General features: G+C 61.9%; 48 protein-coding genes (1 of these 48 running past the window's edge). 14 read left to right on the top strand and 34 right to left on the bottom strand.

The window, feature by feature from the left end; all coding sequences use genetic code 11:
- Positions 1 to 235: 235 nt before the first annotated feature.
- From tsaB to ppc, 3 genes are all read right to left on the bottom strand, one after another.
- Positions 236 to 910 (bottom strand): tRNA (adenosine(37)-N6)-threonylcarbamoyltransferase complex dimerization subunit type 1 TsaB, encoded by a 675-nt coding sequence (tsaB, locus tag AC3WQN_RS15460; protein WP_103399761.1) that lies wholly within the window; start codon positions 908 to 910, stop codon positions 236 to 238.
- Between the two features lie 93 nt (positions 911 to 1,003).
- Positions 1,004 to 1,651: an adenylate kinase gene (adk, locus tag AC3WQN_RS15465; RefSeq protein WP_103399762.1), complete on the bottom strand. Its 648-nt coding sequence runs from the start codon at positions 1,649 to 1,651 to the stop codon at positions 1,004 to 1,006.
- Between the two features lie 290 nt (positions 1,652 to 1,941).
- A complete protein-coding gene (gene ppc / locus AC3WQN_RS15470; RefSeq protein ID WP_103399763.1) occupies positions 1,942 to 4,572 on the bottom strand; it encodes a phosphoenolpyruvate carboxylase in 2,631 nt (876 codons plus the stop codon).
- Between the two features lie 217 nt (positions 4,573 to 4,789).
- On the opposite strand from ppc, the gene AC3WQN_RS15475 reads away from it, so the two are divergent.
- Positions 4,790 to 5,134 carry a pilin assembly protein gene (locus AC3WQN_RS15475; protein ID WP_103399764.1) on the top strand — a complete coding sequence of 115 codons (345 nt, stop codon included), beginning with the start codon at positions 4,790 to 4,792 and terminating at the stop codon, positions 5,132 to 5,134.
- A gap of 57 nt (positions 5,135 to 5,191) precedes the next feature.
- Here AC3WQN_RS15475 and AC3WQN_RS15480 read toward each other — a convergent pair whose 3' ends face one another.
- The 22 genes from AC3WQN_RS15480 to AC3WQN_RS15585 all read right to left on the bottom strand — a co-directional run bounded on the left by AC3WQN_RS15480 (position 5,192) and on the right by AC3WQN_RS15585 (position 33,103).
- Complete coding sequence (locus AC3WQN_RS15480) at positions 5,192 to 5,521, bottom strand: PA3694 family proteiin (RefSeq protein ID WP_095077513.1); 330 nt, start codon at positions 5,519 to 5,521, stop codon at positions 5,192 to 5,194.
- Positions 5,518 to 6,432, bottom strand: a complete 915-nt coding sequence (locus AC3WQN_RS15485; protein ID WP_103399765.1) for an alpha/beta hydrolase — start codon at positions 6,430 to 6,432, stop codon at positions 5,518 to 5,520. Before AC3WQN_RS15485 ends, AC3WQN_RS15480 begins: the two co-directional genes overlap by 4 nt.
- Positions 6,433 to 6,587: 155 nt before the next feature.
- Complete coding sequence (locus AC3WQN_RS15490) at positions 6,588 to 7,865, bottom strand: flavohemoglobin expression-modulating QEGLA motif protein (protein ID WP_103399766.1); 1,278 nt, start codon at positions 7,863 to 7,865, stop codon at positions 6,588 to 6,590.
- 35 nt (positions 7,866 to 7,900) lie between these two features.
- The gene (locus AC3WQN_RS15495) at positions 7,901 to 8,452 is read right to left on the bottom strand and encodes a hypothetical protein (RefSeq protein ID WP_103399767.1); all 552 of its coding nucleotides are present in this window, start codon (positions 8,450 to 8,452) and stop codon (positions 7,901 to 7,903) included.
- A 48-nt stretch (positions 8,453 to 8,500) separates the two neighbouring features.
- Positions 8,501 to 9,205 carry a TetR/AcrR family transcriptional regulator gene (locus tag AC3WQN_RS15500; RefSeq protein WP_103399822.1) on the bottom strand — a complete coding sequence of 235 codons (705 nt, stop codon included), beginning with the start codon at positions 9,203 to 9,205 and terminating at the stop codon, positions 8,501 to 8,503.
- A 115-nt stretch (positions 9,206 to 9,320) separates the two neighbouring features.
- Entirely contained in the window at positions 9,321 to 10,823 is a 1,503-nt protein-coding gene (lysS, locus tag AC3WQN_RS15505; RefSeq protein WP_103399768.1) for a lysine--tRNA ligase, read from the bottom strand.
- Positions 10,824 to 10,894: 71 nt separating this feature from the next.
- A protein-coding gene (gene prfB / locus AC3WQN_RS15510) for a peptide chain release factor 2 (protein ID WP_103399769.1) occupies positions 10,895 to 11,990 on the bottom strand; the annotation gives its coding sequence in 2 pieces (ribosomal slippage) (positions 10,895 to 11,917 and positions 11,919 to 11,990; 1,095 coding nt in all).
- Between the two features lie 106 nt (positions 11,991 to 12,096).
- Positions 12,097 to 13,098, bottom strand: a complete 1,002-nt coding sequence (locus AC3WQN_RS15515) for a response regulator (protein WP_095146505.1) — start codon at positions 13,096 to 13,098, stop codon at positions 12,097 to 12,099.
- A 48-nt stretch (positions 13,099 to 13,146) separates the two neighbouring features.
- Positions 13,147 to 14,157, bottom strand: a complete 1,011-nt coding sequence (locus AC3WQN_RS15520; RefSeq protein ID WP_103399770.1) for a chemotaxis response regulator protein-glutamate methylesterase — start codon at positions 14,155 to 14,157, stop codon at positions 13,147 to 13,149.
- A complete protein-coding gene (locus AC3WQN_RS15525; protein ID WP_103399771.1) occupies positions 14,154 to 16,469 on the bottom strand; it encodes a hybrid sensor histidine kinase/response regulator in 2,316 nt (771 codons plus the stop codon). The genes AC3WQN_RS15520 and AC3WQN_RS15525 overlap by 4 nt, the downstream gene beginning before the upstream one ends.
- Positions 16,466 to 17,149 (bottom strand): chemotaxis protein CheW, encoded by a 684-nt coding sequence (locus AC3WQN_RS15530; RefSeq protein WP_103399772.1) that lies wholly within the window; start codon positions 17,147 to 17,149, stop codon positions 16,466 to 16,468. Before AC3WQN_RS15530 ends, AC3WQN_RS15525 begins: the two co-directional genes overlap by 4 nt.
- On the bottom strand, positions 17,146 to 18,426 hold the full coding sequence (locus AC3WQN_RS15535; RefSeq protein ID WP_103399773.1) for a CheR family methyltransferase: 1,281 nt from the start codon (positions 18,424 to 18,426) through the stop codon (positions 17,146 to 17,148). Before AC3WQN_RS15535 ends, AC3WQN_RS15530 begins: the two co-directional genes overlap by 4 nt.
- Positions 18,423 to 18,959, bottom strand: coding sequence for a chemotaxis protein CheW (locus AC3WQN_RS15540; protein WP_103399774.1), 537 nt, complete (start codon positions 18,957 to 18,959; stop codon positions 18,423 to 18,425). The genes AC3WQN_RS15535 and AC3WQN_RS15540 overlap by 4 nt, the downstream gene beginning before the upstream one ends.
- Entirely contained in the window at positions 18,959 to 20,581 is a 1,623-nt protein-coding gene (locus tag AC3WQN_RS15545) for a methyl-accepting chemotaxis protein (protein ID WP_103399775.1), read from the bottom strand. The genes AC3WQN_RS15540 and AC3WQN_RS15545 overlap by 1 nt, the downstream gene beginning before the upstream one ends.
- A 250-nt stretch (positions 20,582 to 20,831) precedes the next feature.
- Positions 20,832 to 21,518: a tellurite resistance TerB family protein gene (locus tag AC3WQN_RS15550; RefSeq protein WP_103399776.1), complete on the bottom strand. Its 687-nt coding sequence runs from the start codon at positions 21,516 to 21,518 to the stop codon at positions 20,832 to 20,834.
- A 257-nt stretch (positions 21,519 to 21,775) separates the two neighbouring features.
- Positions 21,776 to 23,431, bottom strand: coding sequence for a fatty acid--CoA ligase (locus AC3WQN_RS15555; protein WP_103399777.1), 1,656 nt, complete (start codon positions 23,429 to 23,431; stop codon positions 21,776 to 21,778).
- A gap of 50 nt (positions 23,432 to 23,481) precedes the next feature.
- Positions 23,482 to 25,260: an acyl-CoA dehydrogenase C-terminal domain-containing protein gene (locus tag AC3WQN_RS15560; RefSeq protein ID WP_103399778.1), complete on the bottom strand. Its 1,779-nt coding sequence runs from the start codon at positions 25,258 to 25,260 to the stop codon at positions 23,482 to 23,484.
- 56 nt (positions 25,261 to 25,316) lie between these two features.
- Entirely contained in the window at positions 25,317 to 27,779 is a 2,463-nt protein-coding gene (locus tag AC3WQN_RS15565) for an efflux RND transporter permease subunit (protein ID WP_103399779.1), read from the bottom strand.
- Positions 27,780 to 27,810: 31 nt separating this feature from the next.
- Positions 27,811 to 28,872: a WD40/YVTN/BNR-like repeat-containing protein gene (locus AC3WQN_RS15570; RefSeq protein ID WP_103399780.1), complete on the bottom strand. Its 1,062-nt coding sequence runs from the start codon at positions 28,870 to 28,872 to the stop codon at positions 27,811 to 27,813.
- A 122-nt stretch (positions 28,873 to 28,994) separates the two neighbouring features.
- A complete protein-coding gene (locus AC3WQN_RS15575; RefSeq protein WP_103399781.1) occupies positions 28,995 to 30,353 on the bottom strand; it encodes a DUF1329 domain-containing protein in 1,359 nt (452 codons plus the stop codon).
- Positions 30,354 to 30,393: 40 nt separating this feature from the next.
- Entirely contained in the window at positions 30,394 to 32,406 is a 2,013-nt protein-coding gene (locus tag AC3WQN_RS15580) for a DUF1302 domain-containing protein (RefSeq protein WP_103399782.1), read from the bottom strand.
- Positions 32,407 to 32,536: 130 nt separating this feature from the next.
- Positions 32,537 to 33,103 carry an RBBP9/YdeN family alpha/beta hydrolase gene (locus AC3WQN_RS15585; RefSeq protein ID WP_103399783.1) on the bottom strand — a complete coding sequence of 189 codons (567 nt, stop codon included), beginning with the start codon at positions 33,101 to 33,103 and terminating at the stop codon, positions 32,537 to 32,539.
- A 351-nt stretch (positions 33,104 to 33,454) separates the two neighbouring features.
- Here AC3WQN_RS15585 and AC3WQN_RS15590 point away from each other — a divergent pair, with 351 nt between their 5' ends.
- Positions 33,455 to 34,477 carry an AraC family transcriptional regulator gene (locus AC3WQN_RS15590; protein ID WP_103399784.1) on the top strand — a complete coding sequence of 341 codons (1,023 nt, stop codon included), beginning with the start codon at positions 33,455 to 33,457 and terminating at the stop codon, positions 34,475 to 34,477.
- Between the two features lie 170 nt (positions 34,478 to 34,647).
- On the opposite strand, the gene AC3WQN_RS15595 is transcribed toward AC3WQN_RS15590, so the two are convergent.
- The 7 genes from AC3WQN_RS15595 to AC3WQN_RS15625 form a co-directional block, all read right to left on the bottom strand.
- Positions 34,648 to 35,658, bottom strand: a complete 1,011-nt coding sequence (locus tag AC3WQN_RS15595; RefSeq protein ID WP_095146489.1) for a YeiH family protein — start codon at positions 35,656 to 35,658, stop codon at positions 34,648 to 34,650.
- A complete protein-coding gene (locus tag AC3WQN_RS15600) occupies positions 35,655 to 35,981 on the bottom strand; it encodes a Rieske (2Fe-2S) protein (RefSeq protein ID WP_095077539.1) in 327 nt (108 codons plus the stop codon). Before AC3WQN_RS15600 ends, AC3WQN_RS15595 begins: the two co-directional genes overlap by 4 nt.
- The gene (locus tag AC3WQN_RS15605) at positions 35,978 to 36,634 is read right to left on the bottom strand and encodes a DsbA family oxidoreductase (RefSeq protein ID WP_103399785.1); all 657 of its coding nucleotides are present in this window, start codon (positions 36,632 to 36,634) and stop codon (positions 35,978 to 35,980) included. The genes AC3WQN_RS15600 and AC3WQN_RS15605 overlap by 4 nt, the downstream gene beginning before the upstream one ends.
- Positions 36,631 to 37,962, bottom strand: a complete 1,332-nt coding sequence (locus tag AC3WQN_RS15610) for an MFS transporter (protein ID WP_103399786.1) — start codon at positions 37,960 to 37,962, stop codon at positions 36,631 to 36,633. The genes AC3WQN_RS15605 and AC3WQN_RS15610 overlap by 4 nt, the downstream gene beginning before the upstream one ends.
- 101 nt (positions 37,963 to 38,063) lie before the next feature.
- Complete coding sequence (locus tag AC3WQN_RS15615) at positions 38,064 to 39,116, bottom strand: beta-keto acid cleavage family enzyme (RefSeq protein ID WP_095077542.1); 1,053 nt, start codon at positions 39,114 to 39,116, stop codon at positions 38,064 to 38,066.
- Positions 39,117 to 39,190: 74 nt separating this feature from the next.
- Positions 39,191 to 40,039, bottom strand: coding sequence for a TauD/TfdA dioxygenase family protein (locus AC3WQN_RS15620; protein WP_103399787.1), 849 nt, complete (start codon positions 40,037 to 40,039; stop codon positions 39,191 to 39,193).
- 23 nt (positions 40,040 to 40,062) lie between these two features.
- Positions 40,063 to 41,043 carry a quinone oxidoreductase family protein gene (locus AC3WQN_RS15625; protein ID WP_103399788.1) on the bottom strand — a complete coding sequence of 327 codons (981 nt, stop codon included), beginning with the start codon at positions 41,041 to 41,043 and terminating at the stop codon, positions 40,063 to 40,065.
- Between the two features lie 257 nt (positions 41,044 to 41,300).
- On the opposite strand from AC3WQN_RS15625, the gene AC3WQN_RS15630 reads away from it, so the two are divergent.
- The 11 genes from AC3WQN_RS15630 to AC3WQN_RS15680 all read left to right on the top strand — a co-directional run bounded on the left by AC3WQN_RS15630 (position 41,301) and on the right by AC3WQN_RS15680 (position 54,008).
- Positions 41,301 to 42,215, top strand: a complete 915-nt coding sequence (locus AC3WQN_RS15630) for a LysR family transcriptional regulator (RefSeq protein WP_103399789.1) — start codon at positions 41,301 to 41,303, stop codon at positions 42,213 to 42,215.
- 101 nt (positions 42,216 to 42,316) lie between these two features.
- Positions 42,317 to 43,807 carry a gamma-aminobutyraldehyde dehydrogenase gene (locus AC3WQN_RS15635; protein ID WP_103399790.1) on the top strand — a complete coding sequence of 497 codons (1,491 nt, stop codon included), beginning with the start codon at positions 42,317 to 42,319 and terminating at the stop codon, positions 43,805 to 43,807.
- 87 nt (positions 43,808 to 43,894) lie between these two features.
- Entirely contained in the window at positions 43,895 to 45,046 is a 1,152-nt protein-coding gene (gene ydcS, locus AC3WQN_RS15640; protein ID WP_103399791.1) for a putative ABC transporter substrate-binding protein YdcS, read from the top strand.
- 232 nt (positions 45,047 to 45,278) lie between these two features.
- Complete coding sequence (locus tag AC3WQN_RS15645) at positions 45,279 to 46,316, top strand: ABC transporter ATP-binding protein (protein ID WP_103399823.1); 1,038 nt, start codon at positions 45,279 to 45,281, stop codon at positions 46,314 to 46,316.
- 1 nt (position 46,317) lies between these two features.
- The gene (locus AC3WQN_RS15650; protein ID WP_103399792.1) at positions 46,318 to 47,265 is read left to right on the top strand and encodes an ABC transporter permease; all 948 of its coding nucleotides are present in this window, start codon (positions 46,318 to 46,320) and stop codon (positions 47,263 to 47,265) included.
- Positions 47,255 to 48,079 (top strand): ABC transporter permease, encoded by an 825-nt coding sequence (locus AC3WQN_RS15655; protein WP_103399793.1) that lies wholly within the window; start codon positions 47,255 to 47,257, stop codon positions 48,077 to 48,079. The genes AC3WQN_RS15650 and AC3WQN_RS15655 overlap by 11 nt, the downstream gene beginning before the upstream one ends.
- Positions 48,080 to 48,273: 194 nt before the next feature.
- Positions 48,274 to 49,698, top strand: a complete 1,425-nt coding sequence (locus AC3WQN_RS15660; RefSeq protein ID WP_103399794.1) for a gamma-aminobutyraldehyde dehydrogenase — start codon at positions 48,274 to 48,276, stop codon at positions 49,696 to 49,698.
- Positions 49,699 to 49,924: 226 nt separating this feature from the next.
- On the top strand, positions 49,925 to 51,409 hold the full coding sequence (locus tag AC3WQN_RS15665) for an APC family permease (protein WP_103399795.1): 1,485 nt from the start codon (positions 49,925 to 49,927) through the stop codon (positions 51,407 to 51,409).
- Between the two features lie 61 nt (positions 51,410 to 51,470).
- Positions 51,471 to 53,333 carry an NAD(P)-binding protein gene (locus AC3WQN_RS15670; protein ID WP_103399796.1) on the top strand — a complete coding sequence of 621 codons (1,863 nt, stop codon included), beginning with the start codon at positions 51,471 to 51,473 and terminating at the stop codon, positions 53,331 to 53,333.
- Positions 53,334 to 53,509: 176 nt separating this feature from the next.
- Positions 53,510 to 53,773 (top strand): CopG family ribbon-helix-helix protein, encoded by a 264-nt coding sequence (locus AC3WQN_RS15675; RefSeq protein WP_103399797.1) that lies wholly within the window; start codon positions 53,510 to 53,512, stop codon positions 53,771 to 53,773.
- On the top strand, positions 53,736 to 54,008 hold the full coding sequence (locus AC3WQN_RS15680) for a type II toxin-antitoxin system RelE/ParE family toxin (protein WP_178081891.1): 273 nt from the start codon (positions 53,736 to 53,738) through the stop codon (positions 54,006 to 54,008). The genes AC3WQN_RS15675 and AC3WQN_RS15680 overlap by 38 nt, the downstream gene beginning before the upstream one ends.
- Before the next feature lie 83 nt (positions 54,009 to 54,091).
- On the opposite strand, the gene AC3WQN_RS15685 is transcribed toward AC3WQN_RS15680, so the two are convergent.
- A complete protein-coding gene (locus tag AC3WQN_RS15685) occupies positions 54,092 to 54,277 on the bottom strand; it encodes a hypothetical protein (RefSeq protein WP_103399798.1) in 186 nt (61 codons plus the stop codon).
- 448 nt (positions 54,278 to 54,725) lie between these two features.
- On the opposite strand from AC3WQN_RS15685, the gene AC3WQN_RS15690 reads away from it, so the two are divergent.
- Positions 54,726 to 56,360, top strand: coding sequence for a glucan biosynthesis protein D (locus AC3WQN_RS15690; protein WP_103399799.1), 1,635 nt, complete (start codon positions 54,726 to 54,728; stop codon positions 56,358 to 56,360).
- A gap of 292 nt (positions 56,361 to 56,652) precedes the next feature.
- Here AC3WQN_RS15690 and AC3WQN_RS15695 read toward each other — a convergent pair whose 3' ends face one another.
- Positions 56,653 to 57,671, bottom strand: the 3' portion of a protein-coding gene (locus AC3WQN_RS15695; protein ID WP_103399800.1) for an NADH:flavin oxidoreductase/NADH oxidase. 88 nt of this gene lie beyond the right edge of the window; the window shows 1,019 of its 1,107 coding nt (coding positions 89-1,107); its start codon lies off the right edge, out of view — the gene reads right to left on this strand; the stop codon is at positions 56,653 to 56,655.

The following is a 57,671-nucleotide window of genomic DNA, read 5'->3' on the forward strand; positions in this document are numbered from 1 at the left end:
GTAATATCAGGTAAACGGCTTCGTTAACTGTCCACCATGTCTCCGAACATGTGTCCACCATGTCCCCGGTCCAAACAGCTCTTTGTGGCGAGGGCGCTTGGCCCCCATAAAGCGACTGTGGTCTTTCAGAATGAACTCGGCGATAGTTTTTGGGGCTGCTACGCAACCCAGCGGGAGCAAGCTCCCTCGCCACGGTAGTGAGCAGCCCTAGCCTTGATTAAACAACACTATGGCGTTAACGGGCCTTGGGCGTCGCCACCTTGTCACGCAGGTACACTGGCTGCGCATCGTCGGCCGGGATGGCTTCTCCACGTGCCCAAGCGAACTGCGCGAGGGTCAGCAGGTCCTGTGCGTGCGGCAGCATGCCAGCGGCCTGCCCGCTCAGGCTGACGGCAATCCGCTCGCCATAGCCCCAACCGGTGCCCGCGCCGAACCAGTCACCGGAAGCCTCTGCCGGCAACGCCGCCGCTTCCGGTGGCAGTACGGCTTCAGCCCCCACCAGGCGCATTTCACCGGCGGTTTCGCGGTAGCAGCCCCAGTAGACCTCATCCATTCGCGCATCAATGGCTGCTGCCACCTGGGTGGCGCCGTGCTCACGCAACGCACGCTGCGCCAGCACGGCCAGGTTGGAGACGGGCAATACAGGGCGATCCAGGGCGAACGCCAGGCCCTGCACCACGCCAATGGCAATCCGCACCCCGGTAAACGCCCCCGGCCCGCGCCCGAACGCTATCGCATCGACGGCCTGCAAGGTGGTACCGGCGTCCGCCAGCAGTTGCTGGATCATCGGCAGCAGCTTCTGCGCATGCAGGCGCGGGATCACCTCGTAATGGCTCGTCACTTTGCCGTCATGCAGCAAGGCAACGGAGCAAGCTTCAGTCGCGGTGTCCAGGGCCAGCAAGGTACTCATCGATGTATCCGTCAGGGAGGTGGTCAAAAGTGCGCCAGTATAAACAACAACGGCCCGCAAGCGGGCCGTTGAAGGTACAGCAAATCAGCTTTCTCAGCTCAGCGCTGCAAGCACTTTACCGGTGATGGCTTCAACCGAGCCAACGCCTGCAATGTGGCTGTAGACCGGCTTGCCGTTGGCAGCCGACAGCTTCTGGTAGAAATCCACCAGTGGCTTGGTCTGGGAATGGTAGACCGACAGGCGATGACGCACGGTTTCTTCAGTGTCGTCCTTGCGCTGCACCAGCTCTTCGCCAGTGATGTCGTCTTTGCCGGCGATTTTCGGCGGGTTGTAAACGGTGTGGTACACGCGGCCGCTGGCCTCATGAACGCGGCGACCGGCGATACGCTGCACGATTTCTTCGTCTTCGACGGCGATTTCAACCACGTGGTCCAGCTCCACACCCGCAGTCACCAAGGCTTCAGCCTGGGGAATGGTGCGTGGGAAACCGTCGAACAGAAAACCGTTGGCGCAATCGGGCTGGGCAATACGATCCTTGACCAGGGCGATGATCAGGTCGTCGGAGACCAGGCCGCCGGCATCCATGATGCTCTTGGCCTTGATACCCAGCTCGGTGCCGGCCTTGACCGCTGCACGCAGCATGTCGCCGGTGGAGATCTGTGGAATGGCGAATTTTTCGGTGATGAACTGAGCCTGAGTACCTTTACCGGCCCCGGGAGCTCCCAGCAGAATGACGCGCATCGATGTGCTCCTCAATTTCTTATTGATAAACGATCGGATTCGCCGCGTGGGGCCAATCTCAAAAAATAGGGTCGTGGGCCGCCCAAACGGCCAAAGGCTGATCAAGATACACAGCAGGCACGGACCACACAAGCCGTCGAAAGTCGGAGGAACCCGGGCCTGCCATGCCCTTGCGACGAGGTATTCCAAGTCGCAACCCCATAACAAAGTGTCGCCTGAGAAACGCCAGCCGCCGTTTCGCAGCCCTCGTTTTGAGCTGCGAAACGACCGCCAGGGTTATCCGCAAGGTCTTAGCCGGTATTGCGCAAACCGGCGGCAATCCCCGCCACAGACACCAGCAGCGCCTGTTCCACCGGGCTGCCCTGTGCCACGTCCTGCTGCCGGGAACGGGCCAGCAACTCGGCCTGCAATAGATGAAGCGGGTCCAGGTACGTGTTGCGCAAACGGATGAACTCCAGGGTGTCTGGGCTATGGGCCAGTAGCTGCGACTGACCGGTCAGCCCCAACACGACCGAGCAAGCCTGCGACAATAGGTCGCGTAAATGCGCACCCAAAGGCAGCAAATCAGGCTCCACCAAACGCTCATCGTAGGACCGGGCGATGTCCGCGTCAGCCTTGGCCAACACCATCTCCAGCATGTCGATCCGGGTGCGGAAGAACGGCCATTGCTCACGCATCTGCGCCAGTAACTCACCCTCGCCACGGGCCAGAGCCTTGCTCAGCGCCGTTTCCCAACCCAGCCAGGCCGGCAGCATCAAGCGGGTCTGGGTCCAGCCAAAAATCCACGGGATCGCCCGCAGGCTTTCGATCCCTCCAGCACGGCGCTTGGCCGGACGACTGCCCAGCGGCAAGCGCCCCAGTTCCTGCTCAGGGGTGGACTGGCGGAAGTACTCGACGAACTGCGGGTTGTCCCGGACCACGGCGCGGTAGGCACTGACACCGTCGGCCGCCAGCTCGTCCATCACGCCACGCCATGCCGGGGCAGGCGGCGGAGGCGGTAGCAAGGTCGCTTCGAGCACGGCCGCCAGGTAGAGGTTGAGGTTTTGCTCGGCGATGTCCGGCAGGCCGAATTTGAAACGAATCATTTCCCCCTGTTCGGTGGTGCGGAAACGCCCTGCGACCGAACCCGGTGGCTGCGACAGAATCGCCGCATGGGCCGGGCCACCTCCGCGCCCCACGGTGCCACCGCGACCATGGAACAACAGCAGTTCAACTTGTTGTTCACGGCAGATCTCCACCAGCCGTTCCTGTGCCCGGTACTGCGCCCATGCCGCCGCCGTGGTGCCGGCGTCCTTGGCCGAGTCGGAGTAACCGATCATCACCTCCTGCGGGCCCTGCAAGCGGGCGCGGTAGCCCGGCAGCAGCAACAACTGCTCGATCACCGGTCCGGCGTTGTCCAGGTCGGCAAGGGTCTCGAACAGCGGCACCACGCGCATCGGCCGCTGTACCCCGGCCTCTTTGAGCAACAGTTGCACCGCGAGCACGTCCGAGGCCGCGCCCGCCATGGAAATCACATACGAACCCAGTGACGCTGCCGGGGCTGCCGCGATCTCACGGCAGGTCGCCAGGACTTCCGCGGTGTCGGCCGAGGGTTTGAAGTGCGTGGGCAACAGGGGGCGACGATTGTTCAGCTCGGCCATCAGGAAGCTGATGCGCGCCTCCTCGTCCCAGGCTTCATAGCGGCCAAGCCCCAGATAGTCGGTGATTTCGGTCATCGCCGAGCTATGGCGCGATGAGTCCTGGCGCACGTCCAGACGCACCAGGAACAGGCCGAACGTCACCGCCCGACGCAAGCAGTCCAGCAGCGGGCCATCGGCAATCACGCCCATGCCGCATTCGTGCAGCGACTGGTAGCACAGCTCCAACGGATCGAGCAGGTCACGGTTGTTGCACAGCACATCAGCCCCTGCCGGGGTAGTCGCCACCAGCGAGGCCTGCGCCCACTGACGGGTTGCCCGCAGGCGCTCGCGCAGCTGCTTGAGCACCGCACGGTAAGGTTCGGCACTGCTCCCCGCCTTGTCCCGTAAGGCAGCGCTGGCCTGCTGCATCGACAGGTCGGACGCCAATTGATCGACATCGCGCAGGTACAGGTCCGCCGCCATCCAGCGCGCCAGCAACAGGACTTCACGGGTAACGGCAGCGGTCACGTTCGGGTTGCCGTCCCGGTCTCCGCCCATCCACGAAGCGAACCGGATCGGCGCGGCTTCCAGCGGCAAGCGCAGACCGGTGGCGGCCAGCAAGGCCTGGTCGGCCTTACGCAGGTAATGGGGGATCGCCTGCCACAGCGAATGCTCGATCACGGCAAAGCCCCACTTGGCTTCATCCACCGGCGTGGGTCGGGTACGACGAATCTCTTCGGTGTGCCAGGCCTCGGCGATCAGGCGCTGCAAGCGCTGCCGGATCTGCTCGCGCTCGGCGCTGGTCAAGTCGCGATGATCCTGTGCCGCCAATTGCGCGGCGATCGCGTCGTACTTCTGGATCAGGGTGCGGCGCGCCACTTCGGTCGGGTGCGCGGTCAGCACCAACTCGATGTCCAGGCGTCCCAGTTGCCTGGCCAGCGCCTCCGCGCCATGCCCCTCGGCTCGCAGCCGCGCCAGCAGTTCGGGCAATACCCGCGCCTCGAACGGTGCCGGCTGCGACTCCTCACGGCGGTGAATAAGCTGATACTGCTCGGCGATGTTCGCCAGATTGAGAAACTGATTGAACGCCCGCGCCACGGGCAGCAGGTCGTCTTCACTCAACTGATTGAGGCTGGCGCTCAGTTGCGCGTCCATCGCGCCGCGTCGATCGGCCTTGGCACCTTTGCGGATCTGCTCGATCTTGTCGAGAAACCCATCGCCGTATTGCTCACGGATGGTGTTGCCCAACAACTCTCCCAACAGGTGAACATCCTCGCGCAAGCGTGCATCGATATCGGTCATCAGCAGTTCTCCAACGAATGGCGGAAGGCTTTTGAGGCTCCGGCGTAGAACCCCAAGAGTGCCGTCCACAGCCGGTTCTTACAAGCAGGCGACAAATCGACGGTAAACCCTGTGGCTAGCGGCTAGTCTCATAAGTAAGCCACACCAGGGCTTGCCACCGGCCACGGCCGGACACTCATCACGCCCTGCCACGAGCAGGAAGCACATTGAGGTCATTATGAAAATCCGTGAACTGGCCCAGCATTGGGAAGAAACCGCCACAGGGCGCTTGACCGAGACTGGCTACACCCTTCACCTGGACGTCGAAACCGCTGCCCGCCTGGCGGCGCTCAGCGAAATGTACCCGAAACGACGCCCCGAGGAACTGCTGGGGGAACTGATCGGCGCGGCCCTGGAAGAGCTCGAAGCGAGCTTCCCGTATGTGAAGGGCCAGCACGTTGTCGCGACCGATGAAGAAGGGGATCCGCTGTACGAGGACGTCGGACCTACGCCACGTTTCCTCGCCCTGTCGCGGCAACATCTGCATCAATTGTCGGCGCCAAGCGACAAGCAGAAACACTGATGGACCGCTGTGGCGAGGGCGCTGGCGCCCCCGCCACAAGGCTTCGCATCGCCGCCGTTATGGCTCGAGCTTTTGCGGGGTTTCCTGGCCCATACAGCGCACGGCCTTTTTCTTGGCATTGATCAGCACACCGGTCAGACCCTTCTGCTCGGTGTCGAACAACACCAGCACGCCATCGATGCATTGCGCGACTTGCGCGGCCGGCTCCAGGGAGACTTTGTAGTCTTCGCCCGGCACGGTCTTGAGCATGGTGAACTCGTTGAGCAGCAGCGCGTCTTCCGGTTTGGCAAAGTGCAGGTAGCCGTACCACCACAGGGCGGCGACGGTGCCCAGGATGCTGCAGATACCGGTGATGATCAGCGGGATGGCGTTACGTTCTTCACTCATTGCGGGCTCTCTGGAGGTTCGATTGCTGAATTCGGGGGTGCCGGGTAATTGGGGATCTCACCCAGGCGGCGCAGACCGTTGAAATGCTGCGGATCATCAAGAAAGCGCAGCATGACGCTTCGCCAGACCGGGTCGGCGAACGTCTGCACGTGGCCGCCCCGGGTCAACTGCAGCACCCTGGGCGGGGGCGCAGCTTGATACAGTCGGATGCCGTTGGAAAGAGGCACGATCGGATCGTCGATGCTGTGGTAGATCAACTTCGGTACACCATTGATCCGCGGCATGGCGCTGAGCGCACTGTCACCGTCCGGCACCAGCCAGGACAACGGCACCTGAAACGGCCAGGTCAGCCACGAGGTGCTGAGCGCGAACCGCCCGACTTCGCGGTAACTGGCGGGCACGCCATCAAGCACCAGCGCCTTGAGTTGGCGCTGACGCTGCGGGTGTTCGGCCAGGTAGTGCACGGTCAGCGCGCCGCCGAGGCTCTGGCCGAGGACGATCAGCGGCTTGCCTTTGACCTCCGGCGCCTTGTCCAGCCAGGTGAACGCCGCGTCGATGTCCTGATAGATCGCCGGCAGGCTCGGTTCACCCTCAGACAAACCGTAACCGCGATAGTCCACCAGCAACACCTGGTAACCCTCTTTTGGCAGCCAATAGCTACCGCCGAGGTGCATCGGCAGATTGCCGCCGTTGCCGTGCAGGTGCAGCACCGTGCCTTTGACCTCGACGCCCTGCTTGGCCGGCAACCACCAGGCGTGCAGGCGGAGGCCGTCGGCAGTGGTCAGGGTGACATCGCGGAATTCGAGCCCGGCCTTTTCCGGTGTGAACAACTGGCCCGGCTCCGGGTAGAACAGCAGCGAGCTGCAACCGCTCAAGGTCAGTAGCAGACACACGATGCCGAGGATTCTCATCCGTTTGAAACCTCGCGAAAGTAGATGTGGTGATCGTTCCCACGCTCTGCGTGGGCATGCATACCGTGACGCTCTGCGTCACAGGGGACGCGGAGCGTCCATGGCGGCATTCCCACGCAGAGCGTGGGAACGATCAGCCACGGCGTCCTTACCAGTCACAAAATATTGGAGTAATCCGCTTCGATCCGGTCCAGGCTCAGGTGATTCAGGAAGTTGGAGAAGCACATCCAGGCCGACAGCGCGTTCATGTCACGGAACTGCTCCGGTAAGTACTTGGGCGGTTCCACCAGGCCTTCATCCACCAGCTGACGCAAGGTGCGCATGTCTTCCAGGGTGGTCTTGCCGCAAAACAGCAACGGGATCTGCTCGAGCTTGCCTTTACGCACGGCCAACTGAATGTAGTTGTAAACCATGATAAAGCCCTTGAGGTAGGACAAGTCTTTGGTAAACGGCAAGCCATTGGGCACCGAACCGCGGAACACCCGGCTCGCATTGCCATAACTTTCAGCCATCTCGAAACCTTGCTCGCGGAAAAAATCGAAGATCTGCAGGAAGTCCGCGCCCTCCTCGACCATGTGAATGGCCCGGGTACGGTTGGTCAGTTTGCGCAAGCGACTCGGGTAGGAAGCGAACGTGATGATTTCCATCAGGATCGCCAGGCCTTCCTGGGTCACGGTCGAGGACGGCGGCCCCTTGGACAGGAAGGTGCAGATCGGCTGGTTCAGCCCGTTGAGCGTCGTGCCGACGTGCACCAGGCCTTCATGGACCTCCAGGGCGCGCACGTCACGGTCGTTGAACATAGCATCGGCGCGGATCTTGATGTAGTCGGCCCCCGCCGCTGCATCGGCGACGATACCGTCGGACTCAAACACCCGGATGGTTTCCTCGGTTTCACCGAACACCTTGTTCAAGCGGGTTTGCAGCAGGTGCACCGCCTCTTTGGCGGTGAGGATCTTCGGTTCGTCCTTCAGGTCGCCCCGGCCATCGATGTTGTTCAAGTAATCGGACATCATCAGGCCAAGGTCAGCCAGGGTCGGGTCACCGGCGTGGAACGCATCGGAGGCGGCGCCATAGAGCTCCTGCGAGATCAGCCCGAAGTCTTCGGTGCCTCGGGCCTCGAGCATCCGCACCACCATGCGGTACTCCTTGCACATGCGCCGCATGATCTGCCCGACCGGGTTGAACTGCCCCAACTGGCGGGTGATATCACGCTCGATGTTCTGGAACTCCAGCTTGACCTTGCTCGAGTCGAAGGACAGCGGCCGATTGAGGTAATAGTCACGGTCCACCGCCGGCATTTCCTTGCCTTTGGCCTTGAGAAAGCCTTTGCGGATGTTGTCGTCCCACTTCACCGCATCGAGGACGCGGATCGGCGTCTGCGCCAGCACTATGCGATCAGACAGGGTACGTATCGTCTGCTGGTAATCGTCCACCGGTTGCTCCCTTTGAAAACCGTAGCGTGCTGCGTTTATTGGGTTTTGACCCGCCGCTGGTAACGTGCGGCTTCGACAAATACATCGGAATTGGCCGGATCATCCAGGTAGGCGAACACTTGATCCATGGGGCTGTTGACCAGCACCCCCTCGCCGTCGTCGGTCTTGAAGGCTTCGCCTCCCAGATGCTTTTGCCCGACCGCCTGGTTGATCAGGTCGAGATCGAGGTTATAGATCACCAGCTCGTCCTGGTCAGTGAGTTCGAAGCCGGCGATGGTGAAGTGACCGCCGTACTGGGCCGGCACCTTGGCCGAGACGTACCAGCGGTTGCCATGGCGCGAGACCGTGAACGGATAAGCCTCACGCTCCTTGGGGTTGGCCTTGAAGTAGCTGACGGCCTGGTAGCGCCCCGGGCCGAGGCGCGTCAGCTCCAGGTTCTGTGCTTCGCCCCAGGCGTTCTTGCTGGTCCATTTGCCGAGCAACGCTGCAGGCGCGGCCTCACTGGCGGGCAACGGCTCCTTGAACGACACCAGGCAGCCGCTGAGCAGCAGGAACGACAGAGCGATCACGACTCGCCAGCACTTCATTCAATACTCCCTATGAATACACACCCGCCAATGTGGCAACGGTCCTGATTACACCGAAGCCAGCACCAAATGCATGTACCGCGTGAGGATACCGAGCATTTCGGCTTCCGCCTGCGGCTCTGCCTCGTTGAGCAGGCCTTGATATTCCATCCGTCCGATAATCGCCGTCAACACTTTGGCATCCTGCTGTGGCTCACGCGAACCCAACACCTGGAAAAGCTGGCAGGTGCCTTGCAGGAGAATTTGTTGATGGGAGCGCACCAACAACGCCAGGCGTGGATTGAGCAGCGCTTCCTGGCGGAACGCCTGCTCGGCCATCAAGTGTTCGCGACGGGTGACCAGTTGCCGCTGAACATAGTCCGCCATCAGCCGCGCAATATTGTCGGCCAGTCGCGAGCGGGACTCAGGGCTGCCATCGCCACTGACCACCATTTCCCGCAGCAAGCCTTCGTTGTTCACCCACAGCTTGGCCATGTAGGCCGCACTGCGTTCCACGTATTGGGCGAAGGTATCGGTGAGCAGGTCATCGATATCCTTGAAATAGTAAGTGGTGGCCGACAGGGGCACGCACGCCTCGGCGGCCACGGCACGGTGACGCACGGCACGCACGCCATCACGCACGACAATACGCATCGCCGCGTCGAGAATGTCCTGTCGACGCTGTTCACTGCCCTGTCGGCTGGCCTTGCGGCCCTGGTACTGAACACTTTCAGCGACCGCAGTGGCGATGCCCGCTGCACCTTCTTGAGCAATTGCACGGTTCACGACAGGTATTCCTCTCTAATCTGCAAAAGTAACCAATTGATACATTTGTACCAGACAGGCAATAAAAAGCCGCCTGTTTTAGGCGGCTTTTTTACTGAAACGTTTACGCTTGCGGGCGCATGTGCGGGAACAGGATCACGTCGCGGATCGATGGCGAGTTGGTCAGCAACATCACCAGGCGATCGATGCCGATCCCTTCACCGGCCGTTGGCGGCATGCCGTACTCCAGCGCACGCACGAAATCGGCGTCGTAGTGCATGGCTTCGTCGTCGCCGGCGTCCTTGTCGGCCACCTGCGCCATGAAGCGCTCGGCCTGGTCTTCCGCATCGTTCAACTCGGAGTAGGCGTTGGCGATTTCACGGCCACCGATGAACAGCTCGAAACGGTCGGTGACGTTCGGGTTATCGTCGTTACGACGGGCCAGCGGCGACACTTCGAACGGGTACTGGGTGATGAAGTGCGGCTGCTCCAGCTTGTGCTCGACCAGCTCTTCGAAAATCATCACCTGCAGCTTGCCCAGGCCTTCGAAACCCAGCACCTTGGCGCCGGCTTTCTTGGCGATGGCGCGAGCCTTGTCGATGTCGTTCAGGTCGTCAGCGGTCAGCTCGGGGTTGTACTTGAGGATCGAGTCGAACACCGACAGACGCACGAACGGCTCGCCGAAGTGGAACACCTTGTCGCCGTACGGCACGTCGGTGCTGCCCAGAACCAGCTGCGCCAGTTCACGGAACAGTTCTTCGGTCAGGTCCATGTTGTCTTCGTAGTCGGCGTAAGCCTGGTAGAACTCCAACATGGTGAATTCAGGGTTGTGACGAGTCGAAACGCCTTCGTTACGGAAGTTGCGGTTGATCTCGAACACCTTTTCAAAACCACCGACCACCAGGCGCTTGAGGTACAGCTCCGGCGCGATACGCAGGAACATTTCCATGTCCAGGGCATTGTGGTGGGTCTCGAACGGCTTGGCCGCCGCGCCGCCCGGGATGGTTTGCAGCATCGGCGTTTCCACTTCCAGGAAGTCACGCTGCATCAGGAAGCTGCGGATGTGGGCAATCACTTGCGAACGCACGCGGAAGGTCTGGCGCACTTCATCGTTGACGATCAGGTCAACGTAACGCTGGCGGTAGCGTTGCTCGGTATCGGTCAGGCCGTGGTGCTTGTCCGGCAGCGGGCGCAGCGACTTGGTCAGCAGCCGCACGTGGGTCATTTCAACGTACAGGTCGCCCTTGCCGGAACGGGCCAGGGTGCCTTCGGCGGCAATGATGTCGCCCATGTCCCAGGTTTTCACCGAGGCCAGGGTGTCTTCGGACAGGGTCTTGCGGTTGACGTAAACCTGGATCCGTCCGGTCATGTCCTGGATCACCATGAACGAGCCACGGTTGAGCATGATGCGACCGGCAACTTTGACCGGAATTGCAGCCTCTGCCAGCTCTTCCTTGGTCTTGTCCGCGTATTGCTTCTGCAGGGCATCGCAGTAGTTTTCGCGGCGGAAGTCGTTCGGGAAGGCATTGCCCTTGGCGCGCTCGGCAGCAAGCTTTTCCTTGCGCAGGGCGATCAGGGAGTTTTCTTCCTGTTGCAGGGCTTGCGGGTCGAGTTCTAGGTCGCTCATGTCTTTAAAAATTCCATCACAGGTTCGTTGCCCCCGTCGATGACGGGGGACTTGAGGTCTTGACTGGCGGTTTACAGGCCCTGTTTCAGGCTGGCCACCAGGTATTCGTCAATGTCGCCGTCGAGCACCTTGTCGCAGTCGCTGCGTTCGATGTTAGTGCGCAAATCCTTGATTCGCGACGCATCGAGTACATAGGAGCGGATCTGGTGACCCCAGCCGATGTCCGACTTGGTGTCTTCCAGCGCTTGCGAGGCGGCGTTGCGTTTCTGCACTTCCTGCTCGTACAAGCGCGCCCGCAACATTTTCATCGCGGTGTCTTTGTTCGCATGCTGGGAGCGTTCGTTCTGGCAGCAGACCACGGTGTTGCTCGGTACGTGGGTGATACGTACGGCCGAGTCGGTGGTGTTTACGTGCTGACCACCGGCACCCGAGGAGCGGTAGGTATCGATGCGCAGGTCCGACGGGTTGATGTCGATTTCGATGTTGTCATCGATTTCAGGCGACACGAACACGGCCGAGAACGAGGTGTGGCGGCGGTTGCCGGAGTCGAACGGGCTCTTGCGCACCAGGCGGTGTACACCGATTTCGGTCCGTAGCCAGCCAAAGGCGTATTCGCCCTTGATGTGCACGGTAGCGCCCTTGATCCCGGCGACTTCACCGGCCGACAGTTCCATGATGGTCGCGTCGAAACCGCGTTTGTCGGCCCAGCGCAGGTACATGCGCAGCAGGATGTTGGCCCAGTCCTGGGCCTCGGTACCGCCGGAGCCGGCCTGGATGTCCAGGTAAGCGTTGTTGGCATCCATCTCGCCGCTGAACATGCGACGGAATTCGAGTTTTTCCAGGGACTCGCGCAGGCGCTCGACTTCGGCAGCGACGTCATCGACGGCGGCCTGGTCTTCTTCTTCGGCGGACATCAGCAGCAGGTCTTTGGCATCGGCCAGACCGCTGTGCATTTCGTCGAGGGTTTCGACGATCTGAGCTAGCAGCGACCGCTCGCGGCCCAGTTCCTGAGCGTACGACGGGTTGTTCCAGACATTCGGATCTTCAAGCTCGCGATTGACTTCAGTCAGACGCTCATGCTTTTGATCGTAGTCAAAGATACCCCCGAATAGTTTCGGAGCGCTCGGACAGGTCCTTGATACTGTTAAGGATCGGGTTGATTTCCATGGCGGGCAGCACTCGTTGGCGAACTTTTGAAAGCCGACGAGTATAACGTAATCAGGCCGTCACGGCAGCCCGCCTGGCGGCTTTAGCTACGAATGAACAGCCTGGTTCATTCAATCCCCACCTGATTGCGCCCATTGTTTTTTGCCTGGTACAACCCCTTGTCCGCCGCCGAGATCAATTGCCGGCTGTCACTGCTCGGTTGCGGGGTAATGGTCGAGAGCCCGATGCTGATGGTCAGGCAGCCTCCCTCGGCCGGCGCAATGTGCGGAATTTTCAGGGCCGCCACGGTCTGGCGCAGCTTTTCCGCCACCAGCCGGGCACCGCCCGGCGACGTATTGGGCAGCACCAGTGCAAACTCTTCGCCACCATAACGGGCCGGCAGATCCGATGGTCGGCTGCTGGCCTCGCGAATCGCCGCAGCCACCTTGCGCAGGGCTTCGTCGCCTTCCAGGTGGCCGAAGTTGTCGTTGTAGGACTTGAAATAGTCGACATCGATCATCAACAGCGACAGCTGACTCTGGTCACGCATGGCCCGGCGCCATTCCAGCTCCAGGTATTCGTCGAAATGCCGGCGATTGGACAGGCCGGTCAGGCCGTCGGAGTGCATCAACCGTTGCAGCACCAGATTGGTGTCGAGCAACTGCTGCTGGCTGACGCGCAACGCCCGGTAGGCGGCATCGCGCTGGATCAGCGTGGTGTAGGAGCGTGAGTGGTAACGAATGCGCGCCACCAGCTCGATGTTGTCCGGCAGTTTCACCAGGTAATCGTTGGCGCCGGCAGCAAAGGCCGCGCTCTTGATCAGGGGATCTTCCTTGGTCGACAGCACGATGATCGGAATGTCCTTGGTCGCCGGGTGATTGCGATACTCACGCACCAGCGACAAGCCATCCAGGCCCGGCATGACCAGATCCTGCAGGATCACGGTCGGCTTGATCCGGATGGCCTGGGCGATGGCCTGGTGCGGATCGGCACAGAAATGGAAGTCGATGTTTTCTTCGCTCGCCAATCCACGACGCACGGCCTCACCGATCATGGCCTGGTCGTCGACCAGCAGCACCATGGCGGCATTTTCATCGGTTTTAAAATCGTCGAGCTGTAAATCATCCATGGGTATTCACCTGAATTACTACCTGGCCTGTTCCGTTGCTGATGTCGTTCATTTTGCAAAGATCTCCAGCAATCGTGGCGCTATTTTCTCCAGCGGGCGGATTTCCACAGCGGCATCGATGGCGGCGGCGGCTTTCGGCATGCCGTACACCGCACTGCTGTGCTGGTCCTGAGCGATGGTCAGGTAACCCTGCTGGCGCATCAATTTGAGTCCCTGGGCCCCATCACGGCCCATGCCGGTAAGCAGCACACCCACTGCCTCCCCATTCCAGTAACTGGCCACGCTTTCGAAAAATACGTCGATTGACGGTCGATAGATCTCGTTGACCGGCTCGGCGGTGTAGGCCAGCGTGCCATTTTTCAACAAACGAATATGGTGATTGGTGCCCGCCAACAAAACCGTACCGTTTTGCGGTGGTTCGCCCTCCTCGGCCAGGCGGACGTTCAAGCCGCTGGAACTGCTGAGCCACTCGGCCATGCCGGCGGCGAACACCTGGTCGACATGCTGCACCAGCACAATGGCGGCCGGAAAATCAGGGGGCAGGCCCTTGAGCAAGACTTCCAGCGCCGCGGGCCCTCCGGCAGACGAACCGATGGCCACCAGGCGCTGACATTGCCCCGGGCTGCGCTGCGGCACCGGGTTTGAGCGCACGCGATTACCGCGGTCGCCGATCAACCAGCCAATATTCAGAATCTTGCGCAGCAACGGTGCAGCGGCTTCCTTCGGATCGCCGGCCCCGAGTGCCGGCGTATCCACCACATCCAGTGCGCCGTGGCCCATGGCCTCGAACACCCTGTGGACATTCTGCTGCCGATCGACCGTGACAATGACGATCGCACAAGGGGTCTCGGCCATGATCCGGCGGGTGGCCTCGACCCCGTCCATGACCGGCATGATCAAGTCCATCAGGATCAGGTCCGGGGTCAACTCGGCGCAGCGCTGCACCGCTTCCAGGCCATTACCGGCCACCCACACCACCTGATGCGCCGGCTCGAACGCCAGGGCTCGACGCAGGGCCTCCACGGCCATTGGCATATCATTGACGATTGCGATTTTCATGCCCGCGCTCCTCCTATGAGCTCAACCACCGCGTCGAGCAGGGCATCGTCGTGGAAACTGGCCTTGGCTAGATAATAGTCGGCCCCCGCTTCCAGTCCACGACGCCGATCCTCTTCGCGATCCTTGTAGGACACCACCATGACCGGCAGCGATTGCAACCGGTTGTCGCGACGCAGCAGCGAGACCAGTTCGATCCCGTCCATGCGCGGCATATCAATATCGGTAATCAGCAGGTCGAAGTCATCGGAGCGCAGGGCATTCCAGCCGTCCATGCCATCCACGGCAACCGCCACGTCATACCCCCGATTAAGCAGGAGCTTGCGTTGCAGTTCACGCACCGTCAGCGAATCGTCGACCACCAGGATCCGTTTGCGTGCCACTTGCGCCGCCTGCTGGCTGTGGCGTGCAATCCGCTCCAGGCGCCCGGTGTTGAGCAGTTTCTCCACCGAGCGCAGCATGTCTTCGACGTCGACAATCAACACCACCGAGCCGTCATCGAGCAGGGCGCCGGCGGAGATATCCTGAACCTTGCCCAGGCGCTCATCCAGCGGCAGTACCACCAGGGTCCGCTCACCGATAAACCGCTCGACGGCGACGCCGTACACTGCATCCCGTTCGCGAATGACCACCACCTTGAGCGTTGCCGGGCTGGTCTGGCTCGCCGGTCGCTGCAGCAACTGACTGGCCGCGACCAAACCAACGTGCCGGCCTTCGTGCCAGAAGTGCTGGCGACCTTCCACCTGAACGATTTCGTCCGGCTCCAGGTCGCACATGCGCTCGATGTGCGCCAACGGGAAGGCGTAGGCCTCTTCACCAACCTCCACCACCAGGCTGCGTACCACTGACAGCGTCAACGGCACCTCAAGGTGGAAGTGACTGCCCTCGCCCGCTTTCTGCTCCAGCACCACCGCCCCCCGCAGTTGGCGGACCATGTGCTGAACCGCGTCCAGACCGACGCCGCGCCCCGACACCTCGGTGACGGTGTCGCGCAGGCTGAAGCCTGGCAGGAACAGGAAGGTCAGCAGTTCCTCCTCACTCAACTGTGCGGCGGTCTCGCTCGGCGACAACTGACGCTCGACAATGCTGCGCCGAACCCGCTCCAGGTCCACGCCATTGCCGTCATCGCTCAACTCCAGCACCAGCAGACCGGCCTGATGGGAGGCGCGCAAGCGAATCAAGCCTTCGGCCGGTTTACCGGCCAGCAACCGCTGCTCGGGCATTTCGATGCCGTGATCGACAGCGTTACGCAACAAATGGGTCAGCGGTGCTTCGAGTTTCTCCAGGACGTCGCGATCGACCTGGGTTTTCTCGCCGTCGATCTCCAACCGGACCTGCTTGCCCAGGCTGCGGCCCAGGTCGCGCACCATCCGCGCCTGGCCAGTGAGGACATCGGCAAACGGCCGCATGCGACAGGCCAACGCCGTGTCATACAAGACCTGGGCGCGCTGGCTGGCCTGCCAGGCGAACTCATCGAGTTCGGCTGTTTTCTCGGCCAGCAGTTGCTGGGACTCGGCCAGCAGCCGCCGCGCATCGTCGAGTGCCTCTTGCGCCTCAAGGCCCAGGGCCTGCTCCTTGAGGTGGACGTTGAGGTTTTCGAGGGCTCGCAGGCTATTGTTCTGTATGCGCTTGAGGCGCTGCATCGTCGACAGGTAGGGTTTCAGGCGCTGGGTTTCCACCAGCGACTTGCTCGACAGGTCGAGCAGGCTGTTCAGGCGTTCGGCCGTGACCCGCAATACCCGCTCGCCACTCTCGGTGACGCGCTTGGTCTTGTGCACAGCCTCCAGCGGCGTGGCCAGCAATGACGCGGCGTCTGGCGACTCCATCGTTGGCGCTGGCGGCACTGGAGGGTCGAGTTGCAACTCGGCCATTGGCGCAGTGGCGGATAACAGGGTTTGCGCCATGACCGGCGCCGCCTCCGCGGCAGGGTCAAGCAACCGCCCCATCAACGCCACGTAGCCATCAATGTCGTTCGGTCCGATGTTGGCGCTGCCGGGCGTGGCAATGCGCATCAACAGATCGGTGCCTTGCAGCAGGGCATCAATGTGCTCCGGACGCAGGAACAGTCGCCCCTCCTGGGCACTGACCAGGCAATCTTCCATGACGTGGGAAACGCTGACCCCGGCATCCACACCGACAATCCGCGCGGCGCCCTTGAGCGAGTGGGCCGCGCGCATGCAGGCTTCCAGATGATCGGCCTGGGTCGGGTCGCGCTCCAGCGCCAGCAGGCCGGCGCTGAGGACCTGGGTCTGGGCTTCGGCCTCGAGACTGAACAGCTCCAGCAATGAGGCGTCGCGCATTTGATCTGAGGTCATGTCAGGCTCCGGGTCACGGCGGACAACAACTGCTCTTCGTCCAGCCAGCGCAAACTACGGCCCTTGAAGGGCAGCACGCCCCGGGTGTACCTGGCACCGGCCTGCGGCCCCGAGCGGGAAGCGCTGTCGAGAATTCGCTCATCGATGGCGTGAATCCCGTCCACTTCGTCCACCGGTACCACCACCGGGCCACCGTGTGCCGCGATGATCAGCATGCGCGGCATGACCCGTGCGGTCGACGCCACGCCCGCGGTGACTTCCAGCTCCAGCAACTGCGCCAGCGACAGGCAGGCCACCAGCGCACCGCGCACATTGGCAACCCCCATCAGGGCCCGCGAACGTTGATGGGGCAAGGAATGAATCGCCTGCAAGGGCGCCACTTCCACCAGGCTGCGGGTGCTCAGCGCCAGCCATTCTTCGCCCAGGCGGAACATCAGCAACGAACGCGTGACGACATCCGCCTCGACGGTGGCAGACGAATGGGCCTCATCGTCTTGCTGCAGGGCATAACGATCCAGCAACCGCGTAGCCGCGGCGGAGTACACGGCACAGTTACGGCAATGGATATGTTCGGACAGCAATGGGCAGGACTTGTCGCCGTGAATACCGATGCGGTTCCAGCAGTCGTCGATGGCCTGGGCATCTTCATGGGTCACGTTCAATGAAACAGAACCGGTCATCGTTTACGCTCACTGTCAGCGGTACGTTCGTTGCGGGCGGCACGCTCCTGCAAGCGACGGGCGCCCGCCGCATCGCCCTGGGACGCCAGCAATGCCGCCAGGTGCATCAAGGTCTCAGGGTGTTGCGGTTCCAGGTACAACGCCTTGCGGTAGTAACCCTGGGCTTCCAGCACGCTGCCGGCGACATCGCTGAGCAGCCCCAGCCAATAGAACACCTGCGACACCGGCCCGTGTCCACGTAAATAGTCTTCGCAAGCCGCTCGCGCCTCGAGGCTCTTGCCTTCGTTGGCCAGGGTCGCAATGTTCGCCAACAGCACTGCGGCATCAGTGCTCGGCGTTTTATCAAAGCTACGCGGCGCCGCAGGTGCAGGAGCTTGCGTGGCGAAAGGGCGACTGCGAACCGTCGGCGGCGCAGTGTTACGCACGGGCAAACTGACCGGCAGCGGTGGCGCGACAAAGGTCGGCGGCGCAGGTGTAGGGGCACTGTGGCGACTGAAGGCAAACGACTGGGCGATCCCGATCGAGCGCATGCCCAGGCGCCCCAGCAGGCTGCCTTCGGCCGGACCGATAAACAGCACGCCGTCCTCATGGGTCAGGCGCTTGAGCACTTGAAAAACCTGCTGCTGGGTTGGCTGATCGAAATAGATCAGCAGATTGCGGCAAAACACGAAGTCATAGGGCGCTTCATCGGCCAGCAGCGTCGGGTCCAGCAGATTCCCCACCTGCAGACGCACTTGCTCGCGCACCCGCTCACTGAGGTGATAGCGCTCGCCTTCGACACTGAAATGTCGCTCGCGAAAATCCATGGGCTGCCCGCGAAAGGAGTTTTTTGTGTAGCACGCACACTTGGCTCGCTCGACCGACAGCGGGCTGACATCCAGGCCTTCGACCTTGAACTGATGGGGCGCAAGCCCGGTATCGAGCAACGCCATGGCGATCGAGTACGGTTCCTCGCCGGTGGAACACGGCAGGCTGAGAATCCGCAACGCGCGCATGCCCTTGATCTCGGCCAGGCGCTTGGTCGCCAGCCTGGCCAGGGTGGCAAAGGACTCGGGGTAGCGGAAAAACCAGGTTTCGGGAACGATCACCGCTTCGATCAGCGCTTGCTGTTCCTCGCGCGAACCTTGCAGGTGGTGCCAGTACTCATCGGAGGTTTCCACCTGCTGCGCTGCCGTGCGCTGGCGCACCGCGCGCTCGATGATCGCCGGCCCGACCGAACTCACGTCCAGACCGATGCGCTCCTTGAGGAAGTCGAAAAAACGCTGGTCGCTGCTCATGTACCCTCCTCGAGCATCGCCAGATTCAGGGGAGGCGATGGAAACAGCAGCGCACGCACCTGCGCGTCCAGCAGGTCCGCCACCCGCACCCATTGCAGCAACCCCCGGGCATCTTCGCGCACCGGCCCCAGATACGGCGCCTGGCGGTTGTCCAGGCCATAGGGCTGGAACTCCTCGGGATCGCAACGCAGGGTATCGGTGGCCTGTTCAAGAATCAGACCCAGCAGTTGCGCGGGCTCCGTCTCGTCCGGCCGATAGTGCACCAACACCAGGCGTGTACTGGTGCGTGCCTGGGCCGGCTGACCGAACGCCAGGGCGCCCACATCGATCACCGGCACGATCAGGCCGCGATAGGCAAACACGCCGGCGACCCACGGCGGGGTCCTGGCGATGGGTTTGAGCGGCAGGCAGGGCAGCACTTCCGCCACCTCGACCGCTTGCACGGCATAACGCTCCTCACCGATGCGAAACACCAGGAACAGCGACTGCTTCGGTGCCACGCCAGCGCCCCGCTTGACCACGAGCTCGCTCATCAGACTTTGAATCGCGAGACGCCACTGCGCAGCCCGACGGCCACCTGGCTCAGCTCATCGATGGCGAAACTGGCCTGACGCAGGGACTCGACCGTCTGGCCGCTGGCATCGCCCAACTGCACCAGCGCGTGATTGATCTGCTCGGCCCCCGTGGCCTGGGCCTGCATGCCTTCGTTGACCATCAACACCCGAGGCGCCAGCGCCTGAACCTGATGAATGATCTGCGACAACTGCTCGCCGACCTGCTGCACTTCGGACATGCCACGGCGCACTTCTTCGGAGAACTTGTCCATCCCCATCACACCGGCCGACACCGCGGACTGGATCTCGCGCACCATTTGCTCGATGTCATAGGTCGCGACAGCCGTCTGGTCGGCCAGGCGCCGGACTTCGGTGGCCACCACGGCAAAACCGCGCCCGTATTCACCGGCCTTTTCCGCTTCGATCGCCGCGTTGAGCGACAGCAGGTTGGTCTGGTCGGCGACTTTGACGATAGTCACCACCACCTGATTGATGTTGCCGGCCTTCTCGTTGAGGATCGCCAGCTTGGCGTTGACCAGGTCAGCGGCGCCCATCACCGAATGCATGGTGTCTTCCATGCGCGCCAGCCCTTGTTGCCCGGACCCCGCCAGCACCGAAGCCTGGTCGGCCGCCGTGGACACCTCGGTCATGGTGCGCACCAGGTCTCGGGAGGTGGCGGCGATTTCCCGCGAGGTGGCGCCGATTTCCGTGGTGGTCGCGGCGGTCTCGGTGGCGGTGGCCTGCTGTTGCTTGGAGGTCGCGGCAATTTCCGTCACCGAGGTGGTGACCTGTACCGAGGAGCGCTGTGCCTGGGACACCAGCGAGGTCAACTCGGTCATCATGTCGTTGAAACCGGTTTCCACCGCCCCGAATTCGTCCTTGCGATCCAGGTTCAGGCGATTGCTCAGGTCTCCGGTACGCATGGTTTCGAGGATATTAACGATGCGGTTCATCGGCGACATGATCGCGCGCATCAGCAGCAGACCGCAGAGCCCGGCGACGACGATCGCCACCAGCAGCGACAGGCCCATGCTGATTTTTGCCGCAACCACGGCATCGTCGATGGCCGCCGTGGCATGGTCGGCGACAACCTTGTTTTCGCCGATGATCTCATTGAGCTTCACACGGCCTGCGGTCCAGGCCGGCGTCAGTTGTTCGGTGAACATTTTGGTCGCTTCGGCTTCCTTGTTGTTCCGATGCAACTCCAGGACCGAAGCCAGAATGATGGCGTAGTTCTGGTGCGCCTTCTCGAACAAGTCGAACTCCTTGCGGTCCTCGCGGCCATGAATGGTAGCGGCGTAGTCAGCCATCAGCGTTTGAAGATGCTGTTCATAAGATTCGAACTCGGCGACATTTTCCGCGGTGACGCCCTGGCCCTCCTCCAGGCCCAGCATCTTTTGAGTCTGCAAGTAACTGTCGACCCAGGCGCTGCGAATCATCGAACTGTAATAAAGCCCGGGCACCGCATCGTCACGCACGCTGTTTTCACTGGCCTCGATCTTCAGCAACCGTGAATAGGAGACGACAACCATCAGGAACATGATGGCGATGATCACCGCAAAACTCGCCAATATGCGTTGGCGTAACGTCCAGTTCTTCACAGTCAGTCCTCGGGGCCATTCAAATGCAGGGGAGTATAGCCGAGGGCGCGCCACGAATAATCAGCGGTTGCGCACTGCGTCTCATCCCGGGCGAAAACCCTTGAATGCACCGGGACAGCTACTCTCCGCCAGACAAGCCACGGGCTGCCAGTGATAGTTGTGTAGAAACAGGTCGTGGATTGGCCATTGAGGAAGGCATCCCCCAATGGCCACGCTTTCCACGGGCAGTGAGTTCAGCCAGGCACGGCGGTCAGACCTGCGCCAGGCGCACCTGTCGCTCCAGTTCGGCCTTGAGCCCCGGTTCCAGCTTGAGCTGGCGTGCCAGTTCGTCGAGGTAGGATTTTTCCATGAAGCTCTCTTCGTCCACCATCATCACACTGGCGATGTACATCTCGGCAGCCATTTCCGGGGTGTTGGCGGCGCGCGCGACGTCGGCCGGGTCGAGCGGTTTGTTGAGTTCGGCGTGCAGCCAGTGCTGCAGTGCCTGATCGTTGTCCAGCCGGGTGAATTCGCCTTCGATCAGCGCACGCTCGCGCTCGTCGACATGACCATCGGCCTTGGCCGCCGCCACCAGCGCCTTGAGGATGGCCTGGCTGTGCTCCTCGACCTGCGCGGGCGGCAAGCGGTCAAGGGTTTGTGGTGCGGAGTGTGGCGCCGTGCCCTGCTGGGCCTGCCAATTGCCATAAGCCTTGTAGGCCAGGACGCCCAAGGCCGCGAGACCACCATAGGTCACCGCCTTGCCGCCATACTTGCGAGCCTTCTTGCTGCCCAGCAGCAGGCCCATGGCACCGGCGGCCAACGCACCGCCGGTGGCGCCGGACAACAGACTGCTCAATCCGCTGGAGCCTGAAGCATTACGCTGAGGGGTGCCGGTCTTGTTCTGCAACATATCCTGACCGGACTTGAGTAGCTGATCGAGCAAACCACGGGTGTTCATGTGCAGCCTCCAGAAAAAAGACGTTACTAAATAAATAGGGTCGTCAGTCTAGATCTAAAGTGCCCGAGGCTTGGCTACGAGAGTGCTTCAAGATGTTGGCAAAAAACACGGCTGGGTGACATCACCAGGCTATGATCCGAAGCGTACCTCGGTGCCTGGTGATCATCTGGAGAATGCCACTTCAGCCACAACGCCATTGCCGGGATGCCGGGCGCCCCGAAGGGGCTCCGGCCATCACGGGATTGAGCGTGCAGGCATCACGGGACCTGACGGGCCAGCTCCTCTTGCCGGATAAGCCGCTTGTTGATCTTGCCGACGCTGGTCTTGGGGATATCGTCCACGATCCTGATCTGCTTGGGGATCGCCCACTTGTTGATGCGGCCACTCTCGACATAGTGATGCAGGTGGATCTCCAACTGCCCGGGAGCAATATCTTCGCCGGGCACACCCACCACCAGGGCAATCGGCCGTTCCCCCCACTGCGGGTCAGGAATACCGACCACCGCGACCGACGCAACCGCCGGGTGCTCGCTGATCAGGCTCTCCAGTTCCAGCGAGCTGATCCACTCGCCCCCGGTCTTGATCACGTCCTTGAGGCGGTCCTTGATCTCCACCACACCCAGCGCGTCGATCGAGGCGATGTCGCCGGTATGCATCCAGCCGTTTTCCCAGAGCTGAGCGCCCTGCTCCGGCTCTTTCAGGTAACCCTGGGTCAGCCAGGGCGCACGCAGCACAATCTCGCCCTGGGATTCGCCATCGTGAGGCGCCTCGTTACCGAAGGCGTCGATGATTTTCATTTCGACCATCGGCACCGCCACCCCGGTCTTGATCCGGGCAGCCACCTGGTCCTGCGCGCTTTGCGCGGATTCCGGCGCACGCAAGTGCGTGAGGCAAATCAACGGACAGGTCTCGGACATGCCATAGCCACTATGGACCAGCATGCCTTTTGCCGTCGCCTGGGCCGCGACGCCATGGGTCAAGGCACTGCCACCCAGGAGCAACTTCCAACCCGTGAAATCAGCCTGCGTCGCTTCCTTGCAATCGAGGATCATCTGCAAAATCGTCGGCACGCAATGGGAAAAGGTGACCTTCTCATCGCGGTGTAGCCTGACCAGGCTGTTGGGTTCATAGCGGCCCGGGTAAACCTGCTTGATCCCCATCAGCGTTGCCACATATGGCACGCCCCAGGCGTGCACATGGAACATCGGCGTGATGGGCATGTACACGTCGTCCGAACGCAACAACGGCAAGCCCTGATACACGCCCAGAGTGCCCACGGCGTTCAGGGTATGCAGCACCAACTGGCGGTGGCTGAAATACACCCCCTTGGGGTTGCCCGTGGTGCCGGTGGTGTAGAACAGGGTCGCCACCGAGTTCTCGTCGAAGTCGGGGAAGTCGAAGTGCGGCTCACTCCGGGCCAGCAGCGCTTCATATTCGCCCAACACCGGTAACCCGGTGGCGGGTGCGCCGACGTCGCTGAGCTGGATAAAGCCTTTGACGGTCGTCAGCTCGCCATGAATCTGCTCCATCAACGGCAGGAAATCATCATGCACCAGCACCACGTCATCCTCGGCGTGATTCATGGTGTAAAGCACCTGCTCGGGCGAGAGGCGGATGTTGACCGTGTGCAACACCGCGCCAATCATCGGCACGGCAAAGAAACACTCCAAATAGCGGTGGCTGTCCCAATCGAGCAGGGCCACGGTATCCCCCGCCTTGACGCCTGCGTTGACCAGCGCATTGGCCAGGCGCCTGATCCGCTCATTGAGCGTGCGGTAGTTGTAGCGCAGCTTGTCTGCGTAGACGATCTCCTGCTCGGGCGCGTAGCGGGCCCCCGAGAGCAGCAGGCTTTTGATCAACAAGGGATAGCTGTAAGCGCCTTCTGCGGGCGCGATTATTTTTGTTTTCGACACGGTGGGGCTTCCTGATTCTGTAGGTTGCAGGTCGTCTGCGGTGCTCGGGTTCAGAATTGCTCGGCGTCGAGCAAGTACAGCGACTCACTGCCGGCCCTGACCGATGCGGCCAGCGACTCGATGCGCGGCAACAAACGAGCGAAATAGAAGCGCGCCGTGCCCATCTTGCTGGCGTAGAAGTCATCCTGCGCTTCCTTGCCCTGTGCGGCCTTGGCCATCAACGCCCACATGTAGGCGTAGGCGGTGTAGCCGAAGGCATGCAGGTATTCCACTGACGCTGCACCGATTTCGTTCGGGTTGCCCTTGGCGCGATCCAGCACCCAGGCCGTCAGTTCATCGAGGCGATCCAGGGCCGCATCGAGCGGCTTGACGAACTCGCCCAGCGCCGCGTCTGCCGTGGTGGTGAAATGACGGATCTCATCAGCGAACAGTTTGTAGTACGCGCCACCCGTGCCCACCACCTTGCGTCCCACCAGATCCAGTGCCTGGATGCCGTTGGTGCCTTCGTAGATCTGGGTGATCCGCACGTCGCGCACCAGTTGTTCCTGGCCCCACTCGCGGATGTAGCCGTGGCCGCCGAACACCTGCTGGCCGTGCACCGTGGTTTCCAGGCCCAGGTCGGTGAGGAACGCCTTGGCGACCGGGGTCAGCAGCGCCACCAGCTCTTCGGCGCGTTTGCGCGTAGTCGGGTCTTCGCTGTACTTGGCCGTATCGAGCTGCATGGCCACGTAGGTGGAAAACGCCCGGCCGCCTTCGTTGCAGGCTTTCATGGTCAGCAACATGCGGCGCACGTCCGGGTGCCCGATGATCGGATCAGCCACCTTGTCCTTGGCTTGCGGTCCGGTTGGCGCCCGGCTCTGCAGGCGATCGCGGGCGTATTCCACGGCGTTCTGGTAGGAGCGTTCGGCGGTTGCCAGGCCCTGGATACCCACCCCCAGGCGTTCGTAATTCATCATGGTGAACATGGCCAACAGGCCTTTGTTCGGCTCGCCGACCAGGTAACCCACAGCTTCGTCGAAGTTCATCACACACGTGGACGACCCCTTGATGCCCATCTTGTGCTCGATCGAGCCACAGCTGACCGGGTTGCGCGCCCCCAGGCTGCCGTCGGCATTGACCATGAACTTGGGCACCAGGAACAGCGAGATACCTTTTGCCCCGGCCGGCGCGTCCGGCAGTTTGGCCAGCACCAGGTGGATGATGTTATCGGTCAGGTCCTGCTCACCACCGGTGATGAAGATTTTGGTACCGCTGACCTTATAGGCGCCATCGGCCTGAGGTTCGGCCTTGGTGCGGATGATCCCCAGGTCGGTACCGGCGTGGGGCTCGGTCAGGCACATGGAGCCGGTCCAGACGCCGGCATACATGTTCGGCAGGTAGGCCGCCTTCAGCTCTTCGCTGGCATGGGCCTTGAGCGACAGGCAGGCACCGGCGGTCAGCATCGGGTACAGGCCGAAGGACAGGTTGGCGCCATTGACCATTTCCTCGACCTGGGCGCCAATCACCTTGGGCATGCCCATGCCGCCGTAGGCCGGGTCACCGCCCACGCCGACCCAGCCGCCTTCGGCAAAGGCACGGTAGGCTGCGGGGAAACCGTCCGGCGTGGTCACCGCGCCGTCGCTCCAGGTGCAGCCCTGCTCGTCGCCACTGCGATTGAGCGGGGCAATGAGGCCTGCAGCTACCTTGCCGGCTTCCTCGAGCACGGCAGTGGCCGTCTCTTCATCGACCAGTTCGGCCAGCGCAGGCATGGAGGCCCACAACCGGGAGACTTCAAAGACCTCGTTGAGTACGAAACGCATATCGCGCAGGGGAGCTTTGTAATCAGACATGTTTCAAACACTCAGGCAATGTCAGGGCAAGAAGCTGCCCTGATGGATAAAAAGATTTACGCAGGCTTGGCGACGCGGGCCGGCATGCCGGTATCGCGCAGCAGGAAGTAGGACAACGCCGGAATCAGGATCAAGGCTCCGAGCATGTTCCAGAGGAACATGAAGGTCAGCAGGATGCCCATGTCGGCCTGGAACTTGATCGGCGACCAGGCCCAGCACACCACACCGGCGGCCAGGGTGATGCCGACCAGGCCGACCACCCGGCCCGTGAAGGACACCGCGTTGCGATAGGCCTCGGCCAATGGCATGCCGCTGCGCTGGTAAGCCAGTTGCACACTGAGCAGGTACAGCGCGTAGTCCACGCCGATGCCCACCCCCAGGGCAATCACCGGCAGGGTCGCGACTTTCACGCCGATGCCCATGACCACCATCAAGGCTTCGCAGAGAATCGAGGTCAGCACCAGCGGCAACAGGGCCACCAGCACAGCGCGCCAGCTGCGGAAGGTGATCAGGCAGAACACAATCACTGCCAGGTAGACATAGATCAGCATGGTGCGGTTGGCTTCGCGCACCACGATGTTGGTTGCCGCTTCAATGCCCGCGGTACCGGCGGCCAGCAGGAACTGACGATCGTCGGTGCTGTTGGCCCTGGCGAAGCGGTCGGCGATCGCCACCACCGCGTCCAGGGTCTCGGCCTTGTGGTCCTTGAGGTAGGCAATCACCGGCATCACCGAGCAATCGTTATTGAACAGTTCCGGCGCATTGACCGAGGCCTGTTGCGCGGCGTAGTTCAGGACGTCCTGGTTGCGCTGGATGTTGTTGAGCTTGGGGTTACCTTCGAACGAGCCCGCGGTGATCTGGCGCACCGCGTTGACCAGCGATGAGGTCGCCTGCACGCCCGGGTACTGCTGCAGCTCCCAGGCCAGGCGGTCGGCGAGGATCAGGGTCTGGTAGTTCAGGCAGCCTTCGGCCGGGGTCTTGATCATCACCGCGAACAGGTCGCTGGACAGCGCGTAGTGGCTGGTGATGTAGGCGTTGTCGCGGTTGTAGCGCGAGTCCGCGCGCAACTCCGGGGCGCCACTGTCGAGGTCGCCGATTTTCAGTTGCAGGCTGACCACAAAGCCTGCGATGCCCAGCACCAGGGCGCCGATGACAATGCCGGTGGCCCACTTGCGCGTGGTGAACCGGTCGAGCAGGTCCCACAGCTTGCCGAAACCGCGGTGATTGTCGGCCCGGGAATCGATCTTCAAGGCACGCTCGGCCGCCTTGGTGCCGACGCCGATATAGGACAGCGCCACCGGCATCAGCAACAGCGAGGTGAAGATCAGTACCGCCACGCCGATGCTGGCGGTAATGGCCAGGTCCTGGATCACCGGGATGTCGATCAGCATCAGCACGGCGAAACCGACGGCGTCGGCCAGCAGCGCGGTGACACCGGCAATGAACAGACGGCGGAAGGTGTAGCGCGCCGCGATCAGCTTGTGGGTGCCGCGGGCGATGTCCTGCATGATGCCGTTCATCTTCTGCGCCGCGTGGGACACGCCGATGGCAAAGATCAGGAAAGGCACCAGGATCGAGTACGGATCGAGGGCATAACCCAGCCAGGCGACGATGCCCAACTGCCAGACCACCGCCGTCAGCGAGCAGAAGATCACCAGCAAGGTGCTGCGAATGCAACGGGTATAGAGGTAGATGATGACGAACGAGGTGACCACGGCCAGGCCGAAGAACATCATCACCTGGATCAGACCGTCGATCAGGTCGCCCATCAACTTGGCGAAACCGATCACCCGCACCTTGTACTTGCCCTCGCCCTCCTCCCCGGCCTTGCGCGCCTTGCTGTCGCCGCCGAATTCGATCTGGTCGCGCAACTGCTGTTCCAGTTGCTGGGCGAAGGCATGGTAATCGATGCCATGGCCCGTGGCCGTCGCCGTGTCCAGCAGCGGCACGATCAGCATGGTCGATTTGAAATCGCTGGCCACCAGGCTACCGACGATGCCGGCGCGGTTGATGTTCTGGCGCAGCTGTTCGATATCCTTGGTCGAGCCCTGATAGGTGTCGGGCATCACCGGGCCGCCCTGGAAGCCTTCCTCGGTGACTTCGGTCCAGCGCACCGACGGGCTCCAGAGTGACTTCATCCAGGCACGATCGACGCCTTCGGTCAGGAACAACTCGTCATTGACCTGCTTGAGCAGGCTCAGGTACTCAGGGTCGAAAATATCGCCCTCGGTGTTTTCGATCACCACCCGTACCGAGCTGCCCAGGCCGCGCAAGGACTTGCGGTTTTCCAGGAAGTTCTGGATGTACGGCTGGCTCTGCGGAATCATTTTCTCGAAGCTGGGGCGCAACTCCAGGCGGGTTGCCATCATGTAGCCCAGCACCAGAGTGATCAGTGCCATGAGCAGCATGAACAGCGGGCGATGGTTGAACACCCAACGTTCCAGCCGGTTGCCGGAGCTTCGGTCGAAGTCATGCAAGTCGCAAATCACCGGCATGGTGTCTTGCTTTATATTGCCCATGTCTGGGTACTCACTCTAATGGGTTCAGTTCTTATTCTTGGCCCAGCGCACGCGCACCACGGCTGCCAACCAGCACCAGCGCGCCATCGGCGGCCAGGGTGGCGCCCGCGACGGGTGACTGGTTTTGTTGCGCCTGCAATTGCAGGCCACTGCCATCTTTCAGGCTGACCAGCCGGTGGCCGGCCTGGGTGAACAGCTCGTAGCGCCCATTGGCGTCCAGGGTGGCGGCGGTAATGTTGACCTGCAGGCCGGTACTCAGCGGGCTCCAGTTGGCGCCGCCATCGATGCTGCGAAACACATGCCCGCGCAGGCCGTAGGCCAGGACTTCACCCGGCTTGCCCACGACCCCGAAAAAGCTGCCTTGATAAGGCGAGTGCACGGCCAGGAAACGCTGCTGCGCGTCATCCCACTTGAGCAGCAGGCCCTGTTCGCCGGCGATGTACAGCGCGTCGCCCGTAGAAGCGATGGCATTGAGGTGAAAGCCCTGCGGGTTGTCGATACGGTCCTGGAAGGGGGTCCAGTGCTTGCCACCGTCTTCAGTGCGCAGGATGAGGTTGAACACGCCCACCACATAACCGAGCTGGTCATTGGCAAACCAGACATCGAGGAGCGGCTTGTCGGCGCCCTCTTCAATCAGCCGCTGGCCCTCTTCGACACGCAGCGCCCATTGCTCGTTGGCCGGCTCAGCCTGGGCCAGGGCACCGTAGTGCTTGACCAGCAACGCGCCGATCTCACGGCCGTCCAGTTGTTTGTTCCAGGTCAGGCCCGCATCGCTGCTGTGCAGCACCACGCCATCGCTGCCAACGGCCCAGCCTTGCTCCGCCGTCGGGAAAGACACGGCATTGAGGTCGGCACTGACCGGCACGTTCACCTGCTGCCACTGGTGACCTGAATCATCGGAATAAAGAATGTGACCACGCTGCCCTACGACAACCAGGCGCTCACCCGCACGGGCCGCGGCGAGCAGGGGGCTGCTCACGGCCAGGGCACTGAGCCGGGCCGGTTGGTCCAGCACGTCGACGAAGCTGGCGGCTTGAGCGATTCCTTGCCACAACATCAGTGCCAGCAATACGCACTTCTTGTACGAACCCATACTGCGTCCTCTTGAAAAAGCCGCGCCGGGAGCACCCCAGGGTGCAACCCGGCGTTGGAGTCAGGCGCCCACGGCATGCGGCCACTCCACCGTCAGTGGACCGCAGGGCGCCTGTCACAGCATTAGCGAATGCCGGCACCCGCCAGGGACTCAGGCGACCATTGCGCCTTGGACAGCGAGTCGATGTAGCGGATACCACCGTAAGGGCCCACCACTCCGTTGATGTTGTAGGAACCACCCACCAGGTCGTAGATCATGAAAGGCGTGGTGTCCGGTACCTGCTTGTCATAGCTCTGGCTGAGGAAGGCAAACGAACCGCGATAGAGTTGGCCACGTGCGTCGTATTGGTCCGAAGCCACAGCGGCCCAGCTGTCTTCATCCAGGTAGAAGCGACGCTTCTGGTAGATGTGGCGTGCGCCAGCCTTGAGGTTGCCCTCCACCACCCAGACGCGGTGTTTCTCCCAGCGCACGAAGTCAGGTGCAAGGTGGTTCGGGGTGGTCAGCGACTTGGGATCCTGGGCATAGGTCAGCTTGTAGGTGTTGTAGGGCACGATCATTTCCTGCTTGCCCACCAGCTTCCAGTCGTAGCGGTCCAGCGCACCGTTGAACACGAAGACATCGTCGAAGGTCCCGGCACCGGCAGTACCCGGGTTAGGCGTGTCGTAGGCCAGGTTCGGCGCCAGCTTGACCCGGCGCTGGCCAGGCAGGTATTGCCAGGCGCGGCGCGGCTGCTCGAGCGGGTTGGCCGCGTCCTTGAGCATCAGCGCCTCACCGGCACGGCGTGCAGGGCCGGTGTAGTACAGCTTCATCTGGTAGTACACATCGGAGCTGCTGATCGGCTGCGCCAGGTTCTCGTAGATCGGGTAGGTGATGAACGCCTGCCCGGTGGTGGCCAGGCTCGCCACACCGGCCGAGTCGACGTTCCAGGAGTCGTACTTGGAGTTGATGTTGACGCCCTGATAACGCAGCAGGAAGTTCCACATCGCTTCGCTGCCCGATTGCGGGATCGGGAACGGCACGCCCGGCAGCACGTTGTCGATGGCCAACCCGCCCTCGAGGGACTTGGCGCCGCCGGCATTTTTCCGGCTGTTGTCGAGGATGGCCTGGGGCAATGCCACGGAGCGGTGGGTCGGGTAGACATCGATGCGGTAAGTGGGAAAGCGCTTGGCCAGCTCAACCGACGTGGCCGTGAGCATGCCCTTGTACTGGTCGACGTTCTTGCCATCGATCACCAGCAGCGGCTTTTCACTGGCGTAGGGGTCCGGGCGCATGCTGTCGCCCGCCTTGAAGCTTGCCGGGGCGGTGGTCAGGCCGCCGCTGTAGGCAGGAATCGAGCCGTCGCCGTTACCGGCTTTTTCCGCGCCCAGCAGAGTCAGGCTGGTACCCAGTTTGGCCGCCTCCTGTTCCGATACGGCAGCCTGTGCCTGAGCGACAAGCATCATGGCCAGGGAAGTGGCCAGCAGCGTTTTCACGAATTTCATTTTATTGTTCTCCTGCTTACATGACTAAGCAATGGGTGAATCAGAAGGTGGTTTTCAGCGTCAGGTACAGCGCGCCACGGTCTTCCGTGGTCGCGCCGCCGCCCGAGAAGGCCGAGTAGCCACCGGCGTAACAGGCATAGTTCTCGTTGCCACTGAAGGCGTTCGGCGTCGAGCCATCGCCACTCCCGGCGTTGGCCGCGCCGGTGCTCAGGCCGCTGACATCGCACTTGTCAGTCTGGCCAAAGGAGTCCACGTACTTGAGGTCGACAAAGTACTTGTTGTAAACGGCGGCACCGACGCCAACCGCATAGTTGCCGGTGTCTTCAGCACCACCGCCCGAAACCGGCGAAACACCATCGAGGCCGACGTTGACGGACAGCGGCATGGTCATATCCACACCCGGGAATACCTGGTACCAGGTCGGCGTGAAGTTGACCGCGAGACCCCAGTTGTCACGGGTCGGGGCATCGATGCCGCGGTAACTGCCCTTGCCCTTGTAGAGCGCCTCGTTCTTGCCATCGAGCTTGAGCAGGTTGCTGTAGTAGAGTTCGGAGAGCAGGACGGCCGAATCGAACAGTGGCGTCTTGGGAATGGTCATCAGGCCATTGAGGGTCCAGTGCAGCGTTTCACCGGTAGCGCTCATGCTGTCCCCATGGTGGGGGGCGTCATAGACGATGCCAGTGGCGTCGGTACGCGGCGGCAACAGGCCAAGGCCATTACCCAGCCCCAGCGGGCTGGTGGAGCTGAGGATGGCCGGGATACTGGCCAGCGGCATGTTGTGGCGGATGTTCAAGTCACTGCCGACACTGATGCCGCCAACATCCTTGGACAGGCTCAGACCGAAGATGTCGATGTCACCGCCATAGGCCATTTGATAGGTGGCCGAGCTCAACGAGTTCAGGGTATTGACCACCGCCGGCACCTGGCCCGCTGGGCGTGTGCCGTTGGCGTTGGCCGAGCTCAGCCCCGTGGCGTTCAACCAGGCCTGAGGCAGGATGTCCGAGGTCTTGCGGTAGTAGACGCCGAGGGTGCCATCGAGCCATTGCGGCGACCACTTGGCCATCACGCCCCAATCGCCCCGCTTGTCCGGTTCCAGGTCATGGCCACGGCGGACGTTGGTCAGTGCGTTGCAAGGCGCCAGGCCGCAACCCAATGGGCTGCCGGGTACCACACCGTTGGTGTTGCCGAGCAGGAACGACTGCGCGCCAGACCCCACCAGGTCGGAACCGCCGTAGTAAGTACCGGCCTCAGGCAGGCGGGCGGCGTCCCAATCCAGGAAGTACTGGGCACCGACGGTCAACTCCTGGTTGACGGTAAACGACGTCGAAACCTGATTGCGCGGAACGAACAGCTCCTTGGCCTCGGTACCAGGGGACGCCGCCAGCTTGGCCAGGTCCAGGCCGGACTGGCCGAAGCTGACCGAGTGCACAGGGTTGAGCAAGGTCTCGCCCCAGAACACGTTGTGCTGGCCGGCCTTGACGCTGAACAACGACTCTTCGCCCACTTCGGTGCTGTAGAACACGAAGGCATCGAGGATTTCGCCCGAGGGCCCGGTGTAATAACGCTGGGCATAGTTGCTCAGGTGCGGGCTGCCGTTGCCGACATTGTCCCCGGTGACGCCGGCCAGGCGCGGGTCGTTGGCGATCAGGCCGGACCGTGCGTCATTACCGTTGACGAACGGGTTGGAATTGGAACCGGTGTTCTCGTAGGCCTTGTCGTACCAGCTGGCAGCACTGACGCGAAAGCCCATGTGGTCTTGATAGACCACGTCCATCTCGGTCAGCAGGTCGACACGGTTGGTGATGTTGGTGCCGGACTTGCGGAAGTTGTAATCGCCATCGTTGTTGTTCGGTGTCGCCAGCATGCGCTTGTCCGCGCTTTCGGTACGCACGCCGTAGTTGTACTTGACGGTGTTGTCCAGGCGCACGGCAAGGTCCGGGTTACCGGTATCCAATTCGACGGCATAGGCACCTGGCATGGCGGCAGCCAGAATGGCCGAGGCCAGTAATGTGTGACACGTGGGTGTGAAGCCGTGACTCTTATTGTTATGCATTGTGTTGTCTCCGCCTTTTTGTATTTGTTTTAAGCGCAGCAGCCCTCGCGCAATCCCTTGATCAAGGCACCTGCGATATTCAGGAGTGAGGGCAATTACCGGTTGGCGTGTGGTCAAACCGGTTCCTGAACTAGCGATCCAGCTCCAGGATGAGGGCTTCAGCCTCTGGCCAATGGCCAAAGCCCGAAGCGGGGTTGAGATGGCCGACCTGGCCAAGATTGCGCAGTTCGGACTCCCAGCCCTGGGCCATGCGAGTGACGGCATCCAGGCTGGCAAGGTGATCGTTGGTGCTGGCGGCCACCAGGCTGCGGAATGGCAGCGGGCCTTTGGGCAGGGGGGCCCAGCCATTGGCGCGCAGGCTGTCCGAGGTGGGATAGCCTTGTGGCCAGGCGGCATCGAGGTCCGGTGGCGCGGCCAGCAGAGCGCCCTTGATCGGACGGTCATGTTTCGCAGCCCAGTGCGCCACCATCAAAACGCCGGCGCTGTGGGCGACCAGGATCACCGGACCGTCGATCTGTTCCAGCTGCTGCTGGATCGCCCGGACCCGGGCCGCGCAGTCGAGTTTGTCGGTTTCAAGTGGCGGTACGCTGCGTACCTTGCCCAGGCGGGCCTCCAGCAGTGTTTGCCAATGCTCGGCCACGTGCTCACGCAGACCAGGCACGATCAGAACGGTTGTGGCAGTTTGCAGTTTGTCCACTTGAACACCCTCGGCTTCTCGAAGACTCGACTGGCTCGTTGGCCAGAACTTTTTTGTAGTACTGACCTTAAAGACCCCCCATCCGGTGCGCTTTTCATTTGACGTCAGTCACTTTTCTTTTGATGACAGGTGCCATACCGCTCATGCGTTCAAGCAGTTCAGCAGCCACTGCCGGGAATGGAAAGTGACGCCATGCCATTTATCGTGGAGGCGGCCACGGACGGGGCCTCGAGGTGTCTAGTACACGGATGTAACGGGTGACTCACATCAAAGTATTTTTCATTTCATGACGCGCTGGCTTATAGTCGAGCGGCTTATTTCCATAAAAACAACACTAGGAAATACCACTGAATGACCAAGCTCGTTCGTGCCGCCGTCCTGACCAACTATCTGGAGGTGGCCCACTACCTGGGGTTCAACCCACACGATTTGTTGGCCTCCGTCGGCTTGAACAAAAATCGGCTGCAAGTGCCCGAACACCGCATTGCGATCGATGCGGCCGTGCGGTTGCTGGAGGACTCGGCCACTGCCAGCGGCTGCCAGAGTTTTGGCCTGAGCATGGCCGAATCGCGCCAGCTCTCCGACTTCGGCGTCGTCAGCCTGCTGCTGACTCACCAGCGAACCCTGCGCGATGCGCTGCAGGTGGTGGTGCACTACCGTCATCTGCTCAACGATTCGCTGGCCATCTTCATCGAAGAAGCCGGCAAGATGGTGATCATCCGCGAGGAAGTGGTGACCGAGATACCGATGCCCTGCCGCCAGGCCAATGAGCTGGCGATCGGCGTGATGTTCCGGCTCTGCGCCGCCCTGCTCGGTTCCAGTTGGCAACCCTACAGCGTCAACTTCACGCACCAGGCGCCCGACAACCTGCAACTGCATCGACGCCTGTTCGGCTGCAAGCTGGAGTTCGGCAGCGAGTTCAATGGCATTGTCTGCCCCAATGCCAACCTGGACATGACCAACCCCCATGCCGACCCGGCAATGGCGCGTCACGCCCAGCGTTATCTCGATTCGTTGCAAGGCGACCAGGGGCCGTCGACCCTGTTTGAAATCCGCAAGGCCATCTACCTGCTGCTACCGATGGGGCATGCCACCATCGAGCAGATAGCCCAGACCCAGGGCATGAACGTGCGCACCCTGCAGCGACGCTTGAAAGAGGACAATTGCACGTTCAACGACGTGATCAACGACGTGCGCCGCGACTTGGTCCTGCGCTACCTGGAGAACCCGACTTACTCGCTGGGGCGTATCGCCGACATGCTCGGTTACTCCATGGCGAGTTCGTTCACCCGCTGGTTCATCGCGCAGTTCGGCATGCCGCCTGCCTCCTGGCGCAGCACACACAAGAATGCCCCGTCCAGAATGCCTGACTGAACAGGCCCCCTCCTCGGTCGGCAGGAATCCAACAGAAAAAAAAGCGGTCGGCTGTCGTCACAGCCGCCGCAAAAAAACCGATGCCAGTGGCCCGGTCGAGTGCCGCGCTACGCCATGGAGGCAACGTAGCGCAGCGCTGCTCGTGCAGTACCTGCGTGGAAAGACCGGGCTTACAGCCCCCAATGCAGCAACAACAGCACCAGGGCGACGAGGAACACGGTCTCCCCAACCATCAGCAAGATGGGCTTGATGCCGACCGCCGCCAGCTCCTTGAGCTGGGTCTTCATGCCCAGGGCACTGATGGAAATCACCAGGCACCAGCGCGACAATTCATTGACCCCGCCCTGCACCACCGGCGCCACCCAGCCGGTACTGTTGAGACAGGCCAGCAACAGGAATCCGACGGCGAACCACGGCAGCAACGGCGGCCGCTTGCCGGTAGTGTCGGCGCCCTGCATGCGGGTGATCATGGCGGCGCACAGAATCACCGGCAGCAGCATCGCGACCCGCATCAGCTTGACCACCGTGGCCGTGTCGCCGGTCTCGGTCGACATGCTGTAACCGGCACCGACCACCTGGGCCACGTCATGGATCGTCGCGCCGAGAAACACTCCCGCCACTTGCGGTGACAAACCAAACCAGTTGGCAATCATCGGGTAAACGATCATGGCCAGGGTGGACAGCGCCGAGACGCCAATCACGGTGAACAGGGTCGCACGCTCTTTCTGCGGGTGGTTGGGCAGCGCCGCGGCCAGCGCCAACGCCGCCGAAGCACCACAGATCGCCGTCGCGCCACCGGTGAGCATGCCGAACAGGCGCTGAAAGCCCATGGCCTTGGCCGCCAGCACCGAGACGCCGATGGTCACCACCACCAGGATCACCACCAGGGCCACCGGCTTCCAGCCGAGGGCGGCGATCTGCTCGAGGGTGATGCGCATCCCCAGCAGCGCCACGCCGATACGCAGCACGGTGCGCGCCGTGAACTCGATGCCGGCCTTGCATTTGCTCTCACCGGCGAGAAAGTTCAAGGCCATGCCCAGCAGCAGGGCGAACAACATGACCGGCGCACCGTAGTGCTCGGACAAAAAGGTCGCCGCCGCGGCCACGGTCAGGCTGACGATAAAACCCGGCGCCAGTTCGCGCGCGCGGCTATGGATGCTGGTCAGAGCGATGGCGCTCATGGCGCGGACTCCTCAGGAACGATCACGATATAGGCCTGGTCGTCGACGACCTCGACCGGGTAGTTGGCAACCTTGAGCTTGTCGGAATTGAGCAGGTAACCGCTGGCCAGGTCGAAACGCAGGCCATGGGCACAACACTGAATCACTCGTCCTTCCAGGCGCCCGCCACACAGCGAGGCGCCCTGATGCGGACAACTGTCATCGATGGCATAGAGCCTGCCGTCGACGTTGAACAGCGCCAGGCTCTTGTCGGCGAACTCGAACAGCGACCGTCCTCCGGCCTGCGGGAGCTTGCCGGCAGGCACGGGTACACGCTGGCTCATGAAGGTTGCCGCTCTTGCTGCAGCGCTTCACACATCGCACCGAACAGCGCCTCGGCAGGTTGCGCCCCGCTGATCGCCAGGCGACGGTCGAACTGGAAATACGGCACGCTCTTGACCGGCCTTGTGTCGCTGCCCAGGTACGGGCTGGCATCACCGCTCAGGCAGCCGGTCAGGGCGGCACGGTCGAAACCGCACTCCTCGGCAATGGCCAGCAGTGTATCGGCACACCCCAGGTCTTCACCGCGCACAAAGTAGGCGCTGAACAGACGCTCCAGCAGGGCATCGCGCTGGGCAGCACTGCCCAGTGCTGCCGCCTGCTCCATCAAGCGATGGGCGTCGGCGGTGTTGGGCATCCGCTCGATACCGCGCAGGTCGATGCTGACGCCGACCGCAGCCGCTGCCTGCTGCACCTGAGCCTGACGCATGCGCACGGCCTCGACACTGCCCAGGCGCTGCAAGTAGAACTCGGCAAAGGGTTCGCCCTGGGGCGGCAGATGGGGCAGCAACTGAACACCCTGCCATGCCAGGTCAACCTCGACATCCGGCCGCTCGCTACGCAACCGGTCCAATGCAACCTCCAGCTGGCGCTTGCCGATCAGGCACCAGGGGCAAATAAAGTCGAAGAACACTTCGACGTGCAAACGATGACTCACGATCTCACCTCTAACGCTACATCTGCGACCGGCGTATTGCCGCGCTCACCCTTCAGGCGAGCAATGTCGTTGTGATAATGGCACCTGGCATAAAAGAACACCGCCGCTGCCGCGATGCTGATCAGCGGTACCAACTGGAAGGCTGCATGCAGGCCGATCAGGTCCGATACCTTGCCGGTCACGAACGGGCCCGGGGCAAGCCCGAGCATGTTGTTGACCAGAGTCAGCGTGGCAAAGGCGGTGCCATGCACCGAGTAATGGGTCAGGTTGGCAACCATGGCTCCCGCAGGGCCGGTGATCCCCGTGGCAATCAGCATGCCCAGGCAAATCAGCACCAATTGCGCAGGTCCTGGTGGCAAGGCAAAGGCGATCGACAACAGCAGGCAACTGCCCAGGCAATAGGCGATGGCCAGGGTCACCTTGCGTTCCGGCGATTGCTGGCTGAGGCGGTCGCTGAGAATGCCGCACAGAATCATCCCCGCGCCGCTGCACAGTACGATAAGCGCCGCCAGGGCACCGGCCTTGTCAGTCCCCATGTCGTAGTAACGGTTCAGGTAGCTCGGCATCCACACCACCACGGTGGCACCGACGAACAACTGCAGGCCGCTGCCGATGTAGGCACTGACCACCGAGCGACTGCAATACAGCGTACGCAGCGGGCGCTTGACCGCCGCCGCAGCCTTGTTCGCCGCCGCCATGGCACGTCGTGGGGCGATGCGCGCCTCCTTGACGATGACCGGATACAGCAACGCCAGCAGCAAGCCGAACAGGGCCATGCCGGCGAACGACCAACGCCAGCCCAGCTTGGCCGCGATCACGCCGCCCAGGGCCATGCCCAACACCGCGCCGAACATGCCACCCGCCATGAAGGCGCTGGCCAGCGTAGCTCGCATATGCTTGGGAAACACGGAAATAACCACGGCGATACCCACGCTGCCATAGGCCGCTTCGCCGACACCCACCATGAAGCGGGCAAGGAACATTTGCTGATAGTTCTCGGCCAGCGCGCAGCCAAGGGTCGCCAGGCTCCAGAGCATGGCCATCAGCGCCAGGCTTTTAACCCGGCCGAAACGATCTGCGAGCAAGGACAGGGGGAACGTCAGCAGACCGACCATCAAGGCGACGATGCCGCTGAGCAGGCCGAGTTGACCGTCGCTCAACGCCCACTCGCTCTTGAGCATGGGGAACACGGCGTTAAGCACTTGCCGCGACATGTAGTCTGAAATCAACAGGCCGAAGGTCAGGGCAAAGACGATCCAGGCATAAGGACGCTCAACCGTGACGGTATCCGGATCCTCGTCACCTGCTGCAATTGGGTGAAAGGCCATGCTGCCTCCTCAGGCGTAACTTGTATTTGTTTTTATAGGGCATGTGGACCTTGTTACATCATTACGGGGCAAGCGATGCCTGTCGCTTGCCCCGCAGTTCATCAACCGCGTTGTGGTACTCCTTTCTGGCCAGCCTTGCGGTTTGGCGCCATGCCATTGGCCAGCAGGGTTTCCTCGACGGTCTCGTACTGCACACCGATGCGGTAGATTTCCCGCGCTTCCTTGCCGCTGGCGATTTCGCGGCCCAACTCATGAGCGACACGCACGGTCTGCTCGATCTGCTGTACGGAGCTGAAACGCTTGCCGTGGTGATCGATGATCGTGTCTTCGATACCCACCCGTGGGTGCATGCCCATGGCCAGCGCCATGGTGTTGAACGGCAATACGTTTTTCAGCAGCGACTCGGCGGTCACGGTGCAACCGTCCGGCGCACGGTGGATGAAGTTGAAGAAGTTGAACGGATTAGGACCGTCGAAACCACCGCCAATGCCGATCCAGGTCAGGTTCAACGGGCCCTTGTAGACGCCCCTGCGAACCAGGCGCTCGAGGGTTTCCAGCGCATGCATTCCGGTCAGCTGGAAGTGCGGCTGGATACCGTTGGCCATCAGGCGCTTGAGGTGCTCTGCGACCCAGGCCGGGCCGGCCGGTACGGTCATCTCGCTATAGGCGGCCTGGTAGGCCGGGTTGGCCAGGGAGGTGCCTTCCAGGTATTCCGGATACAGCAGCTCCATGATGTTCATTTGGGTGGTGTTGATCGCCACCGTGACCTGGTCCGGTTTTGGCGTCAGCTCAGCGAGCATGTGGCGGGTGTCGTCGGACAGCCATTTGGCCGCCTCGCCATCGCCTTCGGGGGCGAAGGAAATCGAGCCGCCGACCTGGATGATCATGTCCGGCACCGCTTCACGCACACCGGCAATCAGTTCGTTGAACTTGGACAAGCGCTTGGAGCCCTTGCCGTCCAGCTCGCGCACGTGCAAGTGCAGCACGGTGGCGCCGGCCTCGTAGCAGTCAACTGCCTTCTGCACCTGCTCGTCCATGGTCAGCGGAATGTCTTCCGGGAAGTCTTCCGGCATCCATTCAGGGCCGTAAGGGGCAACGGTGATCACCACCTTTTCCATGTTTTCGGGGTGCAGGGAATCGTCGAAGAATTGCATGAGTTACTCCAGTGTTTTTATTGTAAGGCACCCGGCAGACTTTGCCGGGGCAGACCAAGAGCAGGGGCTGGCGTTCAGTAGGTCTTGTCGCCAATGATGCCGGCACGTTCCATCTTGCGATGGCAGGGCGGGTAGTCCATGACGGCGTAATGCTGGGTACTGCGGTTGTCCCAGATGGCAATGCTGTTGGGACTCCAGCGCCAGCGCACCTGATACTCAGGGATGTAGGCCTGGCTGATCAGATAGCGCAGCAGGTCGGACGCACCCGGGTTGGCGTCCTGGCCGAAGCGCACCCGGTCAGCGGTGTGGTAATTGCTCAGATGGGTGGTAAAGGCATTGACGAACAGCACCTTCTCACCGGTTTCCGGATGGGTGCGCACCACCGGGTGCTCGGCATCCGGGTATTGGGCCTTGAGCGCCAGGCGCTTTTCGATCGGCATGGCCGCGCCGAAACTCGCTTCGATGCTGTGGCGGGCGCGCAGGCCGGCGATCTTCACCTTCACGTCTTCGGGCAGGCGATCGTAGGCCTGCACCATGTTCACCCACATGGTGTCGCCGCCCACCGGCGGGCATTCCACGCAGCGCAACACGCACCCCATCGGTGGTGCCTCGCGCCAGGTAGCGTCGGTATGCCAAGCGTTTTCGTAGCGATCCATCGGCTGGTCCGGGCGCTTGTAGATCTGCACCAGGCCCGGATGATCTGGATCACTGCCGGCGACCGGATGATCCTCCAGCTCGCCGAAACGGCGAGCGAAGGCAACGTGTTCGGCGCGGGTGATGTCCTGGTCGCGCAGGAACACCACGCGGTGCTTGACCAGCTGGGCACGAATTTCGGCAAAAAGGCCGTCGTCGTGGATGGCGTCAGCAAGGTTGACGCCTATGAGTTGTGCACCAATGTTGCAAGTTAATTGTTCTACTTTCATGGCAACAGGCTTCCTCAGATTCCTCAGATTACGAAAATCGACGACCCCGTGGTTTTGCGAGACTCCAGGTCACGGTGGGCCTGTACGGCATCCTGCAAGGCGTAGTGCTGGTTGATCTCGATCTTGATTCGACCGCTGCCCACGTGATCGAACAACTCACCAGCCAGGGCGGCTTTTTCCGCCGGGTCTGAAATGTAGTCAGCCAGCGCCGGACGGGTCAGGAACAGCGAACCCTTCATCGCCAGCAGCACCGGGTCAAAGGCCGGGATCGGGCCGGACGCGGTGCCCACGCACACCATCAGGCCACGGCGCTTGAGCGAGTCGAGCGAGCCCATGAAGGTGTTCTTGCCGACGCTGTCGAACACCACGTTGACGCCAACGCCATCAGTCAGCTCGCGAACGCGCGGGGCGACGTCTTCATGGCTGTAATTGATGATGTGGTCGCAACCGTGGGCCTTGGCGATTTCACCCTTGCCTTCGGTGGAGACGGTACCGATCACAGTGAGGCCGAGCAGCTTGGCCCACTGCGAGACGATCATGCCCACACCACCGGCGGCGGCGTGCAGCAAAATAGTGTCCCCGGGTTTGAAGTCGTAGAGACGACGCATCAGGTACGAAGACGTCAAGCCGCGCATGGTCATGGCCGCGGCGGTCTCGAAACTGATGGTTTCAGGCAGCTTGATCAGCGGTGCCGCTGGGATCAGGCGTTCGGTGCTGTAGGCACCCAGGGTGTTGAGAAAGCCCGTGTAGGTGACACGATCCCCAACCGCGACATGGGTCACGCCCTCGCCGACGGCCTGCACCACACCGGAAGCCTCGACTCCCATGCCGTTGGCGAGCGGGATCGGGTAGGTACCGTTGCGGAAGTAGGTGTCGGCATAGTTCAGCCCGACCGCCACGTGACGAAGTCGAACCTGACCCGGGCCTGGGTCGCCTACCTCGACATCTTCATAGCGAAGGACTTCGGGACCACCGGTTTCGTAGAAGCGTACGGCTTTGGCCATGCCTGTTTTTCTCCAATCTGCGATTTTGGCGTATGCCTGGAATTGCGTTGATTGGACTGTAGGCCGCGGGCTGACCGAATGCTTCTCATCAGACGACAAGGGCTTTTCATTTCATGACAAGGTTCCATGAGGGTTTCGACGCCGGCGGGGCTGATCATTTCACCGTCACCACGACCCCCGCGAGTCGTCGCTGCCATTCAGAAAAAAAGATATACACTCGGGTAAATCTATAAAAACAGCCCACCGGGTATTTCCCCATGATGACCCTGCGTCAGATCCGTCACTTCATCGCCGTGGCTGAAACCGGCTCGATCTCGGCCGCCGCGCAAGCGGTGTACATCTCCCAATCCACCTTGACCCTGGCCATCCAGCAACTTGAGCAGGAAATCGGCGTGGGCCTGTTCAACCGCCACGCCAAAGGCATGACCCTGACCCACCAGGGCCATCAGTTCCTGCGCCAGGCACACTTGATCCTGGCCACGGTCGACAACGCCAAGCGCAGCCTCCAGCAAAGCACCGACCAGGTCGCCGGCCAGTTGACCGTTGGCGTCACCAGCCTGGTCGCCGGTTATTACCTCGCCGACTTGCTCACCCGTTTTCAACGCGCCTACCCCAACGTGGACATTCGCGTCATGGAAGACGAACGGCCCTATATCGAACATTTGCTGGTCAGCGGCGAGATCGACGTCGGGGTACTGATCCTTTCCAACCTCGAGGATCGCCATGCCTTGCAGACCGAGGTACTGACCCACTCCCCCCATCGCCTGTGGCTGCCCGCCCAGCACCCGTTGCTGGAGCACGACAGCATCAACCTCGCCGACGTCGCCCGCGAGCCGCTGATCCAGTTGAACGTCGATGAAATGGACCACACCGCCCAGCGCATGTGGCGGGCGGCGTCGCTGCAACCGCGCATCACCCTGCGCACGGCCTCGACCGAAGCCGTGCGTAGCCTGGTGGCCGCCGGCCTGGGCGTGTCGATCCAGCCCGACATGACCTACCGCCCCTGGTCGCTGGAAGGCGACATCATCGAAGCCCGCCCTATCGCCGACCTCAGCCAGACCCTGGACGTCGGCCTCGCCTGGCGGCGCGGTGCGGCGCGCCCGGCGCTGGTCGACCCCTTCCTGACCGTCGCCCGTGAACAGCCCCACGGCGGCCGCAAGCCATCTATTTAATCGAATGCTGCATTCAGTATTTGGTATTTGTCGTCCTCAAGTCCGACCACTAGTCTCTGTACATCTATAAGACGGTCGGGCCCCCAGTCACAGGGAGCACCATGGCCATACAAGAAAAGAGAACCCGTAAAATGGCTGGCGCGCAGACCCCGTTGTCCACCGCATTGCTGATCGATGGTGAATTGGTCGCCGGCCAGGGCTTCGTCGAGCCCATCCTCAACCCGGCCACCGGTGAAGTGCTGACGCACATTGCCGAAGCCAGCACCGAACAAGTCGAAGCCGCCATCCTCGCCGCCCACCGCGCCTTCCCCGGCTGGTCGCGAACCACGCCGCAACAGCGCTCGAACATCTTGCTCGGCATTGCCAACGCCATCGAAAAACAGGCCGACCTGCTCGCCCGCCTGGAGTCGCTGAACTGCGGCAAACCCCTGCACCTGGCCCGCCAGGACGACCTGAGCGCTACGGTCGACGTCTTCCGCTTCTTCGCCGGAGCCGTGCGCTGCCAGACCGGTCAGCTCAGCGGCGAATACCTGCCGGGCTACACCAGCATGGTGCGCCGCGACCCCATCGGGGTGGTCGCCTCCATCGCGCCGTGGAACTACCCGATCATGATGGCCGCCTGGAAAATCGCCCCGGCGCTGGCCGCCGGCAACACCCTGGTGTTCAAGCCGTCCGAACATACCCCGCTGTCGATTCTCGCCCTGGCGCCGGCACTGGCCGACCTCCTTCCGCGCGGGGTGATCAACATCATCTGCGGGGGTGGCGAAGGCGTCGGCAGCCATCTGGTCAGCCACCCGAAAGTACGCATGGTCTCGCTGACCGGCGACATCGTCACCGGGCAGAAGATTCTCCAGGCCGCCGCCAAGACCCTCAAGCGCACCCACCTGGAACTCGGAGGCAAGGCTCCGGTGATCGTCTGCAACGATGCCGACCTGCAAGCGGTGGTCGAGGGTGTGCGCAACTACGGCTACTACAACGCCGGGCAAGACTGCACCGCCGCCTGCCGGATCTACGCCCAGGCCGGGATTCACGACAAACTGGTGGCCGAACTCGGCGCCGCCGTGGGCAGCCTGCGTTTTGCCGGCAAGCGCGATGCCGACAACGAGATCGGCCCGCTGATCAGCACCCGCCAGCGTGATCGCGTGGCCAGCTTCGTCGAGCGCGCACTGGGCCAACCGCACATCGAGCGGGTGACCGGCGCGGCGGTGCATTCGGGCGCCGGTTTCTATTACCAGCCGACCCTGCTGGCCGGTTGCAAGCAGAGCGATGAAATCGTCCAGCGTGAAGTGTTCGGGCCGGTGGTCACCGTGACCCGCTTCGATGAGCTGGAACAGGCCGTGGACTGGGCCAACGATTCGGAATACGGCCTGGCCTCGTCGGTCTGGACGCAGAACCTGGACAAGGCCATGCAGGTCGCAGCGCGCCTGCAGTACGGCTGCACCTGGATCAACAGTCACTTCATGCTGGTCAGCGAAATGCCTCACGGCGGCTTGAAGCGCTCGGGTTACGGCAAAGACTTGTCCAGCGATTCGCTGCAGGACTACAGCGTGGTGCGACACATCATGGCGCGTCACGGTAATGACCTGAAATAACACTACTAAGCTAATAACAAGCCGAAAAGGCCAGTGACATCACGTTCAACACTGCCCCGACCATAATTTAAAGAAGAGGGATACCCCATGTTCGTGCACAAGACCGCACTGTTTAGTGCAATCGCCACCGCACTGCTGGCCAGTGCCAGTGTTCAGGCCGCCGAACCGCTGAAGGCCGTTGGCGCTGGCGAAGGCCAGCTGGATATCGTCGCCTGGCCGGGCTACATCGAACGGGGCGAAAGCGACAAGGCGTACGACTGGGTGACCGGTTTCGAGAAGGAAACCGGCTGCAAGGTCAACGTCAAGACCGCGGCCACCTCCGATGAAATGGTCAGCCTGATGGCCAAGGGCGGTTACGACCTGGTGACCGCTTCTGGCGACGCCTCGCTGCGCCTGATCGTCGGCAAGCGCGTGCAACCGATCAACACCAGCCTGATCCCGAACTGGAAAAACCTCGACCCACGCTTGAAGGATGCCCCTTGGTACGTGGTCAACAAACAGACCTTTGGCACACCCTATCAGTGGGGCCCGAACGTGTTGATGTACAACACCAAGGTGTTCAAACAGGCGCCCACCAGCTGGAGCGTGGTGTTCGACCAGCAAAACCTGCCGGACGGCAAAGCCAACAAGGGTCGCGTGCAGGCCTATGACGGCCCGATCTACATCGCCGACGCGGCGCTGTACCTGAAGACCGCCAAGCCGGAACTGGGCATCCAGAACCCGTATGAACTGACAGAAACCCAGTACAAGGCCGTGCTCGACTTGCTGCGGGCGCAGCAGCCGTTGATCCACCGCTACTGGCATGACGCAACCGTGCAGATGAGTGACTTCAAGAACGAAGGTGTGGTGGCCTCCGGCGCCTGGCCTTATCAGGTCAACGGCCTGGTGAACGAGAAACAGCCAATCGCCTCCACCATCCCGAAAGAAGGCGCTACCGGTTGGGCCGACACCACCATGCTGCACGCCGAGGCCAAGCACCCGAACTGCGCGTACAAGTGGATGGACTGGTCGCTGCAACCGAAAGTCCAGGGCGACGTCGCCGCCTGGTTCGGCTCGCTGCCAGCCGTGCCCGCCGCCTGCCAGGGCAGCGAACTGCTGGGCGCCGAAGGGTGCAAGACCAACGGCTTCGACCAGTTCGACAAGATCGCCTTCTGGAAAACCCCACAGGCTGAGGGCGGCAAGTTCGTGCCGTACAGCCGCTGGACCCAGGACTACATCGCGATCATGGGCGGTAGATAACACCACCCCTGTGGCGAGGGAGCTTGCTCCCGCTCGAGCGCGAAGCGGTCGCAACACGACCATCGCGTTCTGACTGCAAAAACGCAATTGCAGGTTGACGACTGCTGCGCAGCCGAGCGGGAGCAAGCTCCCTCGCCACAAAAGCTCACTGACATATCGATCGCGATTCAGATTTTTCAGACGTCCAGGCAGGGCCGCTGTGACGGCCCTCGCCTTTTGGGAGCACCGCACCATGACGCTTGCAGTCCAGTTCACCAACGTTTCCCGTCTGTTCGGCGAAGTGAAAGCCGTAGACCGGGTTTCCATCGACATCCAGGACGGCGAGTTCTTTTCCATGCTCGGCCCATCCGGCTCGGGCAAAACCACCTGCCTGCGCCTGATCGCCGGCTTCGAACAACCAAGCACCGGCTCCATCCGCATCCACGGCGAAGAAGCCGCCGGATTGCCGCCCTATCAGCGTGATGTGAACACCGTGTTCCAGGATTACGCGCTGTTCCCGCACATGAACGTTCGCGACAACGTCGCCTACGGATTGAAGGTCAAGGGCGTCGGCAAGACCGAGCGCCTCAAGCGTGCCGAAGAGGCCCTGGACATGGTCGCCCTCGGCGGCTATGGCGAGCGCAAACCGGTGCAACTGTCGGGCGGCCAGCGTCAGCGTGTGGCCCTGGCCCGCGCCCTGGTCAATCGCCCCCGGGTCCTGCTGCTCGACGAACCGCTCGGGGCACTGGACCTGAAGCTGCGCGAGCAAATGCAGGGCGAACTGAAGAAGCTCCAGCGCCAACTGGGCATTACCTTCATCTTCGTCACCCACGACCAGACCGAAGCCCTGTCGATGTCGGACCGCGTGGCGGTGTTCAACAAGGGCCGCATCGAGCAGGTCGATACCCCGCGTAACCTGTACATGAAGCCGGCGACCACCTTCGTTGCCGAATTCGTCGGCACCTCCAACGTGATTCGTGGCGAACTGGCGCAACAGCTGAACGGCAACGCCCACCCCTTCTCGATCCGCCCGGAACACGTGCGTTTTGCCGAAGGCCCGCTGGCCAGCCATGAGATCGAAGTCAGCGGCCTGCTGCACGATATCCAGTACCAGGGCAGTGCCACACGCTACGAATTGAAGCTGGAAAACGGCCAGACCCTGAACATCAGCCAGGCCAACAATCAGTGGAGCGACAGCGGCGCCCAGCACCAGACCGGGCAACGCGTCAGCGCACGCTGGGCGCGCGAGGCCATGATTGCGTTGCACGACACCCTGGCGAGCGGGGTGTGAAATGAACACTGTGGCACTGACCCGCACGCCCTCCGGCGGCTCACCGCTGCGCAGGTTCTCCAACCTGCTGTATCGGCGGCCGAACCTGTACCTCTCGATGTTGCTGGTGCCGCCCCTGCTGTGGTTCGGCGCGATCTATCTGGGATCGCTGCTGACCTTGCTGTGGCAGGGTTTCTACACCTTCGACGACTTCACCATGGCGGTCACGCCGGACCTGACCCTGGCGAACTTCACCGCACTGTTCCAGCCGTCCAACTTCGACATCATCCTGCGCACCCTGAGCATGGCCATCGTGGTCTCGATCGCCAGCGCCATCGTCGCGTTCCCGATTGCCTACTACATGGCGCGCTACACCACCGGCAAGACCAAGGCGTTTTTCTACATCGCGGTGATGATGCCGATGTGGGCCAGCTATATCGTCAAGGCTTACGCCTGGACCTTGCTGCTGGCCAAAGGTGGCGTGGCCCAGTGGTTCGTTCAGTACCTGGGGCTGGAGCCGGTGCTGCAGTTCATCCTGGGCATTCCCGGTGTCGGCGGCAGCACCCTGTCGACCTCGCACCTTGGACGCTTCATGGTGTTCGTCTACATCTGGTTGCCGTTCATGATCCTGCCGATCCAGGCGTCACTGGAGCGCTTGCCGCCGTCGTTGCTGCAAGCCTCCGCCGACCTGGGGGCCAAGCCGCGCCAGACCTTCATGCAAGTGATTCTGCCGCTGTCGATTCCCGGTATCGCCGCCGGCTCCATCTTCACCTTCTCCCTGACCCTGGGCGATTTCATCGTGCCGCAACTGGTGGGCCCGCCGGGCTACTTCGTCGGCAGCATGGTCTACGCCCAGCAGGGTGCGATCGGCAATATGCCGATGGCCGCGGCCTTCACCCTGGTGCCGATCGTGCTGATTGCCATCTACCTGTCCATCGTCAAACGCCTGGGGGCCTTCGATGCGCTCTGACTCTTCCTCCCAAGGGCAGGCCTCTTTAGGCTTGCGCATCGCCGCCTGGGGCGGGTTGGTGTTCCTGCACTTCCCGATCCTGATCATCTTCCTGTACGCCTTCAACACCGAAGACGCCGCGTTCAGCTTTCCGCCCAAGGGCTTCACCCTGAAGTGGATCGCCGTGGCGTTCTCGCGGCCCGACGTGCTGGAAGCAATCAAGCTGTCGGCGCAGATCGCCTCGATTGCCACGCTGATCGCCATGGTCCTCGGCACCCTGGCGTCGGCGGCGCTGTACCGCCGTGACTTCTTCGGCAAGCAGGGCATTTCGCTGATGCTGATCCTGCCGATTGCGCTGCCGGGGATCATCACCGGGATTGCCTTGCTGGCAACGTTCAAGACCCTGGGGATAGAACCGGGGATGTTCACCATCATCGTCGGTCACGCGACCTTCTGCGTGGTGATCGTCTACAACAACGTCATTGCCCGCCTGCGGCGTACGTCCCACAGCCTGATCGAAGCCTCGATGGACCTGGGCGCCGACGGTTGGCAGACCTTCCGCTACATCATCCTGCCGAACCTCGGCTCGGCGTTGCTCGCCGGCGGCATGCTGGCGTTTGCACTGTCGTTCGATGAAATCATCGTCACCACCTTCACCGCCGGCCACGAACGCACCTTGCCGCTGTGGCTGCTCAATCAACTGAGCCGCCCGCGGGACGTACCGGTGACCAACGTGGTGGCAATGCTGGTGATGATCGTGACCATGCTGCCGATCCTCGGCGCCTATTACCTGACGCGTGGTGGCGAAAGCGTCGCGGGCAGTGGTGGCAAGTAACTGACAACCCTTTCTTACGGTGGAAACGGTTTGGTGTAGGAGCAGCCGGTCGACGCTCGAGTGCTCGCGAAGAACGTTAACGATGACAAGGACTGTCTGGATGAGCGCGGTGCCCTTGCATCCTTCGCGAGCAAGCTCGCTCCTACAGGTCCCGGTTCCGACAGAAACATAAAAGCGCCAATGAGGACACGAACATGCAAACCAAACTCTTGATCAACGGCCAACTGGTCAATGGTGAAGGCGCCCCTCAAGCCGTCTTCAACCCGGCCCTGGGTCGTGTGCTGGTGGAAATCAACGAAGCCAGCGAAGCCCAGGTGGATGCCGCCGTGCGGGCTGCCGACGGCGCGTTCGAAAGCTGGTCGCAGACCTCGCCCAAAGACCGTTCGCTGTTGTTGCTCAAACTGGCCGACGCGATTCAGGCCCACGGTGAAGAACTGGCGAAACTGGAGTCGGACAACTGTGGCAAACCTTTGAGCGCGGTGCTCAATGACGAGATCCCGGCGATTGCCGATGTGTTCCGTTTCTTTGCCGGTGCCAGCCGTTGCATGAGCAGCATGGCGGGTGGCGAATACCTGCCCGGTCACACCTCGATGATCCGTCGTGACCCGGTGGGGGTGATCGCCTCCATCGCGCCGTGGAACTACCCGCTGATGATGGTGGCCTGGAAAATCGCCCCGGCCCTGGCGGCTGGTAACACCGTGGTGCTCAAGCCATCGGAACAAACCCCCTTGACCGCCCTGCGCCTGGCCGAGTTGGCATCGGAGATTTTCCCGGCCGGTGTACTCAACCTGGTATTCGGTCGCGGGGCTACGGTCGGCAGCCCACTGGTAACGCATCCGAAGGTGCGCATGGTGTCGCTCACCGGTTCCATTGCCACCGGTTCGAACATCATTTCCAGCACTGCCGACAGCGTCAAGCGCATGCACATGGAACTGGGTGGCAAGGCGCCGGTGATCATCTTCGACGACGCCGACATCGACGCCGCCGTTGAAGGCATTCGCACCTTCGGTTTCTACAACGCCGGGCAAGACTGCACCGCCGCCTGCCGCATCTATGCCCAGGACGGTATCTACGACAGGTTTGTGGAGAAGCTCGGCGCGGCCGTCAGCAGCATCAAGTACGGTGTGCAGGATGATCCGGCCACCGAGTTGGGCCCGCTGATCACCGCCCAGCATCGCGACCGCGTCGCCGGGTTCGTCGAGCGGGCGATAGCCCAACCACACATTCGCCTGATCACCGGCGGCAAGGTCGTGGAAGGCAACGGCTTCTTCTTCGAGCCCACAGTGCTGGCCGACGCCCGACAGGATGACGAGATCGTGCGGCGTGAAGTGTTCGGCCCCGTGGTATCGGTGACCCGCTTCACCGACGAAGCCCAGGTCCTGGGCTGGGCCAACGACTCGGACTACGGCCTGGCCTCGTCGGTGTGGACCGCCGATGTCGGTCGCGCCCATCGCCTCTCGGCCCGCTTGCAGTACGGCTGCACCTGGGTCAACACGCACTTCATGCTGGTCAGCGAAATGCCTCATGGCGGTCAGAAACTGTCCGGCTACGGCAAGGACATGTCCATGTACGGACTGGAGGACTACACCACCGTGCGGCATGTGATGTTCAAGCACTAAAAGCTTCGCGGGCAAGCCCATTCCCACAAGGTCACCGCAGTCTCTGTGAGAGCGGGTTTGCCCGCGAAGACGTCACCGCGGTTTCAAGGCAGAAACCGGCAGCACGCACCACCAGGCTCCACACCAGAGAAGTCAAAACAATAACCACCGATCCGGGTGAGGCCATCATGGCCCCGCCACGGTTTCGGGCATCCGAAATCTGCCGATTTTCCGGAGTATCAACGTCATGAGTGCACTACCCGAACTCAATGTCGCCGTCGCGGACAGCGATGCCGAGCAGCTACGCAAGCTGGGTTACACCTCGAATTTCAATCGCAGCATGAGCCTGTGGGAAAACTTCGCCCTGGGCTTCACTTACCTCTCGCCAGTCGTCGGGGTCTATACCCTGTTCGGCCTGTGCCTGGCCGCGGGTGGCCCGCCCATGTTCTGGGCCTACCTGCTGGTCGGTTGCGGCCAGTTGCTGGTGTGCCTGATCTTCGGTGAAGTGGTGTCGCAGTTCCCGATTTCCGGTGGCGTCTACCCCTGGGCACGTCGCCTGGTGGGCAAGCGCTGGGCGTGGATGGTCGGCTGGATCTACTCCATCGCCCTGTGTGTCACCATCGCCGCCGTTGCCGTCGGTGCCGGCCCTTACCTGGCGGCGATGATGGGTTTTGAACCGAGCAACAACACCAACATTATCATTGCCTTGGTACTGACGCTGTTCGCGACCCTGGTCAACCTCAGCGGCACCAAAGTGCTGGCGCGTATCGCCATGTTCGGTTTCCTCTGCGAACTGGTCGGTGCGGTGATCGTCGGTGTCTACCTGTTGATCTTCGAACGCCATCAACCCCTGAGCGTGCTGTTCAACACCTTTGACATCAGCGTTGACGGCTCATACCTACCGGCCTTCCTCACCGCGTCCCTGGCCGGGATGTTCCTGTACTACGGCTTCGAGGCTTGCGGTGATGTCGCCGAAGAGACCCCGAACCCGAGCAAGCAGATTCCGGTGGCCATGCGCATGACCATCTACATCGGCGGCATCGCGGCGATGTTTGCCTGCCTGGCGCTGATTCTGGCGGTACCGGACATGCAAGCCGTAATCAACGGCACCGACAAGGACCCGGTGACCACCATCCTGAACAACGCCTTTGGCCCGGTGGGCTCGAAAGTGGTGATGGGCGTGGTGATGATTTCCTTCATCTCCTGCGTCATCAGCCTGCAAGCGGCTGCCAGCCGTCTGCTGTACTCCTACGCTCGTGACGAAATGGTCATTGGCAGCGGCCTGCTCAAGCGCATTTCGCCTACGACCCAGGTTCCCGTGGCGGCCTTGTTCGTATCCGGTATCCTGCCGGCGCTGATCATCACCCTCGGCTTCTTCCTGCAGGATGCCGTCGCCACCATTGTCAGCTTCGCCGCCATCGGCATCTATCTGGCCTTCCAGATGATCGTACTCGCGGCCCTCTATGCCCGTGCCCGTGGCTGGAAACCCAGCGGCAGGTTCACCCTGGGTGCATGGGGCCTGCCAGTGAATATCGGCGCGCTGGTCTATGGTGTCGGGGCGATCGTCAACATGGCCTGGCCGCGCTCGCCGGATGCCGCGTGGTACATCAACTACGCAATGGTGCTGAGCACGGCCATCGTCATTGGCCTGGGTCTGCTCTACATGTGGCTCGGCAAGCCCTATGACCATGGCACCGCCCCAGCAGGCGACGCCTGGAAAGCCAGCCGGTAACGACAACGCCCTGCCCCGTCGGAACGGGTCAGGGCGCCTGGAACACACACAAGGATTGAATATGGACATTACCCGCCGCGACTTCCTCAACGGCGTCGCTATCACCATTGCCGCCGGCATGACCCCGTTGCAAATTCTCCAGGCCGCGCCTGACGGTCGCTACTACCCACCCGCCCTCACCGGCCTGCGTGGCAGCCACGTCGGCTCGTTCGAATTGGCGCACCAGATGGGCTGGGAGAAAAAAGTCTTCGACACCGACAAACTGCCGATCAGCGAGGAGTACGACCTTGTGGTGGTCGGTGGTGGTCTGAGCGGATTGTCCGCGGCCTGGTTCTACCGCGAGAAACATCCGAAAGCACGTATCCTGATTCTGGAAAACCACGATGACTTTGGCGGCCACGCCAAGCGCAACGAGTTCTCCGCCGGCGGCCGCATGATTCTCGGTTATGGCGGCAGCGAAGCCTTCCAGTCGCCGAGCCATCTGTACAGTAACGAAGTGAATGGCCTGCTGAAAAAGCTTGGTGTGGACATCAAACGCTTTGAGACGGCCTTCGATCGCCAGTTCTACCCCGGCCTTGGCCTGTCGCGCGCGGTGTTCTTCGACAAGGAGAACTTCGGCGAAGACAAGCTGGTCAGCGGAGACCCGACTCCGATGGTGGCCGACGACATCGCCCCGGACCAACTCAACGCTCGCGCCATCGAAGACTTCATCAACGACTTCCCGCTATCGCCAGCGGATCGTACAGCCCTGGTTGCCATCCACAATGCGCCCAGGGACTACCTGGCCGGCAAAACCACGGAACAGAAAACCGCGCATCTGGAATCCACCAGCTACCGCGATTTCCTGCTCAAGGATGTCGGACTCTCGGAACAGGCGGTGAAGTACTTCCAAAGCCGCACCAATGACTTCATGGCGCTGAGCATCGACGCCGTGGCTGCGTACGACGCCTACAACGTCGGCTTCCCAGGCTTTGGCGCAATGAATCTTGAGCCCATCAGCGAAGAAGCCCAAGCGGAAATGGAAGAACCCTACATCTACCACTTCCCCGACGGCAACGCCTCGCTGGCCCGCTTGCTGGTGCGCAGCCTGATCCCGGCCGTGGCGCCCGGGAACACCATGGACGACATCGTCCTGGCCCCGTTCGACTACGCCAGGCTCGACCAACCGAAAACCCCGGTACGCATTCGCCTCAACAGCACCGTCGTCAGCGTGCGCAATGTCGGCAATGCCGTGAACATTGGCTACAGCCGTGGCGGGCAACTGAGCCAGGTACGCGGCAAGCACTGCATCATGGCCTGCTACAACATGGTGATTCCATACCTGCTGCGCGATGTGTCGGCAGCGCAATCCCACGCGCTGAGCCAGAACGTGAAATTCCCGCTGGTGTACACCAAAGTGGTGATCCGCAACTGGCAGTCGTTCCAGAAACTGGGGGTTCACGAAATCTACGCGGCAACCCAACCCTACAGCCGGATCAAACTCGACTACCCGGTAAGTATGGGCGGCTACGACCATCCAAAGGACCCAACGCAACCGATCGGCCTGCACATGGTCTACGTGCCCACCAGCCCCAACAGCGGCATGAACGCCCGCGACCAGGCCCGTGCCGGCCGTGGCCGCCTGTACGGCCAATCCTTCGAGGTCCTCGAAGCCCAGTTGCGCGACCAGTTGCAACGCATGCTCGGCCCTGGTGGTTTCAACCACGAAACCGACATCCTCGACATCACCGTCAACCGCTGGTCACACGGCTACGCGTACTTCTCCAATAGCCTGTACGACGATTCCGACGAGAGCGAAAAACTGATGACCCTGGCGCGTCAGCCAGTTGGCAATGTCAGCATCGCCAACTCGGACGCCGCATGGAGCGCCTATGCCCATGCGGCGATTGATGAGGCTTACAGGGCGGTAGGAGAAGTGGGCTAGTCATTGCCACCGATGGAGGGACAAAGCATTTGGCAATACTTCGCGTGCTCCCTCCAGCCGTTGTGCCGCTAAGGTTGTTCGGAACCGATGCGCACGACGATGGTTGACTGAGGCCCTGGTAGAGCCTAGGGTGTATACATCGTTTACAACGTATACACCCTCACAGGAGTGCCACCATGGCCTCACCCGTATTGTCCTTTCGAGTCGAAGAGATCCTTGCCCAGCAACTGGATCAGTTGGCCGCAGCGACCGATCGCGACCGTCAATACCACCTCAAGCGTGCACTGGTGCGTTACGTGGAAGCCGAATCCTGGCACCTGCAATCCATCGGCGAGGGCATTGCCGATGCCGATGCTGGCAAACTGACTGACCTGGACGCCGTGAAGGCTAAGTGGGCGAACCGTGCCGAGAGTCGCACTGACCGAGAAAGCCGAGAGTGATCTGGACGCCATTCATGAACATTACTGTGGATTGATCGGCGCGAGCGCCGCCAGCGATGTAATGGCAAACATCCTGGACACCTTTGATCAACTGGAACGGTTCCCGGGCTCGGGTCGTCCGTCCCAGGTACCGGATGTGCGAGAGCTGGTTCTGAACCAGATCCCCTTCGTTGTGCCCTATCGGGTAATACAGGGCCAGGTGCAAGTACTTCGGATACTGCATCAGCGAAGCTGAGCGCACTCAGGAGTGGCGACCTACAGGCAGCCCCTGGCGCAGGCGAACAACCTCATGCGCCGCGCCTGGACAACGGGCACCTCTCAAAACCGCGAAACGCTACGCATCGCATCCAGCAGACAGCGCATGGCGATCCGGTCGCTCTCTGACAACTCGCGGTAATGCTCGACGAGCTGCAGCTCCTCTGTACTGAGCCGGCGCGCTCTACGCGAGAAGTTCACGCCTGAAATGATCCCCAGAAACCCGATGATGCCTTGCGCTTTCGTCATGGACGATGTCCCTCTGCAGGTGAAATAAAACTTCAGATACCTCATCGCCCTTCCCCATCGTCAGCGATACCGGCGCTTGCCTGAATGCCGCTGAACGCTCACCCGCCCCAAGGGCAGAAGCCGGTGACGCCCCTAAGAATAGAAACAAAAAAACCGTCGCGAGCAATTTTTAGAGTAATTAGTCAAAAAAATAAAAACGTTCATTTCAAACACGACACAGACGGACAGTACCGGCATAGTATTTTGCTGCACGCTAACGGTTGGCGCGTGGCCTGCGGGAAGTTCAAGTGCAGCGCCCGTTTATCTTTTTGCGAGTTATTTTGAACCCTTTAACTTGCGGGACATCCGTTTAGAATCCGACGCGTTTGGCCGAAGGCTTGTCCGAACCTCTATTTCTGATCCGTAACGCAGCCAGGAACGCCGCGGGATCGCCCAAGAAGGTTGTCCTATGCACCGCAGGAATTTGCTCAAGGCCTCCATGGCCATCGCAGCCTACACTGGCCTCTCGGCTACCGGTCTGTTGACCGCTCACGCTTGGGCCGGGACGGCCGACGGCGAGGCACAAGCCTTCGATTTCGAGGCGCTGAAAGCGCAGGCCAAGCAGTTGGCCAGCAGCCGTTACCAGGACACCAAGCAAGTGTTGCCGCCGACCCTGGCGACCATGACACCGCAGAATTTCAATGCCATCCAGTACGACGCCAACCACTCGCTGTGGAATGAACTGAACGGGCAACTGGACGTGCAGTTCTTCCATGTCGGCATGGGCTTCAAGCAACCGGTACGCATGTACAGCGTTGACCCGAAAACCCGCCTGGCGCGAGAAGTGCATTTCCGTCCGTCCCTGTTCAACTACCAGAACTCCAGTGTCGACCTCACGCAACTCAAGGGCGACCTGGGGTTTTCCGGTTTCAAACTGTTCAAGGCCCCGGAACTGGATAAACACGACGTGGTGTCATTCCTCGGCGCGAGCTACTTCCGCGCGGTGGATAACACCGGCCAGTACGGCTTGTCGGCCCGCGGCCTGGCCATCGACACCTACGCGAAAAAGCGCGAAGAGTTTCCGGACTTCACCAAGTTCTGGTTCGAGACCCCGGACAAGGACAGCACCCGCTTCGTGGTCTATGCCTTGCTCGACTCACCGAGCGCCACTGGCGCCTACCGCTTTGATATCGATTGCCAGGCCGAGCGCGTGGTGATGGACGTCGACGCCCACGTCAACGCACGCACCGCCATCGAACAACTGGGTATCGCCCCGATGACCAGCATGTTCAGCTGCGGCACCCACGAACGGCGCATGTGCGACACCATCCACCCGCAGATCCACGACTCGGACCGGCTGGCCATGTGGCGTGGCAATGGCGAGTGGATCTGCCGCCCGCTGAACAATCCGGCCACCCTGCAGTTCAATGCGTTCGCCGACAAGGATCCGAAGGGCTTCGGCCTGGTCCAGACCGACCACGAATTCGACAGTTATCAGGACACCGTCGACTGGTACAGCAAGCGCCCGAGCCTGTGGGTCGAGCCGACCACCGCCTGGGGTGAAGGCTCCATCGACCTGCTGGAAATCCCGACCACGGGCGAGACCCTGGACAACATCGTGGCCTTCTGGACCCCGAAGAAACCAGTGGCCGCAGGCGACTCCCTGAACTACGGCTACAAACTCTACTGGAGCGCCCTGCCGCCCGTGGGCACGCCGTTGGCACGGGTCAATGCGACGCGTTCGGGCATGGGTGGCTTCACCGAAGGCTGGGCGCCGGGCGAGCACTACCCGAAGGTCTGGGCGCGCCGCTTTGCCGTCGACTTCAACGGCGGCGGACTGGACCGCTTGCCGGCGGGCACCGGCATCGAACCGGTGGTCACCGCCTCGAACGGCCAGGTCAAGGACTTCAACGTGCTGGTGCTCGATGACATCAAGGGCTATCGGATCACCTTTGACTGGTTCCCGACCAACGACAGCGTGGAGCCGGTTGAGCTACGGCTGTTCATCCGCACCCATGACCGCACATTGAGCGAGACCTGGCTGTACCAGTACTTCCCACCGGCACCCGAGAAGCGCACGTATCCGGATTGGCCAGCGGCATAACGTAGCGACGTCCGCTAGGCAGAACAACATTGCGGCCAACTGACCGCAATGTTGTTCAGTTAAGGATGGGGTTGCTCAATACAGCCCCCGTGGCGAGCGAGCTTGCTCGCGCTGGGCTGCACAGCAGCCCCAAAAACGATCGCCGAGTTCGGTCTGAAAGACCGCAGTCGCTTTGTTGGGGGTGCTTCGCGCCCCAGCGCGAGCAAGCCACGGGCCCCTCACTCGCTTCAAGTGTTTCCTGACTGAACAACATTGCAGCCAAATGACCGGGGCTTTGTTTTTACCGCTTCAGTCAATCGCGCAAATCCGACTCATGAATCGGCTGATCCCGATGGGTTGCCCGTTGATATTGCGACGGCCAGATCGCCTTGTGCCCTCCCAGATCATCGTCGGCATGCAGCGGCCAGTAAGGGTCGCGCAACAGTTCACGGGCAAGCAGGATGATATCGGCCTGACAGGTGCGCAAAATGTGTTCGGCCTGCGCCGGCTCGGTGATCAAACCGACAGTGCCGGTGGCAATCCCGGACTCCTTGCGCACGCGCTCGGCGAAACGTGTCTGGTACCCCGGCCCGGTTGGAATCTCGGCATTGACCGCGGTCCCGCCCGACGACACATCGATCAGATCCACCCCCAGTGCTTTCAGGCGTCGCGCCAACTCGACGGTTTCATCCGGGTTCCAGCCATCCTCGACCCAGTCGGTCGCCGATACCCGCACAAACAATGGTAACCCTTCGGGCCAGACGGCACGAACCGCCTCGGTCACTTGCAGCACCAGGCGAATACGGTTTTCGAACGAGCCACCATACTGATCGCGTCGCTGGTTGCTCAAGGGCGACAGGAACTGATGCAGCAGATAGCCGTGAGCGGCATGCACTTCGACTACTTTGAAACCGGCAACCAGCGCACGCTTGGCGGCGTCGACGAAGGCCTGGATCACCTCGTGGATCTGCGCTTCGCTCAGTTGCGTCGGCGCGGTGTGTTCAGGGTCGAAGGCAATCGGCGACGGGCCGACCGGAATCCAGCCGCCATCGGCCGGTTTGACGCTGCCATGTTTGCCCAGCCATGGCCGGTGAGTGCTGGCCTTGCGTCCGGCGTGAGCCAGTTGGATACCGGCCACCGCGCCCTGGGCGGTGATGAAGCGCGTGATGCGCTGCAGGGGTTCGATCTGCGCGTCGTTCCACAGGCCCAGGTCCTGGGCCGTAATGCGGCCATCGGCGGTGACAGCCGTGGCTTCCGTAAATACCAGGCCGGCTCCGCCCACGGCGCGACTGCCGAGGTGCACCAGGTGCCAGTCATTGGCCAGGCCATCGA

The sequence above is a fragment of the Pseudomonas sp. FW300-N1A1 genome (genome assembly GCF_058789115.1).

Excerpts from the sequence above, each read along its gene's own strand:
- tsaB (WP_103399761.1), bottom strand. The coding sequence starts at position 910 with ATGAGTACCTTGCTGGCCCTGGACACCGCGACTGAAGCTTGCTCCGTT.
- adk (WP_103399762.1), bottom strand. The coding sequence starts at position 1,651 with ATGCGCGTCATTCTGCTGGGAGCTCCCGGGGCCGGTAAAGGTACTCAG.
- ppc (WP_103399763.1), bottom strand. The coding sequence starts at position 4,572 with ATGACCGATATCGATGCACGCTTGCGCGAGGATGTTCACCTGTTGGGA.
- AC3WQN_RS15475 (WP_103399764.1), top strand. The coding sequence starts at position 4,790 with ATGAAAATCCGTGAACTGGCCCAGCATTGGGAAGAAACCGCCACAGGG.
- AC3WQN_RS15480 (WP_095077513.1), bottom strand. The coding sequence starts at position 5,521 with ATGAGTGAAGAACGTAACGCCATCCCGCTGATCATCACCGGTATCTGC.
- AC3WQN_RS15485 (WP_103399765.1), bottom strand. The coding sequence starts at position 6,432 with ATGAGAATCCTCGGCATCGTGTGTCTGCTACTGACCTTGAGCGGTTGC.
- AC3WQN_RS15495 (WP_103399767.1), bottom strand. The coding sequence starts at position 8,452 with ATGAAGTGCTGGCGAGTCGTGATCGCTCTGTCGTTCCTGCTGCTCAGC.
- lysS (WP_103399768.1), bottom strand. The coding sequence starts at position 10,823 with ATGAGCGACCTAGAACTCGACCCGCAAGCCCTGCAACAGGAAGAAAAC.
- AC3WQN_RS15515 (WP_095146505.1), bottom strand. The coding sequence starts at position 13,098 with ATGGATGATTTACAGCTCGACGATTTTAAAACCGATGAAAATGCCGCC.
- AC3WQN_RS15520 (WP_103399770.1), bottom strand. The coding sequence starts at position 14,157 with ATGAAAATCGCAATCGTCAATGATATGCCAATGGCCGTGGAGGCCCTG.
- AC3WQN_RS15525 (WP_103399771.1), bottom strand. The coding sequence starts at position 16,469 with ATGACCTCAGATCAAATGCGCGACGCCTCATTGCTGGAGCTGTTCAGT.
- AC3WQN_RS15530 (WP_103399772.1), bottom strand. The coding sequence starts at position 17,149 with ATGACCGGTTCTGTTTCATTGAACGTGACCCATGAAGATGCCCAGGCC.
- AC3WQN_RS15535 (WP_103399773.1), bottom strand. The coding sequence starts at position 18,426 with ATGAGCAGCGACCAGCGTTTTTTCGACTTCCTCAAGGAGCGCATCGGT.
- AC3WQN_RS15540 (WP_103399774.1), bottom strand. The coding sequence starts at position 18,959 with ATGAGCGAGCTCGTGGTCAAGCGGGGCGCTGGCGTGGCACCGAAGCAG.
- AC3WQN_RS15550 (WP_103399776.1), bottom strand. The coding sequence starts at position 21,518 with ATGAACACCCGTGGTTTGCTCGATCAGCTACTCAAGTCCGGTCAGGAT.
- AC3WQN_RS15560 (WP_103399778.1), bottom strand. The coding sequence starts at position 25,260 with ATGTCTGATTACAAAGCTCCCCTGCGCGATATGCGTTTCGTACTCAAC.
- AC3WQN_RS15565 (WP_103399779.1), bottom strand. The coding sequence starts at position 27,779 with ATGGGCAATATAAAGCAAGACACCATGCCGGTGATTTGCGACTTGCAT.
- AC3WQN_RS15570 (WP_103399780.1), bottom strand. The coding sequence starts at position 28,872 with ATGGGTTCGTACAAGAAGTGCGTATTGCTGGCACTGATGTTGTGGCAA.
- AC3WQN_RS15575 (WP_103399781.1), bottom strand. The coding sequence starts at position 30,353 with ATGAAATTCGTGAAAACGCTGCTGGCCACTTCCCTGGCCATGATGCTT.
- AC3WQN_RS15580 (WP_103399782.1), bottom strand. The coding sequence starts at position 32,406 with ATGCATAACAATAAGAGTCACGGCTTCACACCCACGTGTCACACATTA.
- AC3WQN_RS15590 (WP_103399784.1), top strand. The coding sequence starts at position 33,455 with ATGACCAAGCTCGTTCGTGCCGCCGTCCTGACCAACTATCTGGAGGTG.
- AC3WQN_RS15595 (WP_095146489.1), bottom strand. The coding sequence starts at position 35,658 with ATGAGCGCCATCGCTCTGACCAGCATCCATAGCCGCGCGCGCGAACTG.
- AC3WQN_RS15600 (WP_095077539.1), bottom strand. The coding sequence starts at position 35,981 with ATGAGCCAGCGTGTACCCGTGCCTGCCGGCAAGCTCCCGCAGGCCGGA.
- AC3WQN_RS15610 (WP_103399786.1), bottom strand. The coding sequence starts at position 37,962 with ATGGCCTTTCACCCAATTGCAGCAGGTGACGAGGATCCGGATACCGTC.
- AC3WQN_RS15615 (WP_095077542.1), bottom strand. The coding sequence starts at position 39,116 with ATGCAATTCTTCGACGATTCCCTGCACCCCGAAAACATGGAAAAGGTG.
- AC3WQN_RS15620 (WP_103399787.1), bottom strand. The coding sequence starts at position 40,039 with ATGAAAGTAGAACAATTAACTTGCAACATTGGTGCACAACTCATAGGC.
- AC3WQN_RS15625 (WP_103399788.1), bottom strand. The coding sequence starts at position 41,043 with ATGGCCAAAGCCGTACGCTTCTACGAAACCGGTGGTCCCGAAGTCCTT.
- AC3WQN_RS15630 (WP_103399789.1), top strand. The coding sequence starts at position 41,301 with ATGATGACCCTGCGTCAGATCCGTCACTTCATCGCCGTGGCTGAAACC.
- AC3WQN_RS15635 (WP_103399790.1), top strand. The coding sequence starts at position 42,317 with ATGGCCATACAAGAAAAGAGAACCCGTAAAATGGCTGGCGCGCAGACC.
- ydcS (WP_103399791.1), top strand. The coding sequence starts at position 43,895 with ATGTTCGTGCACAAGACCGCACTGTTTAGTGCAATCGCCACCGCACTG.
- AC3WQN_RS15645 (WP_103399823.1), top strand. The coding sequence starts at position 45,279 with ATGACGCTTGCAGTCCAGTTCACCAACGTTTCCCGTCTGTTCGGCGAA.
- AC3WQN_RS15650 (WP_103399792.1), top strand. The coding sequence starts at position 46,318 with ATGAACACTGTGGCACTGACCCGCACGCCCTCCGGCGGCTCACCGCTG.
- AC3WQN_RS15655 (WP_103399793.1), top strand. The coding sequence starts at position 47,255 with ATGCGCTCTGACTCTTCCTCCCAAGGGCAGGCCTCTTTAGGCTTGCGC.
- AC3WQN_RS15660 (WP_103399794.1), top strand. The coding sequence starts at position 48,274 with ATGCAAACCAAACTCTTGATCAACGGCCAACTGGTCAATGGTGAAGGC.
- AC3WQN_RS15665 (WP_103399795.1), top strand. The coding sequence starts at position 49,925 with ATGAGTGCACTACCCGAACTCAATGTCGCCGTCGCGGACAGCGATGCC.
- AC3WQN_RS15670 (WP_103399796.1), top strand. The coding sequence starts at position 51,471 with ATGGACATTACCCGCCGCGACTTCCTCAACGGCGTCGCTATCACCATT.
- AC3WQN_RS15675 (WP_103399797.1), top strand. The coding sequence starts at position 53,510 with ATGGCCTCACCCGTATTGTCCTTTCGAGTCGAAGAGATCCTTGCCCAG.
- AC3WQN_RS15685 (WP_103399798.1), bottom strand. The coding sequence starts at position 54,277 with ATGACGAAAGCGCAAGGCATCATCGGGTTTCTGGGGATCATTTCAGGC.
- AC3WQN_RS15690 (WP_103399799.1), top strand. The coding sequence starts at position 54,726 with ATGCACCGCAGGAATTTGCTCAAGGCCTCCATGGCCATCGCAGCCTAC.